This window comes from Nostoc sp. DedQUE07 (assembly GCF_034530975.2).
GTDB lineage: Bacteria > Cyanobacteriota > Cyanobacteriia > Cyanobacteriales > Nostocaceae > Nostoc.
In genome coordinates this window covers 1-44172 of sequence record NZ_JAVRCC020000060.1, presented here as the reverse complement: position 1 = coordinate 44172, position 44172 = coordinate 1, and the positions used below count along the sequence as shown (strand labels likewise).

34 protein-coding genes and 1 CRISPR repeat array are annotated in these 44172 nt (G+C 43.3%); of the genes, 18 read left to right on the top strand and 16 right to left on the bottom strand.

Going from position 1 to position 44172, the window contains the following annotated elements; all coding sequences use genetic code 11:
• The first annotated feature begins 343 nt into the window (after nt 1–343).
• From RMZ95_RS29405 to RMZ95_RS29395, 3 genes are all read left to right on the top strand, one after another.
• The gene (locus tag RMZ95_RS29405) at nt 344–2071 is read left to right on the top strand and encodes a S8 family peptidase (RefSeq protein WP_322684247.1); all 1728 of its coding nucleotides are present in this window, start codon (nt 344–346) and stop codon (nt 2069–2071) included.
• Nucleotides 2072–2120: 49 nt separating this feature from the next.
• A complete protein-coding gene (locus tag RMZ95_RS29400; protein WP_322684246.1) occupies nt 2121–2507 on the top strand; it encodes a protease complex subunit PrcB family protein in 387 nt (128 codons plus the stop codon).
• A 75-nt stretch (nt 2508–2582) separates the two neighbouring features.
• On the top strand, nt 2583–3110 hold the full coding sequence (locus tag RMZ95_RS29395) for a hypothetical protein (protein WP_322684245.1): 528 nt from the start codon (nt 2583–2585) through the stop codon (nt 3108–3110).
• Nucleotides 3111–3782: 672 nt separating this feature from the next.
• Here the strand turns inward: RMZ95_RS29395 and RMZ95_RS29390 are convergent.
• From RMZ95_RS29390 to RMZ95_RS29380, 3 genes are all read right to left on the bottom strand, one after another.
• Complete coding sequence (locus tag RMZ95_RS29390) at nt 3783–6170, bottom strand: CHASE2 domain-containing protein (protein WP_322684244.1); 2388 nt, start codon at nt 6168–6170, stop codon at nt 3783–3785.
• A 156-nt stretch (nt 6171–6326) separates the two neighbouring features.
• Nucleotides 6327–7574: a DUF1822 family protein gene (locus RMZ95_RS29385; RefSeq protein WP_322684243.1), complete on the bottom strand. Its 1248-nt coding sequence runs from the start codon at nt 7572–7574 to the stop codon at nt 6327–6329.
• Entirely contained in the window at nt 7558–8748 is a 1191-nt protein-coding gene (locus tag RMZ95_RS29380) for a sigma-70 family RNA polymerase sigma factor (protein ID WP_322684242.1), read from the bottom strand. The genes RMZ95_RS29385 and RMZ95_RS29380 overlap by 17 nt, the downstream gene beginning before the upstream one ends.
• Nucleotides 8749–9166: 418 nt before the next feature.
• Here RMZ95_RS29380 and RMZ95_RS29375 point away from each other — a divergent pair, with 418 nt between their 5' ends.
• A complete protein-coding gene (locus RMZ95_RS29375; protein WP_322684241.1) occupies nt 9167–10042 on the top strand; it encodes a phosphodiester glycosidase family protein in 876 nt (291 codons plus the stop codon).
• 106 nt (nt 10043–10148) lie between these two features.
• Nucleotides 10149–10460, top strand: a complete 312-nt coding sequence (locus RMZ95_RS29370) for a threonine dehydratase (RefSeq protein ID WP_322684240.1) — start codon at nt 10149–10151, stop codon at nt 10458–10460.
• A 364-nt stretch (nt 10461–10824) separates the two neighbouring features.
• On the opposite strand, the gene RMZ95_RS29365 is transcribed toward RMZ95_RS29370, so the two are convergent.
• A complete protein-coding gene (locus RMZ95_RS29365) occupies nt 10825–11034 on the bottom strand; it encodes a hypothetical protein (protein WP_094352741.1) in 210 nt (69 codons plus the stop codon).
• A 383-nt stretch (nt 11035–11417) separates the two neighbouring features.
• On the opposite strand from RMZ95_RS29365, the gene RMZ95_RS29360 reads away from it, so the two are divergent.
• From RMZ95_RS29360 to RMZ95_RS29350, 3 genes are all read left to right on the top strand, one after another.
• Nucleotides 11418–12467: an adenosine deaminase gene (locus tag RMZ95_RS29360; RefSeq protein ID WP_322684239.1), complete on the top strand. Its 1050-nt coding sequence runs from the start codon at nt 11418–11420 to the stop codon at nt 12465–12467.
• A gap of 252 nt (nt 12468–12719) precedes the next feature.
• Nucleotides 12720–14474, top strand: coding sequence for a DNA mismatch repair endonuclease MutL (gene mutL, locus RMZ95_RS29355; protein ID WP_322684238.1), 1755 nt, complete (start codon nt 12720–12722; stop codon nt 14472–14474).
• The gene (locus RMZ95_RS29350) at nt 14464–14730 is read left to right on the top strand and encodes a hypothetical protein (protein WP_322675191.1); all 267 of its coding nucleotides are present in this window, start codon (nt 14464–14466) and stop codon (nt 14728–14730) included. The genes mutL and RMZ95_RS29350 overlap by 11 nt, the downstream gene beginning before the upstream one ends.
• A gap of 61 nt (nt 14731–14791) precedes the next feature.
• Here RMZ95_RS29350 and RMZ95_RS29345 read toward each other — a convergent pair whose 3' ends face one another.
• Together RMZ95_RS29345 and RMZ95_RS29340 are read right to left on the bottom strand one after the other, a co-directional pair.
• Nucleotides 14792–16417 (bottom strand): response regulator, encoded by a 1626-nt coding sequence (locus tag RMZ95_RS29345; protein ID WP_322684237.1) that lies wholly within the window; start codon nt 16415–16417, stop codon nt 14792–14794.
• Nucleotides 16414–21135 (bottom strand): PAS domain S-box protein, encoded by a 4722-nt coding sequence (locus tag RMZ95_RS29340; RefSeq protein WP_322684236.1) that lies wholly within the window; start codon nt 21133–21135, stop codon nt 16414–16416. The genes RMZ95_RS29345 and RMZ95_RS29340 overlap by 4 nt, the downstream gene beginning before the upstream one ends.
• Before the next feature lie 323 nt (nt 21136–21458).
• Between RMZ95_RS29340 and ldpA the strand changes: the two genes are divergently transcribed.
• From ldpA to aroF, 7 genes are all read left to right on the top strand, one after another.
• Nucleotides 21459–22619, top strand: a complete 1161-nt coding sequence (gene ldpA / locus RMZ95_RS29335; RefSeq protein ID WP_322684235.1) for a circadian clock protein LdpA — start codon at nt 21459–21461, stop codon at nt 22617–22619.
• An 83-nt stretch (nt 22620–22702) separates the two neighbouring features.
• Entirely contained in the window at nt 22703–24436 is a 1734-nt protein-coding gene (locus RMZ95_RS29330) for a R3H domain-containing nucleic acid-binding protein (RefSeq protein WP_322684270.1), read from the top strand.
• A 449-nt stretch (nt 24437–24885) separates the two neighbouring features.
• Nucleotides 24886–25065, top strand: coding sequence for a chlorophyll a/b-binding protein (locus tag RMZ95_RS29325; RefSeq protein WP_099103697.1), 180 nt, complete (start codon nt 24886–24888; stop codon nt 25063–25065).
• A gap of 179 nt (nt 25066–25244) precedes the next feature.
• Entirely contained in the window at nt 25245–25568 is a 324-nt protein-coding gene (locus RMZ95_RS29320; RefSeq protein WP_194046858.1) for a hypothetical protein, read from the top strand.
• A gap of 347 nt (nt 25569–25915) precedes the next feature.
• Nucleotides 25916–27460: direct repeats of the CRISPR family, unit length 37 nt; unit sequence ATCGCAATCAACTAAAATCCCTATTAGGGATTGAAAC.
• A gap of 222 nt (nt 27461–27682) precedes the next feature.
• Entirely contained in the window at nt 27683–27952 is a 270-nt protein-coding gene (gene rpsO, locus RMZ95_RS29315) for a 30S ribosomal protein S15 (protein ID WP_041565894.1), read from the top strand.
• 11 nt (nt 27953–27963) lie between these two features.
• Nucleotides 27964–28434, top strand: coding sequence for a PAM68 family protein (locus tag RMZ95_RS29310; protein ID WP_322684234.1), 471 nt, complete (start codon nt 27964–27966; stop codon nt 28432–28434).
• Between the two features lie 286 nt (nt 28435–28720).
• Nucleotides 28721–29779, top strand: a complete 1059-nt coding sequence (gene aroF / locus RMZ95_RS29305; RefSeq protein WP_322675195.1) for a 3-deoxy-7-phosphoheptulonate synthase — start codon at nt 28721–28723, stop codon at nt 29777–29779.
• A gap of 1171 nt (nt 29780–30950) precedes the next feature.
• Here the strand turns inward: aroF and RMZ95_RS29300 are convergent.
• Entirely contained in the window at nt 30951–32207 is a 1257-nt protein-coding gene (locus RMZ95_RS29300; RefSeq protein ID WP_322684233.1) for an HhoA/HhoB/HtrA family serine endopeptidase, read from the bottom strand.
• Nucleotides 32208–32667: 460 nt separating this feature from the next.
• Here RMZ95_RS29300 and RMZ95_RS29295 point away from each other — a divergent pair, with 460 nt between their 5' ends.
• A complete protein-coding gene (locus tag RMZ95_RS29295; RefSeq protein ID WP_322684269.1) occupies nt 32668–33561 on the top strand; it encodes a phosphorylase in 894 nt (297 codons plus the stop codon).
• Between the two features lie 14 nt (nt 33562–33575).
• On the opposite strand, the gene RMZ95_RS29290 is transcribed toward RMZ95_RS29295, so the two are convergent.
• The 6 genes from RMZ95_RS29290 to trxA all read right to left on the bottom strand — a co-directional run bounded on the left by RMZ95_RS29290 (nt 33576) and on the right by trxA (nt 39218).
• Nucleotides 33576–34865 (bottom strand): MFS transporter, encoded by a 1290-nt coding sequence (locus tag RMZ95_RS29290; protein ID WP_322684232.1) that lies wholly within the window; start codon nt 34863–34865, stop codon nt 33576–33578.
• A 382-nt stretch (nt 34866–35247) separates the two neighbouring features.
• A complete protein-coding gene (locus tag RMZ95_RS29285) occupies nt 35248–35913 on the bottom strand; it encodes a nitroreductase family protein (RefSeq protein ID WP_322684231.1) in 666 nt (221 codons plus the stop codon).
• A gap of 98 nt (nt 35914–36011) precedes the next feature.
• On the bottom strand, nt 36012–36443 hold the full coding sequence (locus RMZ95_RS29280; RefSeq protein WP_322684230.1) for a YybH family protein: 432 nt from the start codon (nt 36441–36443) through the stop codon (nt 36012–36014).
• A gap of 214 nt (nt 36444–36657) precedes the next feature.
• On the bottom strand, nt 36658–37770 hold the full coding sequence (locus RMZ95_RS29275; protein ID WP_322684229.1) for an alkene reductase: 1113 nt from the start codon (nt 37768–37770) through the stop codon (nt 36658–36660).
• A 104-nt stretch (nt 37771–37874) separates the two neighbouring features.
• Nucleotides 37875–38669, bottom strand: a complete 795-nt coding sequence (locus tag RMZ95_RS29270; RefSeq protein ID WP_322684228.1) for an SDR family NAD(P)-dependent oxidoreductase — start codon at nt 38667–38669, stop codon at nt 37875–37877.
• A 225-nt stretch (nt 38670–38894) separates the two neighbouring features.
• Nucleotides 38895–39218: a thioredoxin gene (trxA, locus tag RMZ95_RS29265; protein ID WP_292829099.1), complete on the bottom strand. Its 324-nt coding sequence runs from the start codon at nt 39216–39218 to the stop codon at nt 38895–38897.
• Between the two features lie 80 nt (nt 39219–39298).
• Here trxA and RMZ95_RS29260 point away from each other — a divergent pair, with 80 nt between their 5' ends.
• Nucleotides 39299–39649 carry an ArsR/SmtB family transcription factor gene (locus tag RMZ95_RS29260; protein ID WP_322684227.1) on the top strand — a complete coding sequence of 117 codons (351 nt, stop codon included), beginning with the start codon at nt 39299–39301 and terminating at the stop codon, nt 39647–39649.
• Between the two features lie 59 nt (nt 39650–39708).
• On the opposite strand, the gene RMZ95_RS29255 is transcribed toward RMZ95_RS29260, so the two are convergent.
• The 3 genes from RMZ95_RS29255 to RMZ95_RS29245 form a co-directional block, all read right to left on the bottom strand.
• The gene (locus RMZ95_RS29255) at nt 39709–40488 is read right to left on the bottom strand and encodes a nucleotidyl transferase AbiEii/AbiGii toxin family protein (protein WP_322684226.1); all 780 of its coding nucleotides are present in this window, start codon (nt 40486–40488) and stop codon (nt 39709–39711) included.
• Nucleotides 40485–40721 carry a hypothetical protein gene (locus tag RMZ95_RS29250; protein WP_322684225.1) on the bottom strand — a complete coding sequence of 79 codons (237 nt, stop codon included), beginning with the start codon at nt 40719–40721 and terminating at the stop codon, nt 40485–40487. The genes RMZ95_RS29255 and RMZ95_RS29250 overlap by 4 nt, the downstream gene beginning before the upstream one ends.
• Before the next feature lie 81 nt (nt 40722–40802).
• Entirely contained in the window at nt 40803–42038 is a 1236-nt protein-coding gene (locus RMZ95_RS29245) for a glycosyltransferase (protein ID WP_322684224.1), read from the bottom strand.
• A 124-nt stretch (nt 42039–42162) separates the two neighbouring features.
• On the opposite strand from RMZ95_RS29245, the gene shc reads away from it, so the two are divergent.
• Nucleotides 42163–44085 carry a squalene--hopene cyclase gene (gene shc / locus RMZ95_RS29240; protein ID WP_322684223.1) on the top strand — a complete coding sequence of 641 codons (1923 nt, stop codon included), beginning with the start codon at nt 42163–42165 and terminating at the stop codon, nt 44083–44085.
• The last annotated feature ends 87 nt before the right edge of the window (nt 44086–44172 follow it).

The window sequence follows — 44172 nt, the reverse complement described above, 5'->3', positions numbered from 1 at the left end:
GGTGACTCGTGTCCTGTTTGGACCCCTTCGCAAACAGGCTGGGGTCAAAGCAGAGGAAGTTGAAGAAGCGCCCGAATTTATTCCATTTTTGCCCTGGATACTTCGTGCTATATCACTTGGACGGACTGCGTACAAGACGGCTTCGCGTCGTTAATAAGGAGCCAGTACAGCTCTAATCAAGCCCTCTGCTGCTTGAGAAAGAACCAACTTTCCTTCAAGACGGGCGATGGCTGATGACAAACTGCATTGCATCTATGCCCTCCGATTTCTCTTCTGATTTAGGGAGTTTGGGGGCTGCGATCTGATTTTCCTTTCATTTCATCAATACAGGAGGCAAAACCCCATGATTTTAGAAGATGATTTTTACTTAACAGACGAGCAACTTGATGGCGCTTCAAGCGAAGTCCGCAATCAGTGGGGAGCCGAGATTGACGACAAACTTGAAAACCTTTTAGAGCATCAAATCTTGGCTGAAGATGGCGGTATCGAGTCTACTAAGCGCCAGCAGGTGATTGTTCATTACAAACCAACTAAGTTGTTCGACGATTTCCTGAACGAGTTCGAGGACTTGGATAACTCATATCGGAAACGCGGAGAAGAATTTGAATTCCAATATCTCGACGAATTTGAAAGCTTGGTAAATGAATCGATCGAGTCACTCTTGAAAGAGTTGCCAACCGCAGAGACAGGCGAACATTTAAGGTTGGGGAATGCGGTCGTTGCCAACCTCACCCCTGCCGAAATTAAACAAATTGCCAGTCGTAGCGATGTAGAACAAATAGAATTTGATACGCCCCTAAAGTTGGAACTCGATCTGAGCGCTGTTAGCGTGGGTGTGGTTGAAGCCAGAACCCAAGGACTGGTTGGCACGGGCAAAGGCGTGATCATCGCTGTCCTAGATGGAGAAGTTGATATTAACCATCCTGACCTTAAGGGTCGTGTGGTTCACAAGAAGAATTACACTCAGCAAGAGTGGGGCAACCCGCATCCGCATGGCACCCATGTGGCGGGCATCATCGCGGGCAATGGCTCCAAGTACAAAGGCATGGCACCGGGGGCAGAAATCTGGAGCTATAAGATTTTTCCCACCCCACCCGGAGAATCGACCGAATCGAGAGGTGCCGATGCAATTGAGGATGTCGTGAAGGATATGCAGCAAGAGAAGCGATTACGGATTGCCAACTGTAGTTGGGGATCGTTTAGCCAAACGCTTGATGGCAACAGCGTCGTTTCCGAAACCGCTGAACGAGCGACGAAACTCGGCTTAGTGTTAGTGAAAAGCGCAGGCAACGAAGGCACTAAAAGACCTGGACCCGGAAGCCTTACCATCCCAGCAGATGCTAGAGGGGATGTGATTGTGGTTGGAGCGTCTAGCCGCGATAGTACGAGCGTCATGCCTTTTAGCAGTCGGGGTCCAACGAGCGACGAGCGACCAAAGCCGGATATTCTAGCTCCTGGTGAATTGATTATGTCTGCCAAGCCGGGTGGCGGCTACACTAGGCTGTCGGGTACCAGTATGGCATCCCCCCATATTGCAGGGATTGCTGCCCTGATCTTAGAGCGTTATCCAAAGCTCCAACCTTTGCAGGTGAAGAAAATTCTGATGCAATCTGCCAAGAAACTGGATTCTTCTGAATTCGATGAGAATGCCCAGGGGGTGGGATTGGTGGATGCCGTCAAAGCGTTACAGCTAGCAGGGCAACCGCTCGCGGAAGCAGAGAAAGTCACCGCCATTCCATCGCTTAAAGAATGGACGCTGCGCGAACAGGTCAATATTGCTGTGCGAAACACGGGTGACGAAACGATGCAAGCGGTGAAAGCAACTCTGGTTGGACCTGACGGCATTAATCTGATTGGGCTTGACGGCAAGAAAGTGACGAGTGCCGAACAAGACTTTGGCACATTGCGAATCGGTGCAGAGGCAACCCGCGACTTTGCAATTGAAGTGCCTTCAAACTTCAAGTCGCCTCAATGCAAGCTCACTTTAAACCTCAATTTCACGACGCCAACTGGCAAGAAGAAGACTTGCTCCTACAAGCTAACGCATCAAGTTCCCAGTCTTCAGCGCTAAAACTTTGTGTTAGCAGCACGAAAACTTAGTAAGGAGGTTCAAATTCAAAATGAACATTAATTTCAGAACCATTGCACGGGGTACTGATAGTGGTTATCAAAGCGCCAGTCAAATGGTGATTAACAACTCAGAGCGATGGATCGATCTCTGGCAACAGCACACCTATAATACCGAACCACCGCCACCCGTTCCTCAAGTGGATTTTACCTCCTACGGCGTAGTTGCCGTTTTTGCTGGAGAGAAGCCGACTAGCGGTTACTCGGTTGAGATTCTGAGTGCTGAAACCAGTGGCTCCCAAACTCAGGAGCAACTCGCGATTACCGTTCAGTATCGCCACCCTAAAGCTGGAGACTTCGTGACAGAGGCGCTTACCTATCCGTATCACATAATTAGGATTCCCAAAATTGATGGGAGGGTCGTCTTTAAACACATTTAACCCAGCACGTTGTTCACTCAACATTATCGTCACCCGATCCCAATTCAATACACATCAACAACATGAGCAAAAATCATGAGAACACAGATAGTTGAACAAATTGAGCTTTTTTCAGAAGCGGAACTGGAGAGCCTAGAGTTCGTCCCAGAGGAATTAGAAGCTATTGAAGCAGAGCGAGTTCCCGACTTGGACAGTATATCTTTTGAGGAAGTAGCCAAAGAGATGGAAGCATACTTCGAGGTCGAAGGATCAGTAATTTCGAGAGGTAGGACGACAGGTAGGATAGGGGCAGAGGTTGCCACCAGGAATTACAGATCAGGAACAGTTGGTGGAGTAGTGCATAGAGCGGTGGCACCATTGGCTAGAATATTTGGGGACTTTGCTTCAGGAAATATAGGACAGCATTACCGAGAGTCAGATCACTGGTTAAGCCGCCCAGCTACTGACCAAAATCTCCATGAATTTGCGCAGCATGAAACTAGATGGTGGCAAGAGCAACGAGGCTTTGCAGGATGGGCTGGCAAAAAACTGAGCGCGGATGGAAGAGCACAAATCTTAATATGTGTCAAAAATAATCCACAGAACCCTGGCAGGTGTGGGTAAACTAAAATAAATTACATATGCATTCAACCTCAAACCTTTAACCAGTGTATTCCCCAATAATATGGGTAGGGTTGAAGTGCGATAAGCCGATAGCGAAGCGTGACGTTAGTCATAGGCTTGACGCTCCGCGTATCGCGCTTTCTTGTATAGACAGTCTTAAAAGTCAAGCGAAAGCGAGTGTAGGACGGTTAATAAGAGTGCGATGTCTGTTCCTCCAAATGCGATCGCCCGATCTTGTAGGTTGGGTTAAGGCACGAAACCCAACAAACCAATCATCGTTTTATATGGCGGTAGATTGTAGAAAAATTAAATTATAACTTAATGTTGGGTTTAGCGATCGCTCCACCCAACCTACATAAGAGAGCGATCGCGCTTTCTTGTTGGGACTGTCTTAAAAGTGCAATCGCTCGTGTAGGAAGGTTAATAAGATTGCAATGTCTGTTCGTCCAATTGCGATCGCTAATCTTGTAGCAACAGTCTTAAAAGTAAGGCGATCGCTCATGGATGATGGTTGATGAGCGTGCGAATTTATCCAAAATCTAAATGTTCTAAAAAGGTACTTAATCATGAATACAAACATTGTAAATACTGACTCCCCCGATGTCAACGCACCGAATCCATAGATGTCATATCAATCAAATTGACGTTATTTTTCAGTTATAAAGGAAAATTTTATTTAACTAAGGGTTCTGGAAGCGTAAAAAATTCCTGACGGCGTTGAATCAACACTATAACAACACCGCTTGCAACCACGGCAAAGGCAGAAGGAATAAATGGCAACCATAACCCTTGTTTTAAAAGAGCGATCGCACAAACTCCATATAATATGACAACTGTCACAAAGATAGCGCATCTCTGATGTGAGAGCGATCGCACCCGCCAAATAATCAGACTCCCAACTACAGACCAGCCGCATATCCAAAGAATATCGCTCCAGTAAGGCAAAACCCAAAGAATTGGACGTTGGTCTAAAACTGCACTCAAAACTTGGCTAACCATTTGTGCTTGTATAAATATCCCTGGTATTTCTTGGTAATCTTGCTGTGCAGTACTGTAGAGAGTTGACCAAGTATCGCTGACTGTATTAGCTGTCACGCCAACGAGCACTACCTTATCTTTCATTGATTTACGATCGAATTTATCGCTCAATACCTCATCAAGAGAAACTCTCTGATAATCTGTATTACGGTAATTGATAAGTATTTGATTTCCGCCTAAATCAACTCCTTGTTGATAGGCACCACTACGGCTAAATTTTAAGCGTTTAAATACTTTAGAGCCAAACTGTACATAATTTTCATTAAATTTAGGTTTAATATTTTCATAAGATAAGTAACGAGTAATTAATTGCAACGAGAGCGAATAAGGCGTTGTACAAGTTGAAGAAGGCTCTTGTGCCATCATCAAAATTTGGCGGCGGACAATACCATCTGAGTCTTGAATTGCATCAGTAAAACCCTGGCGTTCTACAGGTACGTCTTTCGGAGGTTTAACACCTTGTGGGTCATATTTGCGATCGCGGCTTTTGCAGACAACAACAATATTATCTTTATTAAGTTCAGTCGGAAGTTGTATTGGATTTGATTTGTTTGGGGGGTCAGCTAAGTCTCTATAAATATCCAGTCCAATAACTCGTGGTTGAGACTTTTGTATTTTGTTAAGCAATTTAGCTAACGTACTATCCGAAATGGATTTCAGTCCTTTGGTCATCTCTTGTCGTGATTGAATATTTTTTTCAGTAATTTCTACAATTATTAACCTTGGATCTGGCTCTTCTTGAGGTCGCAACCGTAGCATTTGATCGAAACTTTGCAGTTCGATTTTCTCAAAGATTCCCAAGTATCTCAAACCTAATGTTGAAATAGCCACAATCAAAGTACTAAGTAGTACAGTCCAAAGTTTTAATTTTAGTGTTGCAATTTTGCCTTTTGTCGAAACTTCACCTACAAATTTAGTATCAGCAAAATTACCGCACAGTTCTTGCCACGTAGTAGGAACAGTTGTAGGATTTTGATAGATAACTGGCAACCAACTGGCACAAGGAAATTCATTTTCCAGTCCTTGAAGTCTTTCTCGCGCTTCTCGCACAGCCAAGTAAAATGGTTTGCTATCTGCAAAGGCGGTAAGAAAGTTTTTTAAAAATTCCTGTGCTATTAAATCTGGCACTCCTTCCCGCATTACAATCATTTGGGGAATGTTTAAATCAGCTAAATTTCGTCCTAAGCCAATTCCGTCACAAGAATTGAAAATTGCTAGTTTTAAACCGCGTTTAATTGCTGCCTTAAGTGCATGTTTCAACTGCGAAATTGTTAAATTTTCTGTTTGATTGATGCAGATTTCCCCAATCTCTCCGTCAGCAAGACTATTACTATGTCCGGCAAAAAATAGAATATCCCAATCATGATTCCATAGATGCTCGTCAAGTGTTTGCCGTGTTGGTTCTATAAGAAAAGTGGTTTTGCCATCTGTTAAACCTTGTAAAGCAGAGGCATCTTTATCAATATCAATACCAACTCTATTGCCTAGAATTGCCAAAATTTTGACTTTACCCGTAGGAGACTTTTGTAATAGCTGGGGAGATTCATACTCATGATTGCTTAAAGCTAATTCCGCTTTCGGGTAATCTTCAAAAAAATGCCATAGATGCCAAGGCAAGCGATGCAGTAGAACTATATTTGTTTCAATAATGACTCTAATTTCATCATTACGACTAAGTAGAGTTCGCAACTGCCGTTCGATATTCTGAAATGATTCAAATTTTAACCAAGCATTAATATTTGCTTGTAGCTGTTGACATACTTCATCGAAGTCATTGACAGAAATATTGGTTATGTCTTGCGAATGTACTTTTATCCGGTGATTCCTACCCAGGCGTTGATGAACTGCTGCGTAGAGTAACTGCCATCTGCGGTAGAGTTCGCTTAGTTCTGGTGCTGGCGGTAGACTCCCTGTTAATTTCACGGGTATAAATTCGTCATGACACCAAAGTTGAGCCGTGACAACAGGAAATCCTTGATTTAAATCTCCCCCCAAGAAGCTGAAGACAACTAGCTTACTCATAAGTAAAATGAACTTTGCCATTCGCGATTAACTAATGACTAATCAACAGGGAGCATTCTACTTATGCAAAAACACCAAAAATAAGTGTATTACAAGGAATACATAAGACAAATTTGACCCAATCAACACCAATTTGACACTGCTGGCTCCTAATAACTAAATTATGAAATTCTCTGTTATTTGATAATTATTCAGATCGATCTGGATGCTGAAACATTCTCCCACTTCCCCATCAAAGAGTTTCAACTGCACATAAATATCTTGAACTCTTGCTTGTACTTGTTGAAGTATTTCCCCTCGATCTGAAAGTAAAACTAGCTTGATATTAGCAGGTAGATAAGGTTGATTATAAGCTGGATGTAGCTGCACGCGAATACTAACTTGTTGGTTAGCTTCTGGTATTAAGGCAGCTAATAAAATAACTTTTTGAGCCTCTATTTCTATTCCCAAGTCAATCAGCTTGGCGCGTTTGATAGCGGCAGCACTTAACCCGGAAGAAGTGCGGAAATTAAAAGCTAGGCTACTGGAGTTTGGCTCAAAAAAAGTCTCTATAGCTTGCCAAGAAGCATCGTAAATCTGCTCTAGCCAACGACTGAGATTCACTTGTACTTGTGAAAATTGTGTAGGCGCAGCCTGTTGTAGAGATTGCAGCCTTTCTTGGTACAAACGCTGCCGCCACTGCTCATTTTCTAGTAGCACTCCCCAAGTTGTAAATGGCACTGCAAGTCTCGGAAATGTTACAGAGGAATTGCCTAACCGTTGCACAAGATTTTCTGCTTGAACAGTCGATAATTCTGGTAGTGGAGCGATCGCACCTTTCATCTCCTCTGTTCCACAAAATTGGTAGGTGATCCAAAAAGCATTAAGGTCTTTAATTAAGTGCCGTGCATCTATACAATAAGTCCTATCTACTTGGTCGTAGTCTGCTAGTGATTTAAGTTTTTCATGGGTTATATAGCTCCAAATTCTTACCCACTTCCCATCTGCTGTAACTTGCACTGCTAAATAATAGTCTGCTGCCCAACTAGGAATGTCTACCCATTCTTGAGGAACTTCTAACTCACTATCATCAATTGCCTCGCTAGGAATTAAAACGACTCGCTTTTGATTTAACAAAATTGCTGTGCCATTGACAAATTCCCAAAAAGCAGGAATACCAGGAGAACTATGCCAGATACTTGCTTCTGGAACATATTCAGCTTTTACCCAATTCAAAAACCCATAAACGCAAATTTGATTTATGTAAGCACGCCAGCGACTGCTAGGTGTGGCGTACATTTGGCTTTCTTGCCAAGAACTTGTCTGCAAGGATGGTGATATTTCTAACAATAATTCCTGCGGTTCAGTAAAAGCCGAAGTCATTCTTACTACCTCATCATTCATAATTTCAGCGATATTCCCCATACTTAACTTTCAACCATTCTTCCAAAGCACTACTCATATCATTAACTAGGTTGGAAGTCACAGAAATATTAAGCGTGTCTTGGCTCCATTGGATCAATGCTTTCAGCATTGATTCTCTACATTTGATCAGCCGACGAGAAACAGTAGGCTGACTCATTTGTAGGCGTTCTACAATCTGTGGCTGAGTTAATCCCTGTTGGTAATAAAGTTGAAGTATTTCTTGAGTTTTTGCCTCAAAAGCTTGTAAAGTTTTTAACAAAACAGCTTCAATCTGAGATCGTTGATTTTGTTGGTTTTGGGCATCCTCTTGGGCTATCATCTCCGTGATTAATGATTCAGAGGATGGATCTGGCAAATCAAAAGTTGTTGTGGAGTCATCTTTTGGTATCACTACATTTAGAGAACTAACAGGTGGATACAGATAACCACGCACGTAGATAGCTGCTTGGGTTAGCCACTGTTCAATTTTCTCTCTCGTGGATTCTGGAGTAGGTTGAGTTAACTGATTTTGGCGATCGCGGTTGTAGAGCTTGACAATAGCTTCCCAAAGTTGAGGTTCTGGTTCTGGTAGTGACTTTGTGCCACCTGGTTGGTTTTGAACATACAGTTCTTTGAAACAAGTCCAGGCTAATCGATATTGAACAATTAGAATCGGTGATAATCCAGCTTGAGCAAGAGCTTCTAAAAACTGCTTTTTGCTTACTTTGCGTAACAATGCCCAATTTGTGCAAATATCAGCTTCCTTGCGTTGGCGTAAAATATCTTTTAGCCGGCTGGGAACTGCCATAGTAGCATAGGCTTTTAAGCTAGAGCATTTTTCTAAATTAAAATTTTTGAGAATTGTTTCAATTTCAGCATTTGCCATTTGAAAATAATCTGCTAGGCTATGTTGACTATTTGTAAATTTGGCAATTGTTTTTTTAGCAGCCCAATAATTTGGTTCCTGTAAATAAGCAGATAAATGCATTCTAGCAAGGCTATTAGATTGCTCTCGCCAGCACTTGTGCCAATGTAACGCCCAAAAATTTTCTGAGTTAGGGACGAATGGTGAAGACTCCAAGCAATTTTGAATATTTCGATGCAGCTTGATATCAATCAACCATTTGCTGAATCTGTCTCCTTCCAACTCAACGAAGGTTGAGAACATCTCGATAATTTTTTGACGAGGACGCATAAGCAGTTAACAATTTCAATCGATCCGAACTTAAGCAACTATCAAAACCGCAGATATCTCTGTGGACAATTGCAAGATACTGGTTTGCTAATTTCCAATTCAATAGCGCACATATTTTATTCCTTGATGTTTTTGAAGATAACTCTATTCATATTCTGTTGAATCTAGATAGTTTAGTTATTTTAAAGTTAAATTTTTGTATTTATGGGTTTAGTAGCCATAATTGCGAACATATACCTAATTGAGCCTTTTTGGGAATACGCCCTTCGGTATACTTTTGACTATCTATTTTTCCTAAATCCTTAAAAAATGGGCGAACCGGGAATAATTAAAGTTAATTGCTTATTTTTCAGCTTAAAGTATTTTAATTAAATCGATTAAATCAACTTTTTTGAGCTAACCGCACGTGAGTTTAAAAGTGAGAAAAATCAAACTACTGGCTTTGATATTAATTAGTTTAGCAATGGTGTTGTGGTTTAATTTGCGTTTTTCAACACCTTCAATACCCACTATTGCAGCTTCACCAGCAAAAACTATCCGCTACTTCGATCGCACTTTGCCCCAAGGCATCGCTCACATCGTGCTGATTCCAGTTAATAGCAAATTTTTGGTGACTCCTGCACTATCACAGAAGGTAGCCACTGTAGAGGAATTTGCCCAAAAGCATCAAGCCGTGGCTATTTTGAATGCAGGCTTTTTTGATCCAGTCAACCAAAAAACTACATCTTATGTTGTCCGACAAGGAAAATTGATAGCCGATCCCAAACAAAACGAACGGCTGGTGAACAATCCCAATTTAAAATCTTATTTGGGCCAAATATTCAATCGCACAGAATTCCGTCGTTACTTATGCGGGCAAACTAGCCGCTATTCCATTGCCCAACACAATCAGTCACCACCAGCAGGTTGTCAGTTAGTTGATGCTATCGGTGCTGGCCCGCGCCTGTTACCAGAACTCACCTTAGAAAAAGAGGGCTTTGTGGACAACGCCAATAAACGAGATGCGCTTGGCAGCAATCAACCCAATGCCAGAACTGCTGTAGGTATCACCCCTGATGGCAGCGTTATTTTAGTTATGGTGGCTCAAAAACCCTCGGCTCCCGCGAATGGAATATCTTTGCCAGCATTAGCTGATTTGATGAAAACTCTTGGAGCCGATCGCGCGATGAATCTGGATGGAGGAAGTTCGTCTTCGCTTTATTACAATGGGAAAACTTTTTACGGAAAGGTTGATTTGGAGGGGAATTCTATCAAGCGTCCTGTAAAGTCGGTTTTGCTGGTTCAGAAAAGGTAGGGATTGTGGGAATTATACCTACCTACTGGTAGATTTTTTCCATATCAGCAATTCCCGAATCCGAATTGCGTCACAATGGTAATAGGCAATCATTGAAGGTACTATTATGCTTCGTCTAACTCAAATTATTCGGAACTTGTTCCTTCGTCTTGAAGGCTTGTTTGGTGTTTTATTCCAAAGTATTTCTAATTTTTTCGGAAATTTATTTGGTTTGTTTGCCAAGCTTTTCGGATTCTCTGAGTCTGGTTATTTCTTAGAATCCGATCGCGTGCAAGACGTAAATCAAGCTTCAACTAAACAGCCAATTGAAACGAATCGGGATAACACTACTAAAATTCCTGCCCCTAACCGCCGTCGTTCTAATGCTAAACTTGACGACTACTACCTCAACATGGCTCGTGATGTGAAAAAGAACTAACAAAAGCCATCAAGAAGAGGGTTAATAGTAATAAGCTGTTCCACCTTTAACTTGCATAATTAGGGTGGGCAATAATTTGGCGTCAGCGCTACTTTAATAACGCTCAGTACAGGTCAGCCGAACGCTGTCCACCCCACAATATTTTAATTAAATTTAGATGTACAAATTATATCTGGAACAGTTTAGCAATACCTAAATTGCGCTTTACATTTTTAGAAAAATCATCTAGCCACAATTAACGAATTTGGATGTGCGTAGGCGATCTTTACCGCAGGCATCGCACCTTTCACAAAAATTTTGTCCAGTTTGAGGCTGGACAATAGCTAGAAATATTTTTGAGTTTGAATATTTACTTGGTTTTTAGCTAACTTACCAAATCAACTAAAGCGTTGCTTTGGAAGCGAACTATAGATGAAACTGAGCAACCGCGATAATTCTCAGAGGTGAATACTGATAGTGTGATATTGGCTTGACCTGGATCTAAAATGCGTTTTACCTTGCAGGTTTGCATTTTATTGTTGCAGTAAGCAATAATGCGATCGCCAGCCTTGACTTCCAACGCTTGAATTTTCAATTAATACCAACCTTGCCAGGAATTTGCTTTGTTAAAGAAAAAATATATTGCTATATTTCACTCGCTTAACAATAGCAATGTTTCTTTACTATAGCACAAAAAGGATATCAATGCTATCAATTTAATCTTGGTAATGTCAAGTTTGTTCGGGCTGCAAATATTAGTGCAGGAGGTAGGAAGCAGAAATTTATCTGTTGCTCTCAACCCTATCTAATTCCAAGCCACCAAATCGTTTGCACAGTTTACAGGTCGGAGTATTTGTTGAAATTAAGATGTAGGGAAACCTCTACTCCAAAGAAGTTGGAGCAAAATTTGTTTGAAGACAAATTTTTCTTTCGATGTTTTTGTTACAATCATTGAAATTTTTACTTAAAAATACCACTATGGCTTTATACGCTGAATTACATAGACATCTAGGCGGCTCGGTCGTACCACGAGTTTTATGGCGATATTTCGAGCGGCATTCTTCGGAGTTAATTTCCCGCTTTGCTGACTATTCAAATTTTGAAGATTTTTATACCCGCCCACGTAACACTCTAGATGAGTATCTAGAATTACACACCTTGGTAGAAAGCGTGCAAACTGTAGAGACTTTGCCTTACTTTATTTATCGCTTGGTGCGGGGTGCTTACATATTTGAAAATTTGGCTTATCTGGAACTGCGTTACACTCCTTATTTGCGGACACCTGAGCATCTGAGTCAATCCGAAAGAATTGACAAGATGGCAGAAATTGTCAGAGTCGTAGGGCTTGCCAGCCAGCAGCCAGAATATCCGATTGTTACTAGCCAAATTCTCTGTATGCACACACGCCTACCTTATGAGGTGAACAAGGCGATTGTTGATTTAGCAGCACAAAATAAACAGTATGTCTGTGCAGTAGATGTAGCCGGAGGTGATAGTTATTACGCCGATCGCTTAGAAGAATGGATTAGCTTATATGATTATGCGCGATCGCTGGGCGTTAACACCACAGGACATCTATATGAAACTACCGCTGGTTGTTACCCAGAACTGTTACCATATCTGATGCGGATTGGTCACGGCATTCAAATTCCCCTACTATATCCAGAGCTACTTAATGATGTAGCTAGACGCGGGCAATGTTTAGAGGTTTGTCCGACAACTTACCTAAAAACTGGAACTTTGCAGGATATACGTCAACTCAAATTAGTTTTTGACCGTTGTCTTGATGCTGGAGTTGATATCGCTATCTGTACTGATAATGCCGGATTGCACAATGTGCGTCTACCATTTGAGTATGAGAATCTCTTGACTTACAACATTATTAGTTTTGAACAACTACAAGCTTGTCAAGATGCAGCTTTCCGTCATGCTTTTGCTTGGCCTTACAGTCAACGTCCTGCATCACTGTTGAACGGTTTGCTCAAACCTGAACCAGCTAAAATTTTGTCCATGAGAGATAGCAATTAACGAATCGCCTAAAAATATCCATAAAGTCAGGTGATTTAATGTTAATTAATGTTGCAATTACTAATTTTTTCTGATGCTATAGAAAAAGTTGTAATACACAATAGATATCTTGCAAAATTAATGTTTTATAAATTAAACCACAGATGCACACAGATAATTTATCAGTGTTTATTTGTGGTTCTTTTGTTGCTGAGAAAGGATTCTTGATATAAGTCGTATATAGCGTGCCCCAGAAGCTATAAACTATAATTTATGGCATCTACTATTCAAGCTCTACCAACAGAAGTTGTATATCTCATTACAGCTGGAGAGGTAATCGACTCTTTAGCCTCTGTGGTGCGGGAATTGGTAGAAAATTCCCTAGACGCAGGTGCAACGCGAATTGTGGTTTCTTTGTGGCCGCAGCAATGGCGAATTCGCGTGGCAGATAATGGTTGTGGAATGAACCTAGATGATTTACAACAAGCAGCCACAGCCCACAGTACTAGTAAAATTCGCTCTAGTGCCGATTTGTGGAAAATTAACAGTTTAGGGTTTCGTGGTGAGGCGTTGCACAGTTTAACGACTCTGGCTGATTTAGAAATTTTGAGTCGTCCTCTGGGGGGAAATTTAGGATGGCGGATAATTTATGGCGATGGCGGGAAAGTTGTACAAGTTGAAGCAACTGCGATCGCACCTGGTACAGTAGTTACAGTTTCTCATCTTTTCGGTAATTGCTCATCTCGTCGTCAGGGATTACCCACAACAGCACAGCAAATGAAAGCTGTGCAAGCCACAATTCACCAAATCGCCCTCTGTCATCCCCACGTCACCTGGCAGATTTGGCAAAATGACCGTCAATGGTTCACCATTTGTCCGGCTGCGACAACTGGACAATTGCTACCGCAGATTTTACCACAAGTGCGACAAGGTGATTTACAAGAAGTCAAACTCGAAATACCTAACCCTCCCAACTCTTGTACAGACGCGATTAATCGCGTCTCTACGGACACTTGTACAGACGCGATTCATCGCGTCTCTCCTCACTCAGCACTAAATTTAGTGGTAGGATTACCCGATCGCACTCATCGTCATCGTCCAGATTGGGTACGTGTAGCTATCAACAGACGCATGATTAAGACACCGGAACTAGAGCAAACCATATTATCAGCATTTCATAGAACATTACCACGCGATCGCTATCCAATTTGTTTCTTACATCTTGCCATTTCCCCCGATCAAATTAACTGGAATCGTAATCCAGCAAAAACAGAAATTTACCTCAACGAAATCATTTATTGGCAAGAGCAAATTACCCAAGCAATTAACCAAGCACTCAGCATTTCTTCTAACAATCTCAAAGAAGCTGTTCACACAACACGAGTTAGTAAATTACTCAAAGCCGCAGAAGCCAAAGGCAGCTATAATTTCAATTCTCAAAATCCTAATGAAAATCTCAAAACTTCTAACTCCTCACTCCCAACTCCTAACTCTTTAAAAGCTGTCGCGCAAGTTAGCAACACTTATATTGTGGCGGAACATTCAGGTGGGATGTGGTTAGTAGAACAGCACATTGCCCATGAGCGAGTTTTGTATGAGCAATTATGCGATGATTGGCAACTTTTACCCGTCGAACCGCCAATAATTCTTTATCAATTATCGCCAGCGCAAGTATTGCAACTCCAACGCATTGGTTTAGAAATAGAACCCTTTGGCGAACAACTTTGGGCAGTCCGTAATATCCCCGCCCCTTTGCAGCAACGAGACGACTGTGCAGAAGCAATTTTAGAACTTAGTTGGGGAGGCGATTTACAAACAGCCCAAGTAGCCGTTGCCTGTCGCAGTGCTATTCGTAATGGTACACCCATGAATCAGCAAGAAATGCAGACACTTTTAGATAATTGGCAACGTACTCGCAACCCTCGCACCTGTCCTCATGGACGACCAATTTATTTATCTTTAGAAGAATCAGCTTTAGCTCGGTTTTTCCGGCGTAATTGGGTAATTGGAAAAAGTCATGGAATTTGATGTTTTCAGTAATGCCAATACTAAATGTCGTTTGCTGTTGTCGTTTGCCAAATTATTTGTCCTAAGCTCGACTTTATCCATTACGGTAGTAGGATATTGGCAATTTCAAATGGTATTGTTGTATTCATGGGAAGATACACACAATTATCCTTCAGCCTCAGTGTATTACTTGTGCCATCACTATTCGCCAAGGCTGTATTTAAATGTTATGTATGCAGCAAAACCCGCATCTTTTAGCGATCGCCTACATTTGTGATGACCCGTAGGCAAAAATGGATAAAGTCGAGCTAATGACAAATAACAAATGACAAATACCATCACAAACTTAAAGGCAGCTGAACTGTAAACGTTGTCCAGCCCTGAGAGCTGGTAACTTCAATCGTGCCTTGGAGATATTCTACTAACTTCTTAACCAATGTTAAACCTAATCCTGTGCCGCTTTGTTGCCAGCGTTCGCTTTCAGGAATCCGGTAAAACGGCTCAAAAATTCGAGATTGTTCTTTTTTCGGAATTATCACCCCAGAATTGCTAAATGTGATTTGAAAATAAGGAACTTGAAAATTATCTAATACACCAGATTTAGCATCTTCATCGATCGGACTTTTTGTGATATAAATTAGCTGAACGTTTAACACAATCTGTCCATCAGGTGGAGTGTATTTACAAGCATTGTTGAGTAACTCTGAGATAATTTCAGTCAGGCTAGCCAAGTCTGAAACTAAAGGTGGTAAATCTGGAGAAACACTAACTTGCAAAGACTGTTCTCTAGCTTGAGCGCGTTCTTGAAAATACTCGGCAACGTGAGGCAGCCAGTTTTGGAGTTGAATTGATGTTAATTCCAATGGATAGACATCTGCATCAATCATTCGTAGATACAGTAAATTGTCAACCAAATCCAGTTCTTGTTCGCACTGTTCGCGCACAATACGTAAATAGCGGTCTACAGATTCAGATGGGGGAAGTGTGTTTGAATTTAAGATACCCTGGCGATCGAGAATATTTTCTAGCACAGAGATTGCCATTTTGATGTTTGATAAGGGCGTTCGCATTTCATGAGAAGTGGTTGCCAGAAAATCCTCTTTTAATTGGTTCAGGCGTTGCAGTTCTGCCACTCGAATTTCTAGTTGTTGGGCACGTTCAGCTGCGAGATTGCGTTCTTCGGTTAACCGTCGTTGCGTGTCATCTCGGAAAACAAATACGGCTCCTGTAATTACACCATTATTATTTATCAGGGGAGTAGCACTATCAGCTATTGGTGTAGTTGTCCCGTTTCTAGCAACTAGTAGAACACCACTGCCTAAATATATAGTAGTTTCTTGTTGGAGGGCTGCAATAATTGGATTTTCTGTCGGCAACTGAGTTTGTTCATCAATGATTTTGATAACTTCAGTTAACGTCTTGTCTTTAGCTTCATTCCATTGCCACCCTGTTAGAGCTTCAGCTACCTGATTGATGTATTTAATATTTAAATTAGTATCGACTACAATTACCCCATCGCCCATTCCCCGAAGCACAGAACTCAAAAATTGCTCGCGATCGTAGCGATTGAGTGCTGTTTGAATGGCAACGTAAAGTTCTTGCTCTTTAATGGGTTTAAGAATATATCCAAAGGGGGATGTCAGCGTTGCTCGCTCGACAGTACTTTGATCGGAGTGCCCGGTGACGTAGATAATCGGGATTTGCAAATGATGCCAAATTTGCTCTGATGCCTGGATACCATCTATTTCACCGCGTAATCTGATATCCATTAAAATCAAGTTTGGGCGTAATTCAGTTGCTTTTGCAATTGCCTCTTCGGCAGAATCGGCAATATCTAAAACAACATATCCTAAAGACTCTAAAGTTTCTTGTAAGTTGATAGCAAGGATATATTCATCTTCAACAACAAGGACTCGAACTGTCTCTTTTGTCTGCGTGTTTGGTGAGAGGTCAATTATGTTCATATGCGGCTGTTTGTAAAAGTAATTTTGAACTCTGTTCCTTGTTGAGAGTCAATTTCAAGTTTTCCTCTTAGCTGCTTGACTAAACCCTGGACAAGTGTTATACCCAGCGTTTTCGTTTTCTTACTATCAAAGTTTTCAGGTAAGCCAACACCATTATCTCTAATAATGAGTGTCAAAGTAGATGCGGGTTCTTGATAAAACTTAACCTCAATTTTGCCTCCACGATTACCAACAAAAGCGTATTTTAAAGCATTAGAAACCAGTTCGTTGATAATTAGACCACAAGGAATGGCGGTTTCGATGTCAAGGCTAGCATTATCAACTTGAATATGTAGTTGAATCTGGCTGGAACTGACATTATAGGAATCAAATAAATGAGTTGTTAAATCTGGAATGTATTGAGCGAAATCAATATCAGCGAGGTCTTCAGAACGGTATAGTTTTTCATGAACTAGAGCAATGGAAGCAATGCGGTTTTGGCTATCGCGCAAAATAGCTGTCACCACAGGATCTTGTGTTCGTCTGCATTGCATTTGCAGCAAACTGCTGACAATTCCTAAATTGTTCTTAACACGATGATGAATTTCTTTGAGTAATACTTCCTTTTCTTTTAGAGAGGCTTTGATTTTTTCTTCCGCTTGCTTTTGCTCGGTGATATCTTGTTGGATAGCCACAAGGACACTTCCATACTCAGGATGTTCAAAAACGGAAGCGGTAGCGCTACACCAGAATGGAGTGCCATCTTTTTTAATATTATAAATTTCATAGATTACTTCACTGTGTTCTAAAACAGCAGTGCTAATCGCCTGATTAACATCTTCAGGTGTATTATTTTCATCACCATAGTTGACGATCGATACATGCTGACCGATTAATTCACCAGGCTCATAACCAAACATCTGCTCGAATTTAGGATTGGCGTAGACAAACACGCCATCTGTTGCACGAACTAGGCAAATTCCCTCCGCCATATTGCGGGTAATGACTGCTTGCAACTCTAACATTTGTTCAGCGCGTTTGCGATCGCTGATTTCAACTACCACAATGCCCATGCTAATAGGTTCATCAGCTTCAGACTGAATTGGAAAATAGGAAGCTAGCCAAGTCCTGATTACACCTGGAAATTTTGGGGTTTCTCCACTGATTTCCAAATCTAAAATTGGTTCACCTGTTGTTAAGACATGTCGAAAGAGTTGCTTTTGCTTTGGTGCAATATCAGGGACAATCTCCCACGGTGTCTTACCAATATGCTCTGCTGCGGGAATGCCATTAATTTCTGCTAATGCTTCATTAATCAATGAATAACGCAGTTCCCGATCGAGAATGGTTATACCAACAGGTGCATTATTGATGAAGGTATCCAATAACTTTTGCTTGTGAGCTACTTCTCGCTCTAGAATTTTGCGTTCTGTGATATCAATCGCCACTCTACCCACTAGCTTTTGTGCAGACAATCCGAGAATCGGGAATTTGTATACCAAGAACTCACCGAGGGAACCGTCTGGTTGAGGAGCAAATTCAATCACCTCAATTGCCTGATTTGTCTCTATGACTGTGCGAAGGTGATCGAAATGCTGCCTAGCAATTTCATCTGGGTAGAGGTCAGAAATATATTGCCCAATCACCTGTTCGGGTAGTAATTTAAATGTCCGCAGGTATGTTTGATTTAAGTAAAGTACACGCCCATCTGTATCGGTGATGCAAGCTAGCACTGGGCTGTTGTTCATAAATGCCTGAAATCGGGCTTCACTTTCTTGCAAAGCTGCTTCTGCTTGCTTTTGCTCACTTACATCAATAATTACTCCTAACATCCGTACAGGTTCGCCTGCTTCGTTGTAAGCAGCACGCCCTTTTCCCGTGAGCCAGCGAACCCTGCCATCGGGATAAATCACTCGATATTCAGCTTGAAAATTAATATGTTGTGCCAGTGCATTTGATACAGTCTGTTCAATTCCGTCAACATCCTCTGGATGCACGCGATCGCGCCATAATTGATAGCTGGCTGATATTTCTGGCTCTAAACCTAACAAACGAAAATGGTTGTCGTTCCAGATAACTTCGCCTGTTTGAACATTCCAATCCCAAAGACCGATGTGGTTAAATTCCAACGTTAGTCTCAGTTGTTCTTCACTTTTGGCTAAGGCTGCTTCGGCTTGTTTGTGTTCGCGTAGTGCGGCTTGTCGATCGCTGATATCTCGATGAGTACCAGTGATTCGCAGAGGATTACCATCTGCATCTCGCATCACAACCTTGCCGTAGTTGGCAATCCATTTGCATTCGCCCGATTTAGTGCAAAGTCGATAGTCAAATTTGTACGGTATTGAACTATCCTTGAAATGAGCTGCCAAGATTTTCTTTGTCCAAGGTAGATCGTCTGGATGAACTAATCGCTCCCAAGTACTCAAATTCTGTGGGAGTTCATCAAAGCGGTATCCGAGCATTTCTAAATAGCGAGGGCTGTAATACACCTCTCCAGTCAAAAAATTCCAGTCCCACAAACCATCCCCAGAAGCCTCAAGGGCTAATTGTAGTCGTTCCTCGCTTTCTCGGAGAGCTATTTCTGCCCGTTGCTGCTCTTTTTCACCATCCTTCCGGGCAGTAATATCCGTGATTCGTACTAGTTGCATCACAGTACCAGCGACCGTAATTTGTTTGGTTGCGATGTTTCCCCAAAAGGATTTGCCCTGCTTAGTAATATATTCAACTTCTCGACTGCAAAACCCTTGCTGGTGAATTTCTTGTATAAAGGTGGCAATCTCATCGGAAGTAAACGGTTGTTTTTGCAGAGTGTTACCTTTAATGTTAATTAATTCGGCTTTGCTAGAGGCTGCAAATAGCTTCACTGCTCGATCGTTACAGTCAGCGATCAGTAATGTTTCAACATCTACCAAAAAAAGTGCATCAGCGGATTCGTTATAAACAGCTTCTAGCAGGTCACGACTACGGATTATTTCTAACTCATTTTGTTTACGTTCTGTAATATCTAGAACCGCTCCCAATAGCTTAACTGGCTGCCCTTGAGCATCATAAGCTATCTCTGCTTTCGACTCAACGTAGCGCACCGAACCATCAGGTCGGATAATTCGATACTCAAGATTGAAAGGGGCTTGTTGAGCGTAGTCTGTCGTAGACATCGCCTGTTCCAGTTGAGCCTCTATCCAGGCGCGATCGTCTGGATGAACTATTTGGAGAAGTTCGGTCTGGTTGGGTTCGCCTTGAGTGGGATTTAGACCAGAGATGCGAAAGGTTTCCATTGACCAGGAGCGCTTTTTCGTTTCTAAATTCAATTCCCAACTGCCTACATGGGCGATTTGTTGAGTAGTGGCTAGCAGTGCTTCACTTTGTTGGAGTTTTTCTTTAGCCTGTTTGAGTTCGGTAATATCTCGCCCTTCTGGAATCAACAAAACAATTTGACCTGTCTCATCTAAAAGCGGACGGAGTGAAAAATCGATTGTTGCTACCCGATTATTTGCACCGAGAACATCAACTTCATAGCGGATAAACTCTCCTTGGGCTGCACGAGCGATCGCTTGTTTTAATTCTGCTTGAGTTTGCGGTGAAATTGTCCACCAGTGTGCTTCCCAAAAAGGGCGATTGATGACATCTTCTAGTTTCAGTCCGGCAAAACTTAGCGCCGTCTGGTTCGCCTCCAGTAAAATGCCAGCTGGCGTTAGCAGTCCGATGAACTGGAAAGTATTATTGAAGATGGCACGGAAACGGCGATCGCTTTGGTGCAATTTGGCAGTGCGTTCTTGTACCTTGGCTTCTAACTCGGTGTTGAGGGTCTGGAGATTGTGATAGAGTTCGGCTTGTTGGATAGCGATCGCTAGTTGCACCGTCAGTGAAGAGAGCAATTCTACCTCAAATGTCTGCCATTGTCGCGGGGCAGAACATTGATGTGCAATAAATAACCCCCAAAGTTCAACTGTTTGAGTCTCCTTGCTCTCAAACAAAATCGGGACAACTAAATTCGCCTTCACCTGAAACTGTTCCAAAAGTTGAATATGGCAATCACTTAAACCTGCTTCGTAGATGTTTGTCGCCGCCCAAATTTTTCCTCGGCGATATTCTCCCCCCTGATTTTCCTGAAAACAGGTATCTTCAATCTGCATTCCGAAGATTGGTGTCCATTGGGGTAATACCGACTCCGCGACGATGTTGCCCCGCATTTGAGGCGTAAATTGATACAGCAGTACTCGATCGGCGCTCAGTAACTGGCGGACTTCTTGAACGCTCGTGGCAAGGATATCTTGAAGCTTCAACGATTGGCGAATATTAAGAGCGATCGCTCCTACTAACTTTTGTTGTTCCTGTTGTTGTTTTAGCTGCCGCATTAGCTGCATCTGCTCGATCGCCCCATGAACCGCTCGACGTAAATTATCAGAAGTCAGTTTTCCCTTGACTAGATAATCTTGCGCCCCATTCTTGATGGCTTGGACTGCGATCGTTTCGTCTCCCTGTCCAGTCAGTAGAATTACTGAAATTTGACTGTTAGAAGTTTGCCTCTGTAGCCGAGTGAGAAATTCCAGCCCATCTAAATCTGGTAATCGATAGTCCAACAAAATCACATCTGGTATTTTCTCTTGACAAGCTTGTAGCGCCTGATTGCCAGATTCAAATTCGTAAATATCATAAGTGTAGCGATCGTCCCGCTCTAGGAAGCGTCGATACAAAGCTCTATCTTCAGCAGAGTCTTCTACAAAAAATATAGTTGTCATGTTGTCGCCCTCCTAAGACAGCTGTGGGAGTGAGGAGTGGGGGAGCAGAGGAGCAGAGGAGCAGGAGGCAGGGAGATGAGGGGGCAGGGAGCAGGGAGCAGGGAGCAGGGAGCAGGGGGAGAATAACTCCTAACTCAGCACTGATTACTCATTACTCAACACTGTTTTGCCCAATCCCCAGTCCCCAATCCCCAGTCCCCAATCCCCAGTCCCCAATCTCCAGTCCCCAGTCCCCAATGCCCCATGCCCCCTAAATTAGCAAATTCGGACTTTTTCTCGATCGCAGACTACTATTTTTAGTCGTATAAACGCATAATAGAATAGTGACTGATCTGTTCGCCCCTTTACAATCTCTCAAACAAGGTGACTGGTTCAAGCTGATCTGCGGAGCCAGCTTCCAGCATTTGCCGGCAGTCAGAAGTTTAACGTTAGCCTATACTTTGGCGGGCGCTGACTGCATAGATGTTGCAGCTGATCCAGCAGTAATTGCAGCAGCGCAATCAGGGCTACAAGCAGCCAAATCTCTGGCTCAGGATGCCCAAAAGCGAGGCTTTGACTACGAAGGCAATTTACCCTTTTTGATGGTCAGCCTAAACGATGGAGAAGACCCCCATTTTCGCAAAGCAGAATTTAATCCTCATGAGTGTCCTACAGACTGCCCTAGACCCTGCGAACGGATTTGTCCGGCACAAGCGATTGTGTTTGACAGTATCAAAGAAGACTTTTCAGGAGTAGTATCCGAAAAGTGTTATGGCTGCGGTCGTTGCATTCCAGTTTGCCCTTATGGTATAATTTATACAGCTTCATACGTGACAACGCCAGGAGCGATCGCGCCATTGGTAATGTCAACGGGAGTAGATGCCGTAGAAATCCATACAAAAGTCGGGCGATTGGCAGAATTTGAGCGATTATGGCAAGCAATTTCACCGTGGGTCGATAAACTAAAGTTACTAGCCATCAGCTGTCCTGATGGTGAAGGGATGATTGACTACTTAAGAACGCTCTACGAAAGGATTGCCCCACTCAAGGGTGCTTTAATTTGGCAAACCGATGGTCGTCCGATGAGTGGTGATATTGGCGATGGCACCACAATAGCCGCAGTGAAATTAGGGCAAAAAGTTTTGGCAGCTAAGTTACCAGGATATGTGCAGTTAGCAGGCGGCACAAATAAGTATACCGTTGCTAAGTTAAAGGCAATGGGACTGCTCAAAGATTTTGGATTGCCGATTTTAGATTTTAGATTAGAAGAAGCTAATCCACAATCTAAAATCCAAAATCCAAAATCCAAAATTTCTGGGGTCGCCTACGGTAGCTACGCCCGCGTACTGCTGTCACCAATTCTCGAACAGTTAGAGAATAAGGAGGTAAGTAACACCAATATGAAGGCGACTGTTCGCCTAGAAGAAGATGAAGTATTGCTTTGGCAAGCTGTAGAACTTGCCCATTCTCTCGTTTCCCAGATCAAGTCACAGCAGGAGCGTTAATTGCTCGTTCGGAAAAATCCCCAGAGCGGGTTCTCCTGCACGCAAATGTCCTCGCTATCTCTAAAAACGTCACCATAGAACGCATGACGATTACAGACGATCTCCAAAAGTTATTAGACATTTTGCCCCAAGACCTGCAACAAGTACTAGAGAGTCATCCCAAACGAGATAGTTTAGTAGAAGTGGTCTTGGATTTGGGTCGTCGCCCAGAGGCTCGCTTTCCTAATCAAGCTGAGTATTTGAGCGAAGTACCCGTTACTCAAGAACAAATAGATGATTGCATTCAACGAGTCGGAATCTTTGGCGGAGATAATCGGGCAGGAATTGAGCAAACTTTGCATCGGATCAGCGCTATTCGCAACCGCACTGGTAAGATTATTGGCTTGACCTGTCGCGTTGGTCGAGCCGTATTCGGAACCATTGGCATGATCCGTGATTTGGTAGAAACTGGTAAATCGATTCTCATGCTGGGGCGTCCAGGCGTGGGTAAAACTACCGCCTTACGGGAAATAGCCCGTGTTTTAGCTGACGATTTGCAAAAGCGAGTGGTGATTATTGACACCTCCAACGAAATCGCTGGCGATGGTGATGTTGCTCACCCCGCCATTGGTCGCGCCAGACGGATGCAAGTGGCTCATCCAAACGAACAGCATCAGGTGATGATTGAGGCAGTGGAAAACCACATGCCAGAAGTCATTGTCATTGATGAAATTGGCACGGAACTGGAAGCTTTAGCGGCTCGTACCATTGCAGAACGGGGCGTACAGTTGGTAGGTACTGCCCACGGAAATCAGATCGAAAATCTGATTAAAAACCCCACCCTGGCTGATTTAGTTGGGGGTATCCAAGCTGTGACCTTGGGAGACGATGAAGCCAGACGGCGAGGCTCTCAAAAGACTGTTTTGGAGCGGAAAGCCCCACCTACCTTTGAAATTGCTGTGGAAATGTTGGAACGCCAACGCTGGACAGTACACGAAAGTGTTGCTGACACCGTAGATAATCTGCTGCGGGGGCGTCAGCCTACTCCACAAACGAGAACCGTTGATGACCACGGCAAAATCGCGGTTACAAGGCAGTTAGCTGTTGTCAACGGTCGTGGTGGACAGCTAGGAACAGTAGAGGATTCTTTCCCACCGGCGCGACCGTCTAATGGCTGGCGTTCATCTGGACAAATGGTTGCACTACCCCAATTGCCTGTAGAGCGGGTAACTGGGCGCAGTGAGTTTGACCGTTTGCTGGATGAATCCTTCAATTATTCTGAAAGCATTGATTTTGATGCTGTTACCAGACACCCAGGGCCCAATGGTGAAGATTTGCCATTGCACGTTTACCCTTATGGCGTTAGCCGTCACCAACTGGAACAGGTGATTAGCGTGCTAACTTTGCCCGTACTATTGACAAAAGATATAGATAGTGCTGATGCAATTTTAGCACTGCGATCGCACGTCAAAAACCACGCCAAATTGCGCCAAATGGCCAAAGCTCGTCATGTACCCATCCACATGATTAAGTCCAGCACCATTCCCCAAATTACCCGTGGTTTGCGGCGGTTGCTGAATATTGACGACCCAGAGATGGCCGACGATAGAGAACTACAATTGTTTTTACACAATGGTAGCGATGATGAGATGGATGCTCTTGAAGAAGCTAGACTTGCCGTTGAGCAAATTGTGATTCCTAAAGGACAGCCAGTCGAGTTATTGCCGCGTTCTCCCCAAGTTCGCAAAATGCAACATGAGTTGGTAGAACATTATCGCCTCAAGTCGCATAGTTTTGGCGAAGAACCAAATAGAAGATTACGGATTTATCCGGCGTAACTTTAATAACTCTACCAAAAAGTTTACTTACGATGTACACACAAGCCTTTGTCAAGGTAATTTACGGTTAGTCTCGTAGATAGCCCCTGAGATACCTCACCCTGTCCTATCCTGACTAAGGATAAGACAGGGTGAGGTTTTGGAGGACTTTCGGGTAATCGGATAACTTATGTGTACAGCGTAACCTTTTAGGAGAAAAGTTTATGGATTTGGAAAGCGCTTTAACTATCAAAAATCGCCAAAATCATGATCTACATTCAAGCTAATAATCCAATTTTCTCGCCCTAATTCGCTGTTATCATCAACATTACGCAGCGTCTCATAGACAAAGAATTCGTAAAGAGTGAGTAAGCCCTAATTCACTCAATCTTGCATTTTTTTAAACATCTGTTACATTACTTTACAGACAGTTATAACTGCTACAACACTTGAATTTTGGAGTTATGCTCATGTCAGATTTTAAGAATTCTGCGTCTATTGTTTCAGAAGATCCTAATGCTGTGCGTTTTGGCTTCACTCCTCAGAGTGAAAATTGGAATGGTCGTCTTGCAATGATTGGTTTTGTCTCTGCAATTTTAATTGAAGCTTTTTCTGGTCAAGGGCTACTCCATTTCTGGGGTATCCTCTAAATTGGCGATCGTAGGGTAGAACTGCTATACTACCCTGCAAAATTCTCTATATTCTACACCAGTCATTCGTTTCTAACATCTGGCGGCTATTGCCATTGGTGCAAAATATCAGATTTTTCCGGTTAAGCCAAAATATAAGTGAATAATTACTTTACATTGAATATGTATAGCTAAAACTCATGGAACTACCCCAACGCGTATCAGTCCGCTACAAAGACGCGTCCTTCAACACCAATGAAATCCGCTTGAGAACTTTTCGGCTTGGGTTGCAAATATGGGATGAACAAACTAAACCCAGAAAAACAGAGCTTTATCAGTTTATATCGTCTTGCTTAAAACAAGTTGACCGCCAAGATCGTTTTATGTTTTCTCTGTTGTTCATAGAATTAACAGACCTCATCCGCAACTCTTCTCTGGAAAGAGGAACGAAAGAGGTTCTGATTAAAACAGCTTTTAGAGAATTTGCTTATGCGATAACAGACTTTGAAGACGTTGCCAAATAAGGCTAGTTCTGGGGATGCTGGAATTGCGTAAGCGTAGGCATCACCTTAAAGCCATCTGACCCAGTTGAGTGGGATATCTATAGTAAACAGCTTTCTAATCGAATTAGTTTTTTAGCTAAATGCGCGGATGGGTAGGTGTTGAGGAAGGGGGGAATACAAAAATAGCTGAATTGCCCTATATGTAAGGTTTTGAGGGCTGTAGCATCTTCAAACCATCCGCGCACCTTATGTAGACTGAGTTTCAGCTATTTACATTTAGCACAATTGCCACTCCTTATGTTATGATTTTTGCATTCGCGCTATTGAACCTTGAAAACCAAATAACACAAGTCTTTCAGACGCCTGCGATCGCAATCAACTAAAATCCCTATTAGGGATTGAACCAACAATGAAAATGCTACTCAACGGGTGCAGATTGCAGAATCGCAATCAACTAAAATCCCTATTAGGGATTGAACCCTCTGCTTGCAAAGCCTTAATATCTATCAATGCAGATCGCAATCAACTAAAATCCCTATTAGGGATTGAACCCTATTCCCCGTGAAGAATCACGTATTGGCATTGGATCGCAATCAACTAAAATCCCTATTAGGGATTGAACCTGATGAATGCGATCGCACCAGAGAGGCACAATCGATCGCAATCAACTAAAATCCCTATTAGGGATTGAACCCATTAGCGTAATTTGCGCTGACGAATACGAGTGAATCGCAATCAACTAAAATCCCTATTAGGGATTGAACCCTGAAATTGATTATAGAAAAATTAAAGCTTTGATATCGCAATCAACTAAAATCCCTATTAGGGATTGAAACGGGGTAAAGGTGGAGGCTAGGGGCGATCGCTTATCGCAATCAACTAAAATCCCTATTAGGGATTGAAACCGATTCCTGACATCATCATCACTGAAGATGGAGAATCGCAATCAACTAAAATCCCTATTAGGGATTGAAACAACTCAACCCTTACGTGATTATCAATCCCCAACAAAATCGCAATCAACTAAAATCCCTATTAGGGATTGAAACTTGATTCCCAAGATTTTGAGATACCAAAGAGTTATCGCAATCAACTAAAATCCCTATTAGGGATTGAAACTGGGCTAGCGACCCGCGTAGTTTTTCTGCTTCCCGATCGCAATCAACTAAAATCCCTATTAGGGATTGAAACTATGCGTGGGGCCAATTTTATTTAGACGGGGTAATCGCAATCAACTAAAATCCCTATTAGGGATTGAAACATCGGACAGAGATTGTATATTGTTTTTTATGTGTACAAAGATCGCAATCAACTAAAATCCCTATTAGGGATTGAAACGTATCAATGCTCACCCTACCTAAGTACAAAACTTATGATCGCAATCAACTAAAATCCCTATTAGGGATTGAAACAGGGCAACATTTTTGCCAAAGTAGTGTGTAGTATCGCAATCAACTAAAATCCCTATTAGGGATTGAAACATCCCATGCCGAACGGCATCTAGGATTTTTGAATCGCAATCAACTAAAATCCCTATTAGGGATTGAAACGGCCCATTCCTTTAATTTAGTAATTGCTAAGTCTCATCGCAATCAACTAAAATCCCTATTAGGGATTGAAACTTTAAAAACTCTTGGCAGTGCAAGACTAATCACTTTAAATCGCAATCAACTAAAATCCCTATTAGGGATTGAAACAAGAGGATAAAAAAATACCCTTACTATGGCAGCAAGATCGCAATTAACTAAAATCCCTATTAGGGATTGAAACCACTGGAACACTTACAATTGCTGGATATCAGAAGATCGCAATTAACTAAAATCCCTATTAGGGATTGAAACGTGGCGCGGATAGCGCAGGCTAGCTTCATTCTTGCATCGCAATTAACTAAAATCCCTATTAGGCATTGAAACTTTTCTTCTATCGTCTTGGTGCGATCGCCTGATGGTGCAATACGATCGCAATCAATATCCCCTATCAGGTATTGGAACGAAGTATACCGAGAGCTAGCCTCTTAAAATAGTATTAAAAATTACAAAAATTACTTCAAGGGTCATTCCACATCCAGCTTGAGGGCTGTGATATTATAGGAGACTGCTGCATACATTTTAGAAAAACTAGAAACTGAATCGACCATGGCCCTCACGCAACTGCGGAAACAAGAAATAATCTCCAACTACCAAGTTCACGAAACTGACACTGGCTCGGCCGATGTCCAAGTTGCTATGCTAACTGAGCGCATTAACCGCCTCAGCGAACATCTCCAAGCAAATAAAAAAGACCATTCTTCCCGAAGAGGACTGTTGAAGCTAATCGGACAGCGTAAGCGTCTTCTAGCTTATATATCGCAGGAAAGCCGGGAAAAATATCAAGCTTTGATTGCTCGTCTCGGTATTCGTGGATAGGACTACCGCTTATGTCTGCTGAAGAATCTGAACGCAGTCGTTTGCCTTTTGAACCGAACAAAAAGCGCCAAAAACCCGCAAAAGCTCAAAGTACACCAGCAGCACAGCCCCAAGAATCTGTCAAAAAGGCTGATAAAAAAGTGGTTTACACCAAACAAGAGATGGCAATTCCCCAAGTAGTCAGCCAACGGATGATCCGACGGGTAGCTGGGTTCTCTGGTGTACCAACAGCTTTGGGCATTAGCGCTTTGGTTGCTAGCTATCTGCTTGCTGCCTACTCTGATATCCGACTACCTCCCATCGCCGTGTTATTGGTGAACATGGGATTATTTGGTTTGGGGGTTTTAGGGATAACTTATGGCGTTCTCTCTGCCTCTTGGGATGAAGAAAAAGTCGGAAGTTTTCTGGGTTTGGGTGAGTTCAACACCAATTTGGGACGAATGGTGGCAGCTTGGCGCGAAACTCGGCAAAAAAACTTATGATGAACGGCGCTCAGGTATTAAGTAACTGTGATATTGGGTAAATGAAAAAGTTAATGTTGAAGTTGAAATTCGATCGCTTCAACATTGCTAGTTAAAATTTTACAATCTTTTTTATACCCTATATTTAGTTATTTAGCAGTAAAAATACTGACTGAGCGCTGCATTTTATCTATTTATTTTGTAAACAAATTTTATTTTTAACTATTTGTAATTAGGCCAATAGGCAACAATAAAGTTAGCCTATTCACAGAAAATTTTACTCAATTAATTAATCAGGAACTTTCAGATGATTATAGTAATGAAAAGTGGTTCCCCAGAGGCGGAAATAAACCGCATTGATGAGGAACTTAGTAGCTGGGGGCTAACTCCAGAAAAAATTGTTGGTCAACACAAAGTAGTTATTGGTTTAGTAGGTGAAACCGCCAGCTTAGATCCGTTACAAATTCAGGAACTTAGCCCCTGGATTGAGCAGGTGTTACGGGTAGAGCAGCCTTACAAACGAGCTAGCCGTCAGTACCGCCACGGCGAAGCGTCAGATGTCGTGGTTAATACTCCTGATGGAGCGGTAGTATTTGGCGAACATCAGCCTTTGGTAGTCGTTGCTGGCCCCTGCTCTGTAGAAAATGAAGAAATGATTGTAGAGACAGCGCGGCGCGTCAAGGCTGCTGGAGCCGCATTTTTACGCGGAGGGGCATACAAACCCCGGACTTCACCTTATGCTTTCCAAGGACACGGCGAGAGTGCTTTGGATTTGTTAGCGAAGGCGCGGGAAGTTAGCGGATTAGGTATTATTACAGAAGTGATGGATGCGGTAGACCTGGATAAAATTGCCGAAGTTGCTGACGTGATTCAGGTGGGAGCAAGAAATATGCAAAATTTCTCTTTGCTCAAAAAAGTGGGAGCGCAGCCGAAACCAGTTCTGTTGAAGCGGGGAATGGCAGCTACTATTGAAGATTGGTTGATGGCAGCCGAGTATATTTTGGCATCTGGCAATCCCAATGTAATTTTGTGTGAAAGGGGAATACGCACCTTTGACCGTCAGTATACGCGAAATACACTGGATTTATCGGTAGTGCCAGTGTTGCGGAAACTGACTCACCTGCCAATTATGATTGACCCCAGTCACGGCGTAGGTTGGTCTGAATTTGTGCCTTCAATGGCAATGGCTGCGATCGCAGCTGGCACAGATTCCCTGATGATAGAGGTTCACCCTAATCCTGCCAAAGCTTTATCCGACGGGCCCCAATCTCTGACACCAGACCGTTTCGATAACTTGATGCAAGAATTGTCAGTAATTGGTAAGGCAGTGGGACGCTGGAAGCAACCAGCAGTGGCTCTAGCTTAAAATTTAGTTGCAATTTATTGCTAGGCATAAATAAATTAAAGTTTGTAGTGAGTTAGCGCGGTCTTCTCCCAAAGGGAGAGGCTAGCGCCAAGGGGGTTTCCCCCATAAGCGACTAACGAACCCGAAGGGTCAGGACTTTAGTGCTGATAAATCCGAAGAAGCGATAAATCGCTCGCTACAAACTAGGATTTTTTTGTATGTTTAATTATGCCTACCTACTTATTGTAAAAATGCAATGATGCCCCTTTATATTATGTCCGCCAAATCACCCATAATAAAAGAACCCCACCCCCAACCCCTCCCCGCTTGCGGGGAGGGGAGCTAAAGCGCAGCTTTTGCGGGGTGGGGTTCCGGTTATTATGGTTACAGCAGTTTTCATGTATTTAGACCACAATTATCAGACCTAACCCCCAGCCCCTTCCCTACAAGGGAAGGGGAGAAAATCAAAGCCTCTCTCCTACGAGGAGAGAGGTCTATTTGTGGTTCATTTACCTGAAAATTGCTGTAATTACCCGGACATCATATTACAAATATTCTAAAGGGGATTTTTAAACACTAACTAAACTAAACGTGAGTTCGATGAACCTCTCCCGGACAACCTCCCTCTCCCACAGGGAAAGGGAGGAGCAACGAGAAATTAGGGTTTTGGCTCCCCTCTCCGTGTCGGAGAGGGGTTGGGGGAGAGGTCAAAAAAAGGCTTGTCGAACTCACGTTAACTTTTGAATCGTGACTAATGTCATGGATAAAAATTGTAAAGATGACTGGCTATTGAATAAAACGATTTTTACAAGGTAGAACTATTAATACTGAAAACTCCGATTTTGATATTTGGGGCAGTGCCTATCTGACGGCAATACGGTTACTGCAATTCAATTTTGCCACCTGAAAAAAAGGGACGGGTAAAATACCTATCCCAGAAAATTCACTTTTATAGCAAGGGACTGGGGACTGGGTGAAAAGCCTTTTTGTGTCTAAATTTTATCATCTGTTAATGTCCTAACCTTTTTGGCTGTTGTTATATTCAATTGATAGAAAACGATCGCAAAACTTTTATTGGGCGTTGCATAATTGCGGGATGATTTCGCAAGTTATAAAATCTCCCCCCCTGCAACGCCAGCACCCCCTGCCTCCCCTGCCTGCCTAAATTCATCCCTCTGTTCTGCAACGCCTTTTATTGCACTTGGGTGGGGAAAGCACCAGGTTGCACAGCTATGTTAAGATTCTGCCCATTGCGACGTAATTCCATACGTAAATCGCTGCCGACTTGGCTATTTTCTACTGCCTTTTGGACACTGCTGGCATCTGTGACTGCTTGACCTCCAAGGGTTTGAATCACATCACCAGCACGTATCCCTGCTTTAGCGGCTGGTGAATTTGGTACAACTTTTACAACCAATACACCTTTATCTTCATTCACACTCAAACCGCTGTTAGGATCTGAGTTGATATTTTGTTTTAGCTGAGGTGTTAACCCCACCATCTGAATTCCCAAGTAAGGATGTTGTACTTTACCTGTAGCTATTAGTTGACTGGAAATGTGTTGTGCTGTGTTGATAGGAATAGCAAAGCCTAATCCTTGTGCCCCTTGAATAATGGCAGTATTCATGGCAATTACCTGACCGCGAGAATTTAGCAAAGGCCCGCCGGAGTTACCGGGATTAATTGCAGCGTCGGTTTGAATATACTCTACTCGCTTATCGGGAGCGCCGATGAGATTGCTACTGCGTCCGGTGGCACTAATGATTCCGGTAGTTACTGTATTATCTAACCCAAGGGGATTGCCGATCGCGATCGCCCATTCTCCGGGTTGTAGTTGATCTGAGTTACCCAAGGCTACTAACGGAAGATTATCTGCCTGAATCTTCACAACAGCAACATCGGTCAACTCGTCTTTTCCTAACACTTTTCCTTTAAAGCTACGCCCATCCTTGAGTGTTACTGTTACGGTATCAGCACCATCAACTACGTGAGCGTTGGTAAGAATACGACCATCGGCACTAATAATAAAACCTGAACCTGTACCCCGTTCTACGCGATCCTGTTGTTGCGGTATTTGAGAACCAAAAAAGCGTTGGAAGAGTGGATCGTTAAATTCATCTGGTAACTGGGTTTTTACGGTTCGGGAAGAGTCAATTCGCACTACAGCAGGCCCTACCTTTTGCACCACCTGGGTAACAAAGTTAGGATCTGTGCCTGCTGGTATTGGAGGAGCAGCATTTACTCGACTTACTGCCAAATTAGATGCATTTTCAGACACCTGCTGAGAGTGTCCAGCTATATAACCGCCTGCCAATGTCATCCCCGATCCCAGCAGCACCAGCGATAGAGAGGCGGCAGCTTTTCGCCAGGGTTGATAATATTTGGCATCAGCAGTGTTATGTAAAATGCTATTTGATGGGTGTTCTCTGTCGCGAGATTCGTTTTGCATTGCTGTCTGGAAGGATATTTAGATGTATTACTAATGTAGATATGATTTATGACAGTTTTGTTGCAAAGGTATTGCGTTGTTGTGAAAGCTTTGGTATTTTATTGAACCGTATTGGAATATAGTCATTCGTAGAGACCTACATCGCTGCGTACTCTTTACCAATCTCAGTGCTGAGTGCTGTTAGCGGAAGCGGGGCGTTTAGCGCGTGCTGAGTAAATTAATGTGAGACAAGCCCTCTCCGTGTCGGAGAGGGGAGCCAAAACCCTAATTTCTCGTTGCTCCTCCCTTTCCCCGTGGGAGAGTGAGGTTGTCCGGGAGAGGTTCATCGAACTCACGTTAAATGAAGAATTACTCAGTATTTATGTACTTGGGTTTGAGCAAGGCCCCTTGTGGGCGGTTTTTAAACTCAGAACTCAGCACTCAGAACTCAGCACTCTTGATCATGCCTGAAGGAATGAAAATGGCACAGGGGAAAATTTTACTTAAACCTGACACTTTATGGACAAGTGTTAAAGAACGAACTGAATATGCTTTGCAATGCGGGGCGCTACTCTCGATTCCAACAGAATTTGAATTTGTTGAACAGGATGGCGTGCGCTTTTTGGTACGGATTTTGTCTAACCTGAATCGCAAAAAAGCAGCGAAGGATAAACAGGGAAAACAATCTGTTACTTCTGGTGTAGAGTTTAATCCTTTTTTGCCCTACGAAGAGGATTTATTTGTGGCGGATATCTCCGATACCCATGTATGTATTTTAAATAAATTCAATGTTGTAGATTATCATCTGCTAATCATCACCCGTGGTTTCGAGGAACAAGAAAGCTTACTCACCCTGGAAGATTTTACGGCTATGTGGGCGTGTTTGGCTGATTTCGATGGTTTAGCATTTTACAACAGTAGCAAAACCGCAGGTGCTAGTCAGCGACACAAGCACTTACAATTAGTACCTCTACCACTTGCCCCTTCAGGGTTGCAAATACCGATTGAAACTTTACTAACATCAGCACAATTTCAATCGAACCCACCTTCAGCAAAACTTCCTTTTGTACACGCTTTCGCACCATTAAATTCTAATTGGGTGCGATCGCCATTGGCAGGGGGTCAAGCAACATTGGAACTTTATCACACTTTGCGTCACGCTGTCGGTTTAGATGACAAGCAATCTGGTGCTTACAATTTGTTAGCGACACGAGAATGGATGTTAATCGTACCGCGATCGCAAGAGCATTTCCAATCTATCTCTGTGAATTCATTAGGATTCGCTGGTGCGCTGCTGGTGCGAAACGCAGCAGAAATGGAGATTCTCAAAACCCAAGGGCCGATGACTATCCTCAAAAATGTTGCTGTATCCTAATACTTACGCACACTCTACGAATTCTTTTCTACGAGATAATTATCCTTAGTGGGAGTTTGACCAATTTGCAGTACACAAACTGCGGCAATCAGACAGAGAACGCCTGATAAAATAAACGCTTGTAAATAACTACCCGTCCAAGTTCTCAAGACTCCGGCTCCGAATGCAGCTGTCGCTGCACCAACCTGGTGTCCGGCGACAATCCAACCGAACATCACGCCGACATTTTCTTTACCGAAGGCGTTGGCAACAAGACGGACTGTTGGTGGTACGGTGGCAATCCAATCAAGTCCATAGAAGACGGCAAAAATGGAAAGTCCATAGAAGGAAAAGTTGAAACTGAAGGGCAAGAAAATCAAAGATAAACCCCGCAGTCCGTAGTACCAAAACAATAAGTAGCGATTATTCCAACGGTCAGATAGCCAACCGGACATAGTAGTTCCAAAAAAATCGAATAGTCCCATAATTGCCAAAAGCCCAGCAGCATTGACTTCAGGGATACTGTGGTCAATACAAGCAGGAATTAGATGAGTTCCAATTAACCCATTTGTACTTGCGCCACAGATAAAAAAGCTACCGAATAACAGCCAGAAGTCTCGATTACGCATTCCCAGCCAAAGGGCGTTAAGGGTGGAGGCAATGGAATTTGCTCTAGGCTGTAACACTTCTACAGTTTCGCTGTTGTCGCCAAAGGCTCGCAAACCAACATCTGCCGGGCGATCGCGCATAAAGACTGCGATCGCTGGAATAATTAGAAGTGCTGCACCAGTCAGAGCCAGAGCCGCAGTTCGCCAGCCAAAGCGATCGGCTACTGAGGCCAACATCGGCAGAAACACTAGTTGCCCCGTAGCTGTACTGGCGGTTAAGATGCCCAGAACTAGACCCCGCTTTTCCAAAAACCAGCGATTGACGACAATAGCACCCAAAACCAGGGCAATAACTCCGCTACCAGAACCGACAACTACACCCCACAGCAAAACTAGTTGCCAAGAAGCTGACATCAAAGTGGTTAAACCGACACCAAGCGCGATGATGGCAAGTGAGAATACCATCATCCGACGAATGCCGATTCGCTCCATAACTGTGGCAGCAAAAGGGCCAATTAATCCGTAAAGTACTAAGTTAATGGAGATTGCCAAAGATATAGTCGCTCTACTCCAGCCAAACTCTTGTTCGAGAGGCACTATAAAAACTCCAGGAGCAGAGCGGATTCCGGCTGCCACCAGCAAGGCTAGGAATGTTAAACCCGCGACGATCCAAGCATAGTGGAACGAACGACGCGCTAGGAAGGAGGGTAAGGACATGGTTTGGAGGGGGGAGTGGGGAGCAGGGAGCAGGGGGCAGGGGAGCAGGGGAGTGGAGTTCAAAGACTCATTCACGAGTATCAAAGACTCGTCGGCGAGTATAAAAGACTCATTCACGAGTATAAAAGACTCGTCGGCGAGTATAAAAGACTCATTCACGAGTATAAAAGACTCGTTGGCGAGTATAAAAGACTCGTTGGCGAGTATAAAAGACTCGTCGGCGAGTATTAAAGACTCATTCATGAGTATCAAACACTCGTCGGCGAGTATCAAAGACTCGTCGGCGAGTATAAAAGACTCATTCATGAGTATCAAACACTCGTCGGCGAGTATCAAAGACTCATTCTCTATTCCCCATTTTCCATTGCCAATTTAGAGAGAACTACCCTGCATAAGGGTTGCCAATTCTGTCTACAGACACGTTAGAAGAGAATGGCAAACGACCTGGATTTAAGCGTGGTTCGGCTGCATAACCCACAGGAACTAAAACAGCGATCGCTAAATCTGGATTATCTCCTGCACCAATCACTTGTTTTACTCGATCCTCAATCCAACCGTTCATAAAACAAGTGGACAATCCTAGACTTTCTGCCGCTAGCACCAAATGGGTAGCGGCAATGATCGCATCTTTGATCGCATATTCGCGTCGCTTCTCGCCTAGCGTTGCTTGAAATTGCGGAACGGCGGTTTTAAAGTAGTTTACTGTGCCTTCATTCCATGCCCCAGTTTCCAGTCCTTGCTCTATAATTGGGGCCAAGTTTTTTTCGCCTGCGTTAGGATCGGCGGCAAAAACGAAGGTTACAGGTGCTTGAACAATTTGCTGTTGATTAAAAGATGCTGCTGACAGTGCTGCCTTTTGCGCTTCATCTTGCACAAGAATAATTTGCCAGTCCTGGAGATTATAGCTGCTGGGTGCAGCCACGGTTAACTCTACCAGTTGCTTGAGCAGTTCTGGGGCGATGGGGTCTGTTTTAAAAGTTTTGATAGAACGACGTTGAGCGATCGCACTGGGTACATCTAAAGGTTGGGTTTGGATGATGGAACTCATGATATTCTCCTGATAGTTGGATTATAAGAGGGTTTCGGATTTTATATCTCAAGTGATTAAAAGCTCTAAAGAGCAGGACAATCCAAATATGTTCCTCTCTAATTGGCAATGTTAACTGGGTTAGAGATATGCTCGTGGATAATGCGCCATTGTCCCTCTCGCTTTTCCCATACAAGTGTCGCATGAGCCGTAATTCCAACCGCCTCATTCCCTATGGTGGTTGCTGTACTGTGGAAGATCAAAGCAGAGACGGTAATGTTATCACCTGGAAATATCTGAATATCCCCAACTGATTTAACTTGCCACTGGGTTATTGCTGTCATGAACGGCTTCCATATTTCCTCGTAGGATTGCCATCCTTGAATTCGAGTGGTCTGGGGTGAGAGGGTATCGAAGGCGAGGAATTGTTCATCTTGCCAGTAGAGATTGTCTAAAAGAGAAAAATCAAAGGATTTGTTGCCTGGACTAAACGCAGCTAGCCAATCGTTAACGCGTTCTTTGATTTTTGCTGCATCTAAAGTATCTTTCATAGTTCACAACCAATTTTTACAATCATTTTACTGATGTTGTATCTGGGAAAAATCTAAAAATCCTCAGTTTGATTTGATACTTTAGAGTGCAGAAAGTGGGTTTTAATTATTTAGATGAGAAGAATTATACCAATTCTCTAAAATCTGGCAACAGATTCAAACCCCGAAACCCTGACCCTACCTGACTTTCTTAATTACGAATTACGAATTGGAATTAGGCATTGACCATCTGCTCGTTAGCAGGCGACCAAAATGGATAGTCTGTATATCCTTCTTCACCGCCGCCATAAAAGCTTGCTTGATTTGGTTCATTTAGTGGTGCATTCAAAGCCAAGCGTCGGGGTAAATCGGGATTTGATATAAATAATGTGCCAAAGGCAACTAAATCTGCTGCTTTATTTGCCAGTACTGCATCGCCTTTTTCACGGGTATAACCACCATTGACGATCAGTGTACCTGTAAAGCGATCGCGTATATGGCTAGTGGGTACAATTATCCCGGCATGTCTGATGTCTGCTTCTGTTGCTTCATAAATATGCAGATATGCCAAATTAAACTGGTTCAAGGCTTGAGCCGCATAACCAAATGTCTCCAGGGGATTGGAGTCATGCATATCGTTAAAAGTCCCACTGGGAGAGAAACGCACCCCAACTCGATTAGAATCCCACACACTAGTTACCGCCTCTGTCACTTCTAACAGAAATCGGGCGCGATTCTCAATCGAACCCCCGTATTTATCTGTGCGTTGATTCGTGCCATCCCGGAGAAACTGATCTATTAAATAACCATTAGCTGCATGAATTTCTACTCCATCAAACCCAGCTGCTAAGGCATTTGCGGCTCCCTGACGGTACTGTTCAACTATCTGGGGTATTTCCGAAGTTTCTAAAGCACGGGGAGTAACAAAGGGTTTTGGCCCCTCATAAGTTGAGGCATCACCTTTAGGAGCAATAGCAGAAGGTGCCACAGGTAAAACTCCATTCGGTTGTAAATCAGGGTGAGAAATCCTGCCTACGTGCCATAGTTGCAGAAAAATTCTGCCGCCGTGCTGATGTACGGCATCGGTTACTAACTTCCATCCCTCCACCTGTTCTGGTGAATGAATTCCTGGTGTCGCGGGATAGCCTTGTCCTTCAGGAGTTACCTGTGTTGCTTCAGAAATAATCAGTCCGGCGGAAGCACGTTGGACGTAGTAAGTAGCATTTAATTGGTGTGGTACGTTTTCTTCACCTGCCCGGTTTCGGGTTAAGGGTGCCATCACTATCCGGTTAGGTAATTCCAGATTTCCTAATTGGTAAGGAGAGAATAAGTCGATCTCAGTAGTCATTGGTTATATCTCCAAATTATTTTAGTCATTGGACATTGGGCATTGGGCATTGGTAACTCTTCCCCAGTCCCCATTCCCCAGTCCCCAGTCCCTAATCCCACACACTAAACAATCGATCGAATAACGCCACCATCTACCCGCAAAGCTGCACCATTAGTTGCCGATGCTACGGGACTAGAAAGGTAAACTACGATCGCTGCTACTTCTTCATTAGTTGCAAAGCGTTTGATTAAGGAACTTGGACGCACATTTTGAAAAAACTCCGCCTCAACGTCAGCGCGAGTAATACCGCGTTCCTGTGCCAGGTTGGTGATAAAATCTTCAACTCCTTCGGAACGAGTTGGCCCTGGGAGGACAGAGTTTACTGTAACTCCAGTCCCCACAGTCATTTCGGCTAAACCTCTGGCAATGGCAAGTTGTGCCGTCTTAGTTGTGCCGTAGTGAATCATTTCCACTGGGATCTGAATAGCAGATTCGCTGGAGATAAAAATTATCCGCCCCCAGTTTTGCTCTAGCTGCTTTTGCAGATATTGCCGACTCAAACGAACTCCACTGAGAACGTTAACCTCAAATATCTTTAACCAGTCTTCATCAGTAATATCAAAGAAGCTTTTTACCTCATAAATACCCACATTGTTTATGAGTATATCAACGTGAGGAACCTCTTGAATGAGTTTCTCTATCCCTGATGCAGTGGCTGTGTCAGCAACAACACCAGAAACTTTTGCGTCGGGTGTAGAATGCTTAATTTTAGCGATCGCTTGAGCTACTCGTTCTTCAGACCGACCGTTGACAATTACTGATGCACCCTCTTGAGCTAGCCCAAGAGCGATGGCCAAACCAATACCTGCGGTTGAGCCACTGACCAGTGCAGATTTACCATGCAATTTCAAGTCCATTTCGCTCTTTCCCCGTTATTTGAAACAAAATGATCTGGGATTGGGGATTGGGTACTGGGGACAGGGGAGAATGCGAGGGGGACAAGCACAAAGGTCTAAGCGCCGGAAGTCGGCGCTCAGAACTTTAGAAGAACAAGGAAGGGGGACAAAGAATATTCAACAAGTCTCTCCCCAATCCTCAGTCCCCAGTCCCCAGTCCCCAGTCCCTAATCCCCTTAACTTAAATTAAAGATGCTGTGCTAAGGTCTTATTCAAGGTAGTTTTTGGAACCGCCCCGACGACAGTATCAACCTGGCGACCTCCTTTAAAAACCATCAATGTCGGAATGCTGCGAATTCCATAGTGGCTAGCGACAGTAGGATTTTGATCTGTGTTCAACTTCACAAATTTCACCTGTCCTTCGTATTCAACAGCAACTTCATCGACGACTGGGCCCACCATCCGGCAAGGGCCGCACCACGGTGCCCAAAAGTCTACTAATACCGGAATTTCACTTTCCAAGACTTCTTGCTTGAATGTGGCTTCTGTGACGTTTGTAATGGATGACATAAATTGCCTTCCTACTTAATTCTATAATTCGATAATATCGAATAATAAAAATATATGCCACCTGATGAGATAATGCAACTATGAGATTCCTTTATCATCCAGATAGAAAAAATATTTCTTTACCAGGCGTGTTGTATGCATTGGGCGATCCGGTGCGGCTAGAGATTGTGCGGCTGTTAGCGAGTGAGGGGGAACAATGCTGTGCGAAGTTTGATTTTGCGATCGCCAAATCAACTATGTCCAACCACTTTAAGATTTTGCGGGAGTCGGGGATAGTCTTGACACGCAAAGAAGGGACACAGCATATTAACATCCTGCGGCGTGAAGATTTAGAGATGCTGTTTCCAGGGTTATTGGATGTGGTATTGAAAGCTGCTCAACCATTACCTGTTGAACCCGCCAGTTCTAAACAAACAGCTTCAAGGATTTAGGGGCATGGGGCATTGGGCATGGGGCATGGGGCATTGGGCATTGGGCGATCGCTATTTGTTTAAGAATCTGCTCGTTTTTCAATTTGTGTTTCTAAATCAGCCAAGATATCATGTTGTTCTCGAAAAGTCCTTGGAGTGTGGGATAAACCTAAATCTGTAGATAGCAAATCAATACCGTCGATAATTTTGGGTATCTGAGGTCGATCGACTTGCAGACCAAGAAAGCATTTTTCCCTGTAATCTGGTCTTCCTTGAAAAAGTGCGATCGCTCTTTTCAAAGGGCGCATAACCTGATAAGCTTTTTCAGCCTTCTCAATTGATACTTGAGGTATTGGCGATCGCAGCCTGAGAACAGCTAAATCGATTAAATCTCTTGCCTCTACGCTATCATCGGCGTAACGGTCAGAATTTGACAGCAGCTTAGAGGTAAAACAGTCATTGAAGCTTAAGCAAGGAACGACTGACCACTTTGGATATCTTGGTGGGTCTAGTTGAAAACGAGTTTCGGCAATAATTTCCGTTTTAATCGGCACATCATCCACAAAAACGATCATCCGAATTCCATATTGGTCAGTTGTACTACGTCCAACTTGGATTTTACTTAAATCTCGAAATAATGCTTCATGCCCACCCTCAAATACCACTTCCCGTAGGTATTTGTAGCCTTCTGTACCAACAGAAGCGATAAAATCAACGTCCTTACTCCAACGATATTCTTCAAACTCAAATGCAAGAAGGGTTCCGCCACCAAAGTAAGCAGAACCCTTCTTAAGTATGTCCGAATCTAAGGATTCAAGAACTGTGAGAATTTGATTATGGTGTTCTAACCTGAAGGTCATAAACAAACTTGCAACCAGGATTTATAGCGTCTGGCAAGTTCCTGAAGAAAATTGAGTTCTTCGCCTTCAAGATTGTTAAATAGATTGCGATATTGCCAACCACGCTCGTAGCGACTCAGCATTTGTTCTGAAGTAAACCGATACACATCGGCAGTCTGCCAACAAATCGACTCCAGAAAAGGCAGCTTTTTGGGGACAGTAACAGGATTAATTGTTGGTGTTGCGGTTGTCATAGTTCTTTTAATCAACCACTTTAGGCTTACTTTAACTTTAGATTAGCACTACCGAATTTTCTAATCTCAATTTTATTTTAGCTATAAATTATCCGAACTGGGATAAACTCTTCCTTTCCAAGCGCCGCCGCGCCCTTGCCAATGACGGAGTGCTGAGTCTAGAGTCATTAAAGTATAGAGAAAAGCGATCGCAGGTAAACTAAAAGCGAACCAGACAGAACATTTATAAAAGCGGATTGTCGGGTAGTAAGCGAAAGTCATTAATAGCCATCCTAATATACCTGTAAGTGCGATCGCCCAATTACTCGAAACTGCACCGAGAATCACACATACAGGTGGGGTTAAATAAATCAGAGGCATTCCCACCAAAGTTCCCAATAATATTAATGGAGAATAATTCAGTTGGGTATAGGCAGTACGAGCAACCATATCCCAAATCGTCGCTAGCGAGTCATAAGGGCGCAAGCTTCGAGTCAAGCCACTCAATCCCAGCCAGATACGACCTTGACTGGGCATTGAGTTAATCTTCCTGTCCCCTTGTCCCCTTGTCCCCTTGTCCCCTTGTCCCCCACTCTTCTTAACAGCTTTAGCCAGGGCGCAATCGTCAATTAAAGCTTGACGAATCACTTGAATTCCCCCGATTCGCTCTAAAGCTTCTCTACGAATCAAAATAGATCCCCCGGCGGCGGCGGCTGTGGGATTGTTGGGATTATTCACCCAGCGAAAAGGATAGAGTTTTTGGAAGAAAAAGACGAAAGCTGGAATCAAAAGTTTTTCCCAAAAGCTCTCACACCTGAGTCGCACCATTACCGAAACCAAGTCTAAATCTTCCTGCACAGCTTTCTTCACGAGTCGGCGGAGATTACCAGGATCGTGTTCGATATCTGCGTCAGTCAGCAAAAAATAGTCAGGTGCTAATAAACTCGCACTTTTTATACCTTGCTCAACTGCCCAAAGTTTACCCGACCAACCAGGAGGTAGTGAGGCGCCAGAAATAATATGCAATTGCTGAGGTTTCCCAACAGCGTGTGCAACTCCTTCGGCAAAGTTTGCTGTCCGGTCTGTGCTGCGATCGTCTACCAAAAACACGTTGAAAGAACCAGGATAATCTTGGAGTAGGAGCGATCGCAAACTAGTTGGTATTAACTCAGCTTCGTTACGCGCTGGAACGACCGCACAAACCACAGGTAACGATTCTAGCTGAGTTTCTGTAAACTCTAATTGCTGATCTGTTCGCCAAAACTGTCCCCAAAAACCCAGTAATACTAACCAAATTGTCAACGATAAGAGCATCAATCCTAATACAATTACATCCATGACCTATTGCAAATTATCAGTGACTCAGACAGAATACTATGTCTATTGATAGAGGAAAAAAAATTTTTTTGCTGTAAGACCGCGTTCATATCTAGTGTTGGGTGTTGAGGTTAAATAGTTTTTCATGCAAACACAAGACAGGGTAAAAGTCAATAAAGTTGCAGATGCGATCGCAGCTAGCCAAGAATATCTGCTTTCAATTCAAAATCCCGCAGGTTACTGGTGGGCAGAGTTGGAGTCTAATGTCACCATCACTGCTGAAGTCGTCCTCCTGCATAAAATTTGGGGAACAGACCAAACCAGACCTTTACACAAAGTTGAAACATATTTGCGTCAACAGCAACGAGAGCATGGCGGCTGGGAACTTTACTACGGTGATGGCGGAGAACTTAGCACTTCGGTTGAAGCCTACATGGCTCTAAGATTGCTAGGTGTACCAGCAACCGATCCGGCGATGATTCGGGCGCAAGCTTTTATTCTTCAACGGGGTGGGATCGGCAAAACTCGGATTTTTACCAAGTTGCACCTAGCCTTGATTGGCTGCTACAACTGGCGCGGTATTCCCTCACTACCACCTTGGATAATGCTGTTGCCAAAAGCTTTCCCTGTCAATATCTACGAGATGTCTAGCTGGGCACGTTCTAGTACAGTACCATTACTGATTGTATGCGATCGCAAACCTGTTTATCTCACCGACTCAGCTATCAACCTAGATGAGCTATACGCTGAAGGTATCGATCGAGTCCAGTGGGAATTACCTGAAAGTGGCGATTGGACGGATTTATTCCTCACTCTCGATAAAGGTTTTAAGTTGGCAGAAAGCCTGAATTTAGTACCCTTTCGTGAAGAAGGCATCAAAGCCGCCGAAAAATGGATTTTAGAGCGCCAAGAAGCTACAGGTGACTGGGGCGGAATTATTCCAGCGATGTTGAATTCCATGCTGGCTTTGCGGTGTCTGGATTATGACACAAACGACCCGATTGTGGAACGAGGTTTGCAAGCAATTGATAACTTTGCCATTGAAACAGAGGATAGTTATCGAGTTCAGCCTTGTGTTTCACCCGTCTGGGATACAGCTTGGGCGATGCGTGCTTTGATAGAATCTGGCTTTGCACCAGATCATCCTGTCGTGGTAAAAGCTGGCGAATGGTTGTTGCAAAAACAAATTTTAGATTACGGAGATTGGGCTGTCAAAAATCGCCAAGGAAAACCAGGGGCTTGGGCTTTTGAGTTTGAGAATCGCTTTTATCCCGATGTAGACGACTCGGCGGTGGTGGTGATGGCACTACATTTGGCGAAACTCCCGAATGAAAAAATCAAGCAGGCTGCGATCGCTCGTGCCTTAAACTGGATTGCATCTATGCAATGTAAACCAGGCGGTTGGGCTGCTTTTGATTTGGATAATGACCAAGATTGGCTTAATTCCATCCCTTATGGCGATTTGAAAGCGATGATCGATCCAAACACCGCAGATGTTACCGCTAGGGTACTAGAAATGCTGGGTGCTTGTGATTTGTCAATTGATAGTGATAATTTGGAGCGATCGCTTACTTATCTTTTGCGCGAACAAGAAACCGAAGGCTGTTGGTTTGGTCGTTGGGGTGTAAATTATATTTACGGCACCAGTGGCGTTTTGTCAGCTTTGGCGTTAATCGATCCTCAAAGACACAAACTCAGTATAGAACGGGGAGCAGCTTGGTTAGTTGGATGTCAAAACCCAGATGGTGGTTGGGGCGAGACTTGCCGTAGTTACAACGATCCCAGTCTCAAAGGCAAAGGAAATAGTACTGCATCTCAAACTGCTTGGGCTTTAATTGGGTTGATAGCAGCAGGTGAAGCAACAGGTAAATTAGCTCTTGATGCGATCGAGCGGGGAATTGGATATTTGGTGGCAACTCAAAAGCCAGATGGTACTTGGTTTGAGGCAGACTTTACAGGTACTGGTTTCCCTTGCCATTTTTATCTCAAGTATCATCTGTATCAACAATACTTTCCTTTAATCGCACTAGGTCGCTATCAAGCAGCGATTGCGATCAAAGAAGGTTAACATTCGTTTTTAGTAAGGTAGCACGCCTATGCTACCTTAGCTCGACTTTATCCATTTTTAATTCAATCAAGCAGCGTAAACAGCAAT

Excerpts from the sequence above, each read along its gene's own strand:
- RMZ95_RS29405 (WP_322684247.1), top strand. The coding sequence starts at position 344 with ATGATTTTAGAAGATGATTTTTACTTAACAGACGAGCAACTTGATGGC.
- RMZ95_RS29400 (WP_322684246.1), top strand. The coding sequence starts at position 2,121 with ATGAACATTAATTTCAGAACCATTGCACGGGGTACTGATAGTGGTTAT.
- RMZ95_RS29395 (WP_322684245.1), top strand. The coding sequence starts at position 2,583 with ATGAGAACACAGATAGTTGAACAAATTGAGCTTTTTTCAGAAGCGGAA.
- RMZ95_RS29390 (WP_322684244.1), bottom strand. The coding sequence starts at position 6,170 with ATGAGTAAGCTAGTTGTCTTCAGCTTCTTGGGGGGAGATTTAAATCAA.
- RMZ95_RS29385 (WP_322684243.1), bottom strand. The coding sequence starts at position 7,574 with ATGGGGAATATCGCTGAAATTATGAATGATGAGGTAGTAAGAATGACT.
- RMZ95_RS29380 (WP_322684242.1), bottom strand. The coding sequence starts at position 8,748 with ATGCGTCCTCGTCAAAAAATTATCGAGATGTTCTCAACCTTCGTTGAG.
- RMZ95_RS29370 (WP_322684240.1), top strand. The coding sequence starts at position 10,149 with ATGCTTCGTCTAACTCAAATTATTCGGAACTTGTTCCTTCGTCTTGAA.
- RMZ95_RS29360 (WP_322684239.1), top strand. The coding sequence starts at position 11,418 with ATGGCTTTATACGCTGAATTACATAGACATCTAGGCGGCTCGGTCGTA.
- mutL (WP_322684238.1), top strand. The coding sequence starts at position 12,720 with ATGGCATCTACTATTCAAGCTCTACCAACAGAAGTTGTATATCTCATT.
- RMZ95_RS29350 (WP_322675191.1), top strand. The coding sequence starts at position 14,464 with ATGGAATTTGATGTTTTCAGTAATGCCAATACTAAATGTCGTTTGCTG.
- RMZ95_RS29345 (WP_322684237.1), bottom strand. The coding sequence starts at position 16,417 with ATGAACATAATTGACCTCTCACCAAACACGCAGACAAAAGAGACAGTT.
- RMZ95_RS29340 (WP_322684236.1), bottom strand. The coding sequence starts at position 21,135 with ATGACAACTATATTTTTTGTAGAAGACTCTGCTGAAGATAGAGCTTTG.
- RMZ95_RS29330 (WP_322684270.1), top strand. The coding sequence starts at position 22,703 with ATGACGATTACAGACGATCTCCAAAAGTTATTAGACATTTTGCCCCAA.
- RMZ95_RS29325 (WP_099103697.1), top strand. The coding sequence starts at position 24,886 with ATGTCAGATTTTAAGAATTCTGCGTCTATTGTTTCAGAAGATCCTAAT.
- RMZ95_RS29320 (WP_194046858.1), top strand. The coding sequence starts at position 25,245 with ATGGAACTACCCCAACGCGTATCAGTCCGCTACAAAGACGCGTCCTTC.
- rpsO (WP_041565894.1), top strand. The coding sequence starts at position 27,683 with ATGGCCCTCACGCAACTGCGGAAACAAGAAATAATCTCCAACTACCAA.
- RMZ95_RS29310 (WP_322684234.1), top strand. The coding sequence starts at position 27,964 with ATGTCTGCTGAAGAATCTGAACGCAGTCGTTTGCCTTTTGAACCGAAC.
- aroF (WP_322675195.1), top strand. The coding sequence starts at position 28,721 with ATGATTATAGTAATGAAAAGTGGTTCCCCAGAGGCGGAAATAAACCGC.
- RMZ95_RS29300 (WP_322684233.1), bottom strand. The coding sequence starts at position 32,207 with ATGCAAAACGAATCTCGCGACAGAGAACACCCATCAAATAGCATTTTA.
- RMZ95_RS29295 (WP_322684269.1), top strand. The coding sequence starts at position 32,668 with ATGGCACAGGGGAAAATTTTACTTAAACCTGACACTTTATGGACAAGT.
- RMZ95_RS29290 (WP_322684232.1), bottom strand. The coding sequence starts at position 34,865 with ATGTCCTTACCCTCCTTCCTAGCGCGTCGTTCGTTCCACTATGCTTGG.
- RMZ95_RS29285 (WP_322684231.1), bottom strand. The coding sequence starts at position 35,913 with ATGAGTTCCATCATCCAAACCCAACCTTTAGATGTACCCAGTGCGATC.
- RMZ95_RS29280 (WP_322684230.1), bottom strand. The coding sequence starts at position 36,443 with ATGAAAGATACTTTAGATGCAGCAAAAATCAAAGAACGCGTTAACGAT.
- RMZ95_RS29275 (WP_322684229.1), bottom strand. The coding sequence starts at position 37,770 with ATGACTACTGAGATCGACTTATTCTCTCCTTACCAATTAGGAAATCTG.
- RMZ95_RS29270 (WP_322684228.1), bottom strand. The coding sequence starts at position 38,669 with ATGGACTTGAAATTGCATGGTAAATCTGCACTGGTCAGTGGCTCAACC.
- trxA (WP_292829099.1), bottom strand. The coding sequence starts at position 39,218 with ATGTCATCCATTACAAACGTCACAGAAGCCACATTCAAGCAAGAAGTC.
- RMZ95_RS29260 (WP_322684227.1), top strand. The coding sequence starts at position 39,299 with ATGAGATTCCTTTATCATCCAGATAGAAAAAATATTTCTTTACCAGGC.
- RMZ95_RS29255 (WP_322684226.1), bottom strand. The coding sequence starts at position 40,488 with ATGACCTTCAGGTTAGAACACCATAATCAAATTCTCACAGTTCTTGAA.
- RMZ95_RS29250 (WP_322684225.1), bottom strand. The coding sequence starts at position 40,721 with ATGACAACCGCAACACCAACAATTAATCCTGTTACTGTCCCCAAAAAG.
- RMZ95_RS29245 (WP_322684224.1), bottom strand. The coding sequence starts at position 42,038 with ATGGATGTAATTGTATTAGGATTGATGCTCTTATCGTTGACAATTTGG.
- shc (WP_322684223.1), top strand. The coding sequence starts at position 42,163 with ATGCAAACACAAGACAGGGTAAAAGTCAATAAAGTTGCAGATGCGATC.